The organism is Phyllobacterium bourgognense (assembly GCF_003337575.1).
GTDB classification, from domain to species: domain Bacteria; phylum Pseudomonadota; class Alphaproteobacteria; order Rhizobiales; family Rhizobiaceae; genus Phyllobacterium; species Phyllobacterium bourgognense.
This window is the reverse complement of sequence record NZ_QPJM01000023.1, coordinates 1-48,528: the sequence shown is the minus strand read 5'-3', so window position 1 is coordinate 48,528 and position 48,528 is coordinate 1. Positions and strand designations below refer to the sequence as shown.

Sequence of the window (48,528 nt, the reverse complement as noted above, 5' to 3'; positions counted from 1 at the left end):
TGCAGTTTTCACGCGCTTCGTCGGCGACAGCGCAGCGCTCAGTGCCACCTTTGCGAAAAGCATTGGCCGACCATGATCAATGCGGCGATAAAGGCGATCAGCTCGGTCATTTGTAAATCCATTATATCGGCCTCCTGTCATTCAAGATTGGTGCTGGCGTCAACTCAGCTGGACCCGGGACGTGTCCGAAATCAGGCGCCAAGGCATCGTGCTGCATCGCGACTTGGCGCGGTATCCGGCTTACAATCCCAAATCCTCATCTTCCTCAGGCTCGATCAGATCGATGAGGGCAGCGACGCGGGTTCCCGGAAGTGGTCGACCTTCGTTCATCAGCGCCTCATCGGAGTTTATCCATGCGAATGCCTCCCTCAGTTCACTGAGCGACGCCCCGGTTGCCATTATCTCTGCCACCAACGTTTCGTCGACGGGTCCGAGAACGGCGATGACTTCGCCACGTGTTATGATCACGGATCGATCCTCCCTGATGGTGACAATCAACTGAAGCAGGTAGCCCATTGGCGATCATCCAAAGGACGGAAAAATAACGTCCGCTAGCCCGGAGCGTTCCCTCTCTGGAATCATCGAGTGGATGCAAAAGACGCTGTTTCTCTCCCTTGACGCCGGGAAAGACGATACCCAAATTTTGGTTGTCGGCTGCCACAGTTGGGCCGGCAATGTCAGGGAGCGCCAGCTTCTTGGCGCGCCCTCGTACCTATGTTGCTCTAAAGGAGGATATAGCTATGAGAAGCAATGTGGATTTTTCCCCCTTCTACCGGTCGAGCATCGGCTTCGACCGGATTTTCCACCTGCTCGAAAACGCCGGTCATCTGCAAGCCAGCGAGAAGTGGCCGCCTTATGATATCGTCAAGCTCGGTCAAGACAGCTACCGTATTGTCATCGCTGTGGCCGGCTTTGCCGAAGTCGAGCTATCGATCACGCACGAGCCGAATATGCTTGTGGTCAATGGCGCGAAGCCCAACGGCGAGGAAGTACAATATCTCCATCACGGCCTGGCCCTGCGGCCGTTCACGCACCGCTTTGAACTGGCTGACCATGTGAGCGTTACCAGTGCGCGACTGGAAAACGGTCTGCTTGTGGTCGATCTCAAGAAGGAAGTTCCCGAGGAGATGAAGCCACGCCGCATCGCCATCAATGCCGATCCCGGCACAAAACCTGCGCGCAAGCGGGTCGAAGGCAGCGTCGCCGCCTGATCGGCAAGTGAGCAGCCCAGCAGGTGCCCGTTCCAAACGGAACTGGGCGCCTCTGGCATAGAAAGAGGAGAAACACGAAAGGAGACGAGATCATGAGCGTACGTGATCTAATTCCATGGAGCCGCGGCAACAAGAACGTTCCGCGCCTCTATCGCGATGATGATCTGGATCCGTTCCTGTCGGCACCGCAACACATCGAGGCTGAACCAACCCTTCACTGAAGACAGGTGGCCGACGGTCTGCGGTCTTTAACGGCCCGTGGCTCAAACTGGACCTACGTGCGACAGTTCATGAACATGCGCGAGTTTTGCGATAGAGTGACGGGCGCATCGGATGTTCGTTGACGAGCGATGTGAACAACAGCAGCTACTGCTGAAACGTGCTGGACTGAATGGCTGGCGACGGTCTCGACACTGCTTCCGTCCGGACTCGTTTGCCGAATGATGTTCCTGGTCAAGCCATTACATTCTCCACTTTTTACGAAGCATAACTGCCGTCCCTGAATCTTCAGCTACGCGAGCCATTACAAATTTAATGATTCTGGTTGACTGTGCCGAAGAGGCTTACCGTGCCAAGGTTTTGCGGATGTTTCAGACACTTGTGAGAATTCGGGCACGGGTGAGAAGCTGTTTTAGAATATCCACTGCCTTGGCAGCCTGCTCCGGCGAGATTGATGGGGCAGGCGACACGCTCTTGCGTTGTATGCGGATATTGCGGAAATCTCCCAAGGTTTTTGCTGCACCCGGAACGACGGTTTCAAGCTGGGTAATCATTGCAGCGAGCTGCGACACGTCAACCTTGTGCTGGGCGTTGGGAATAACTTTGATCCCGGCATGGTTTGCGATGGCAAGACTTGCCTGGCGCACACCTTCAACGGCCAGCAAGAAGCGGGATTGAGTGGTCGCAACAATTCGAGCGTCCGATAAGTATGCCTCGGCGTCTGCCAGGCGCTGGTCAATGACCGCTTCATCGCGCCGGGTGATTTTGACCGCGCCAATTTTGACGAGGTTTTGAATGTTTGCTTCCCATGTCATCTTGATCGCTTGATGGCTACTCCAGTTCCGGGACGTCGCCGGATTGAAACAGGATCGTCGGAGGCCCGTAGCCTCCCGCCTCAGGCTGTGCATCGCGAACCCACGCCAAGACGCCGGCGCATTCTACGGCGAGATAGCGCGCCATTCGAGTGGCATCTTCCGGGGTATCAAACTGCATCGGATCATAGGCAGGCACAAGCTGCCCATTGTCTACTCGGCTGAATGCAACAACAACGATAAGGCGAGTTGGGCTGATCATCACGCATTTCATGCCCGGCCCGTTGGCGGTGTCAACGCGAATCACCGCTTCCGGCCCCAAGCGGACGATCAAAGAAGCTTCCGTAATCTGCTACCGGTTAGTTGCAGCCCCTGTTGAGAAAGAATTTTTCCACGGATTTGAGAGCGCTGCCTGAATATTCCTGCGGATCCAGATCGGCTATCAAATCGGAGAACGCAAGATTTGTGTCGGATAGAATTAAGCCCTCCAGCAGGAGATCGAGGCATAGAAGTCTGTCAGCGTCTCGACCGCGGGGTGTCGCGGGAGCTGCTTTATGCTTGACAGCCTCCCTATCAGAAGGTAGACAGAGGGATGAACAGTGTTTTGACGACATCCGACGAAATCCTGGCTTCCGCGCGAACACTGATCACGAGCGGAGGATATAACGGCTTCAGCTATGCCGATATTGCGAAGGTCGTCGGCATTCGCAAGGCCAGCATCCATCACCATTTTCCGAGCAAGGTCGATTTGGTCCGCACGCTAGTGATACGCTATCGTCAAGATGCCGAGGTGGGTATAGCGGCTCTGGAGCAAGACGCGCCGGACCCACTCGAACTCCTCAAAACCTATGCGGGCCACTGGGCCAAATGCATTGAGGATGCAAGCAGGCCCTTTTGCGTGTGCGCTCTGCTTGCAAGTGAGTTGCCAGCTTTGCCGCCGGAAATCGCGGGGGAGGTGAAGGCTTTTTTTCGCTTTCTCTCGACATGGCTGACCTCGGTCATGGAACGAGGCTCCAGGGAGGGGGCTTTAAGTCTGTCAAGCCAACCTCGGGTCGAGGCTGAGGCATTCATGGCGTCTGTCCACGGAGCCATGCTTTCAGCGCGGGCCTACGGAACGCCGGAAGTGTTCCCCGCCATTCTGGCGCCCACCTTGCAGCGACTGTCTCCGACCGTCGCCCAATAAAGCTTCGGGCAATTAAACCGTCCGGAGTGACAACTCTAGCTAGTCAAACTACCAATCAGTAGGAAGGTAAAAATGATGAAGAACATTCTCCCCGCTCTCGTGCTGGGGCTATCCGGTATCGTGGCGATGGCTATTCCGGCGTCGCCTGTACATGCCGAAGATAAGGCCGAGCAAGTTCACGTCAGGGGCAGCATCGTCAGCTACAGCGCGTCTACGCTGAAGGTGAAGACGCGCGACGGAGAGACCGTCGATGTCGCTCTTGCCGATGACTGGAAACTTGCCAGCGTGGCAAACGCAAAGGTCACTGACATCAAGCCCGGCGACTTCGTTGGCATCGCATCTCTGCCGAAAGAAGGCGGTGGTGACGGCGCGCTTGAAGTGCTCATCTTCCCGCCGGCACTGAAAGGTGCAGGTGAGGGCAGCTATGGTTGGGACCTTAAACCTAACAGCAGCATGACCAATGCTACTGTGGCAAACGCAGTCAAGGACGTCGACGGCCGGATGGTCACCGTTTCCTATCACGGCAAGGAAAAGAAGATCTCCATACCGGACGGCACGCCTGTCGTGACCTTTGCTCCGGCGACCAAGGATGATCTCATTCCCGGCGCCATCGTCTTCGTACCTGCCGAGAAGGCTGCAACCGGCACCATCGCCCACCAAGTCCTTGTCGGCAAGAATGGCGTGGTTCCGCCCATGTGAGCCGCCGCCGCCGTCAGTTCGGCCGCCCCACTGGTTCGAAAGGCTCCTACTTGTCAACGGCATCCTTTACGTCGGCGTCAGCGTGTGTTGAGCGGCCGTTTTCATGACCCCACCCAACAACAGGAAAGATATCTATATGACTCATTACCAAACTACTGTCGCTTCTCGCGAGAAGGAGCAATGGCTGACGCGATACTATTTCACGCGAGCAGGGTTTTCTGCCGTCTGGGTCGCAGCTGCGTTGACTATCGGCCAGCAATCGGCTTCCATCGCCGCCGCCTTGCTGATCATCTACCCTGCCTGGGATGCCGCCGCCAATTTCGTCGATGCATCGCGCAGTGGCGGGCTGGGCAACAACCGAACACAGGCAATCAATGTCGCCGTCAGTTCCGTCATGTCGGTCGCCGTCGTTGTTGCGCTCTCAATGAGCATGAATTGGGTTCTGAGCGCTTTTGGTCTCTGGGCCATCTTCTCGGGCCTCTTGCAGCTTGGCACGGCCCTTCGCCGGTGGAGGACAAATGGCGGCCAGTGGGCGATGGTCCTCAGCGGCGGCCAATCCGCTGTGGCGGGCGCATTCTTCATTGCTCAGGCGCGGATGCCCGAACCGCCCTCCATTGCCAATATTGCAGGGTATGCCGGCCTCGGCGCCTTCTATTTCCTCGTTTCGGCAGTATGGCTAAGGGTCAGCCACTTGCGGCGGAAAGTGCCTGCCTAAGTGGGAGGGCGCATTCTTTAGTTGTTCACTCTGTGAATTCACAGGGGAAGGTCCTCAAGGACGTTTTGTTCCTGTTTCGTGCGCCCGAAAATCGCATAATCGCTCGACTGGAACTCTAGGTGGCGTATCGGGCTCGCTTGCAAAAGATAAGGTGATTCTATCGGAATACGAGCGTTACGACCGATTTCTCTTACGCATCGTCCGAAGCTCGGCCAGGAAGGCGGCGGCGATCTCAGCCGCTTCGGATGCATCGACGTCGTTCACTTCAATCCCGTGGGCTGCGCGGTTCATGATTTGAAGGGCGGCTTGGAAACGGTCTGTGCTTTGGGGAGATAAGCCAAGGCGCTGCAATTCCACTAGCATCGATCCAATAACTCGCGGACGATCGCCCTCGCTCTGACCGTTGATGAGCAAGCGGATCTCGCGCTCCACTTCGATGCGCAATTTGACGAGCGACATCAGGGGGAATTCGCGAGAAAGCTCAGCTTCAGTCGGAAGCTCTCCTCGCAACGGCTCGGGTAGGAGACCAGAGAGCCTATATTCCGCAACGCCCATGGGCTTCGTTGAACCGCGAAGCGCGTATTCGACAATAACCTCATTCTTGCCTTTACACAAAATAATCCCGATGCTCGGAGCGTCCGACTCGTGCCGGATTTGATCATCGACCGCGGAAAGATAAAGATTCATTTTGCCCGCCAATTCCGGCTTGAATTCCTCGATCTTGAGCTCGACAACGACGAAACAGCGCAACCGCAAATGATAAAACAGGAGATCGAGATAGTAGTCCTGGCCACCAACTTCAATGTGATGCTGGCTACCAAAGCCGCTCTTCAGGACTCTTCAAAGCCTCAATGAGTTTGACGTTATGACCCCAAGGCAATCGTGCAACAAGTTGTTGCACGATCTCCTCATCGGGAAATGCCTCCGCAAAGGCACGCATATATTTGAGGTTTCGAGGCGAAAGGCCCGTCATCTCAGGAAAATCGCGACGAAGATCCGCAGCGAGCCGATCGATCACACGGGCCCCCCCATCCCTCGCTGGTCTGTCGGGCCAATATCTCGCGGCCGATGCTCCAATAGAGAAAGATAAGTTCTCGGTTGACAGCGACGGCCGCCTTCAGGCGAGCTGTTCGGATCCTATCCTTGAGTTCGGCAAGGAGAGAGGCATAGTCGTCACCATCAGATGAAGGAACAGGCGTAGTCATATATAGGTCTTTAGCAGGTCGAGGTAGAAAAAGCTTCCTTGAAGCCTAGGGCCATTTGCGTTTATCAAACAGCATCGTGTCAAGATCGTAGACATTTTCGCTGCAATTAAAAATGCCTGATAATTCCCTCTTATCGGCATTTTCAAATGAACGGTTTCTTGCACTTCTTGATTGAACAAGCTTCCGCAGATCGTAACTTTCTACTGCCTGCTGTTGTGGTCCCGCAACTGAGAGGGTTGCCTTGTGGCATCCGCTCCCGTCCACCTGCCAGTTCCCTGCCATCATGTATTAACATTCTTGATGGTCACGGCAAAGCAAGGGCAGGGAGTACTGCGGCTCCCTTGTCGCCACTCCAGGCGAGCTTACCACCGTTCGAGTCCCAAGCGGCGGCGCGCGTGGCTTGCAGCCGCTTCCGACAAGCTTGTTGAGGGCCAAAATCGTTCGCTCCTTGAGCTTGGCCATTTGCATCCTGCGGAATGGACATGACTTGTTCGTTCACTGCTTCGGGGGCATCCTGGATGCCGCGCTCGCCGATTTCCGCTGCTTGACGGGTCTAGGTGGCGTCTCGGTTCCGCGCCTCCAGAAAGCGAATGACGTCGTTAACCATGCGATCATCCCAAACATCGTTGTGACCCGAGCTTTTGTAAATGAGCATCTGCTTGGGCTCGGGAGCGGTACGATATAGCGCCTCGCCCGAATACAGCGGGATGATCTCGTCATGCCGGCCGTGGATGAATAGCTTCGGTTGCCTCACCTTCGCTATCTTGAGGTCCGAGCGGAAGGGATCCTTGAGAAGAAGTGCGACCGGAACAAATGGGTAATGCGTCTGGGCGAGTGACAGGACCGACAGGTAGGCGGACACCAGAATGACGGCGACGGCAGGCCTTTGGCCGGCTGTGTTGACGGCAACGCCGCTGCCCAGCGACTGGCCCAGCACAACGATCTCGCATTCGCACCGTAGCGACAGCCAATCGAAGGCAGCAATGCCATCGGTCAGTAGCCCATGCTCGCTCGGCGAGCCGGTTGATCCCGGATAGCCGCGATAAGAGATCGCGAGCAGGCCAATACCTCGCGCGGCCAGGGGCTGGGCGAGGAAGCCGTAGTTACCGACCCGGTCAGCGTTTCCGAGAAAGAACAGCACCGACGGCTTGCCGGATTCGCCCTGGCTGTAGAGACCATGAAGCGTCTCTCCGTCAGGCGTGCTGATGGATACGTTTTCGCCCCAGTTCGCGTGCTCTGGAGCAAGTGTCGCGCTGGCGCCGGGATAGAGGAGGACGCGCTGTGCAAGATACATCAGGCCGACGAGCGACACGTAGGCGAAGGCCGTCATCAGCGACAAGGTCAGCAGGAGTTTTGTGGTGCTCACAACAGCATGTCCACCCGCAGGTTCGTCAAAGTCCAGAATTACAGGTCTTGGGTGGAGACAACCATGGATCATTGTTCGGTGCCAGCCAACGTTATTCGTTACGTCATTGCCGAAAGTTTCGCAGAGCGGACACCACGACCCAACGATCTTGTTGCAGACTTCGGTCGTTGCAGCGTCGCATTCATCGACGGTTCAGTCTCGACAGCTTAATGCAGTAGTCAGCATAGGAGAGAGGCGATGCGTATCGAGATTGTCCTGTTAGCTGTCGCAGCTGCCTTGGTCACCGGCACGGCTTATGCGGGAAGCCAATCATCGAATACAAGCTCGAATAGCTCATCCAACAACGGCGTGGTACGCGAGCGTGTTGTCAAAACGTATTGCGAAGACGGCTATTGCGAACGCTACGTTAAGCGTCGAGTATATATTGAGGGTTGGAGCCGTGATCGCCAACGCGAACGCAGGCGGAGTCGCTCCCGGGACCGCTAGGACGATGACGGTGACTAATGTCATGGTTCAGCTCTTTCGGGGATACGACAGATCTGGGTGCTGTAGATCCAGCCCGTCCAAAGGGGCAGCTCGGTTCCCTGGCACGCGAAGTACGACTGGCGTCTCACCATCGCCCAGGTGATCAAGCAGCGGACGCACCCACTCCTGATATTACTCGTTCGGACCCCGAGTGTGGCGATCCGGCTCGTTTGCAAGATACAGATATTCCTCCGGTTCGTTAGGCCCTTGCTGATTGTCCGGGTGTCGGCAGGACGGCGCCCCGTGGTGCTGGCAGGCGCCATACTGGTCGGCACTGGACTTTTGACTGCGAGCCAAGCGAAGACGCCGCTAGCCTTTCAGCTTACCTGTGGCGGCATGGTGGGATTTGGCCTCGATCCGGCGAAGCCGTATCAGCTTTCTGGTGACATCGATGAAGGCGCGCAGCTTCGGCTGCGCCTGAGCGCGTTGCGGAAAATAGAGGAAGAGCCCCGGCGTGGTGGGCAGGTAGGACTCAAGCACGCGGACAAGCAGTCCAGCACGCTGCTCCTGTTCCACGGCGATGTCGGCAACATATGAAAGGCCGAGCCCAGCCTTTGCGAAAGAGACAAGCAGCGCGCCATCATTGACGATGAGCTTTCCCGGAGGATCGACCGAAAGAGGGCGCCCGCCGCGTTCGAACTCCCATCGATAGAGAGCGCCGGAGGCCGGGAAGCGATATCGGATAGCCTCATGACGGGTCAGGTCTTCGGGGGTTGCCGGGCAGCCGCGGGCAGCCAGGTAGGAGGGGGCGGCAACGACAGACCAAACGATATCGCGCGAGAGCCTGACTCCCACCATGTCGCGTTCGACATATTCGCCGATCCGGATGCCTGCATCGAAACCAAGTCCCAGCAAGTCGACCGTCGCATCCTCCACAGCGACTTCGACTGTAATTCTTGGATGCGCGTGCCGGAAGGCCGGCACCACGCGATCAATGATAAGTGGCACCGCCATGCGGGGTACCGTGAGGCGCAGGAAACCTGAAGGTTCATCCCCCATGGCTCCTGCCGTCTCGATGGCTCCCGCGATGTCGGCAACTGCAGGTGCCACACGCGACAACAGGTTCGCGCCAGCCTCGGTCAAACCGACCCGGCGCGTTGTACGAACAAACAAGGGTGTGCCGAGCTTCGCTTCGAGTGCCTTTACTGCCTGGCTTACGGCTGCAGGGGAAACGCCCAGCCGTGCGGAGGCCGCCGTGAATCCGCGTGTTTCCGCTACGGCGAGGAAGGCGGCCAGACCGGAGAAAGGGTCAGGTATCATGCTCATACGATTATAAATCTATACTAAATAGTGCACAAAGCCACCCGCGATTTTTCCAGGTAATCGCTTGGGTTACTCTCTCGCAGACATATTGTGGAGGAACCAAGTCATGACAAACAGATCTGAGGAAACGACAGCGGTTCCGCGGCGGCAGGTTCTGGCGGGCATACTAGCCGCAGGCACACTAGCCGGGCAGAATTTCGTAACATCAGCGTCGGCAGCCGCGGAGACACCGGGCGCGTTGGCAGGCAAGGTGGTAATCGTCACGGGTGCCACTTCCGGCATTGGAGCCGCGACGGTAGCGGCTTTCGCCCGCGCGGGCGCTCGGGTCAGCTTTAATGGAAGACGCGAGGCACTCGGTCGCCAGGTGGAAGCAGAGATACGCGCAGCGGGCGGCGACGCCGTCTACCTTAGATCGGACGTGCGCGACGCCGGGCAGGTGGAGCGTTTCGTTTCTGACGTGGTCGAACGCTATGGCGGTATCGACGTCGCCTTCAACAATGCAGGGATCGATTTGCCGCCAGCGTCAATCGCCGATACGGACATCGCCGGTTTCGACGACCAGATCGCGACGAATCTGCGCGGAGTCTTTGTCTCAATGAAATACGAGATGCCGCATCTGGTGCGCTCGAAGGGAGCCATGATCAACATGGCGTCCATTGGCGGTCGCCATGCTTTCCCTAATATTGTTGCCTATGGTGCCTCGAAAGCCGCTGTCATTCACATGACACGCGCCGCCGCACAGGAGTATGGCCGCAACGTCCGTATCAATGCAATCGCGCCAGGTCCGATCGAGAGCCCGATGCTTGAGCGGGTACGCCGGGACTGGAATGTTACAACCGAACAGCTGGTTGCACCCTATCCGATGCGCCGGGTGGGTACGCCGGATGAAGTTGCAGCGTTGGTGCTGTTTCTCGCTGGCAATCAAAGTTCGTATCTGAGTGGACATGTGATCGGCCTTGACGGTGGCGATCTTCCGTAGACGAAGCTGATAAGCTGCGAGGGTCGTCACGTTGTTTGAAGCAGGCGGCAACGATGTCCGTCAGAGTATTCAGACAAGTGTGCCAGTGACGGCGTTCCGCTGCAGTCTACCTCCTATATCGGGAGGTTCATCGTCGGTGGTGTTCTTCAGCGCATTTGGCTTCCCGCCAAACGCTTCCCATAGTGTTACATGGAGCGATGGAGGCTACGGACTACGGGCAGAGGATATTGCGTGGTGCCAGTTCAGAGAAAGCACGAGGATTCTTGTGTAGCATAGACGGTTCTTCCAAGCGGCAGAAAGTCGATTGTGGTAGCCTTCAAAGCGTCGATTGGCCGCTTTGTCCAATAGCGATCCATCACAGGATCTTATGGATGGATCCAGCGTCCACACGCGCAAAAAGCGGGTGATTGTAGCGGATACCGAAACCACGGGTCTTCTGCCGTATGACCGCATTGGGACACTTGCTGGTGAACTGCAGAGCCAGTCGCTCTACCTTTATTTTCTGATAAACTTTGGGGCCCGTCGCCACTCGTTCCGCTTCGAAAAGCGTTGGGTGGATTCGTCGCAATAGACGGGCAAATCGTAACGGTACGGGAAATAGCAGTCTTTAAATTGTGGATACCAATAACCATTCGCACGCCAAAGTCCGCTAATGCTATATCCCTGGTAGCTGTGAGCGCCATGACTTTTACCGTGCGCCATCGATATGCTGGCCGAACCGGACGCCAACATTGCGGCTAAAGCCAACGTCAATAAGATTGTTCCTGATTTTCCCATCGGCTGCTCCTAGGAAGCTCATTGTTGGAAGCTATCCTAGCATAGGTTCAGCAAATCGGTCACAATAAACCATTTCAGCGCCGATCCATTTTCTCCCGCAAATCGGCGAGCGCTTGCATTGCCGCTTCCTCGCGCGTCATGCCCTCCTTCATGTACTTGATAATCAGACGCTCCTGAAATTGCAGCTCTTCCACAGTGTGTTTGTCTAAGGGGCTCTCCGGGGATTTTAACTTGCGCTTCATCGTCACTCAACCTTGTTTCAGCAGGAATATTGTCAGGAAAATGTGGCATTTTGTTCATGTTGCCGTGAAGCGGGAATTATGCTCGGCGCGGTCCAAAGGCCAATACGGAAACCTCGCATTAAAATAGAGGTTCAACCGACGACGATAGAATCGAGGGCGCGAAGATCGCCGTGCGAAGTGCGATGAAGGACACGATGGATGTTATCCCCTCGGCGAAGCTAGTGGACTTCCTCCCAGCGTCTCAATTGGATCTGGCAGATCGGCGAGAACTTGGGAGACGAGAATCCAAGGCGCTTTGGTTCCATCAAGATGTAGTACAGGTGCAATTTGTGTCTCCAACCACGCCTCGTGCCGCGCCAAATTCCGTCCCGGAAAATCCGGTTTGTCATATTGAGCAGCCCAAGCGGCAAACGCTGTATGGATTTCGTACATATCGCCCGATTGTAATATTCGGTTTCCGTATCGTTCATGTTCCCGCCCCAATAGCCGTTCCATCCGAATTGGCGTCGGAGTGTACACAAATACAATCAGATTGACGTTCTCGATTAAAGTATCTCCCCATCCGTCGAATGATCCGGACAGCACCCAGCCATCCTCGCCTAGCGCTTCTTCGATCAGGCGGACGCGATCGGCAGGGGGACGCTTAGTCGAGAACGGGGGATTGGTCGGGTACCAATAGAAGTCATCACAATCCACATGGCGGACTCCCAACGCTGCAGCAAGGGCACTGCCTAGCGTTGTCACTCCTGAACACGATGCTCCAGTTATGTAGATCGAGGGTTTCTCCGGTTTCATCGCCAACCTCTTGAGGCCACGTCGTATCAAACCCAACAATACCTATAAGCTGTCCTCGCTGCCAACTTCGCATGAGGGCAGGGAGGTGTCGACCTTTTCGACGTGGTATCGCGCAGTGTTCGGGTCGACGGACCAAATCGCGGCGATGCTCGATTCTTGAAAATGTTTGATCTTATAGAAGAGGAGAAACGGCTTATCGTGTGAACTCCAGGGTGAAATGTGCCCCCTGATGCTGGTGACACGCCGTTGTTCGTTTCATAGAGAAATAGGAAATAATCCCAGATCGATACGAGCCGGGTCTTCATTGGTCGCGGTGATTTCTGGTAACTTCGCCACCTCCCGTAAGCCATCTTGCATCGAACCAGCGGTCCGCCGGCCCGTCATAGGGCAGCCGCGTGACATCCCAGTGGCTGACGAAGCGTGCGTAGGCGTCCCAGACCGGTGGGCCGCCGCCGATGAAGACGACACGGCCGGCAAAGCGCCTGAGTGTGTCCTCGGGATCCATGCTGGAGCGAACGACGACAAGTTCCCGGTCCGCCCGAGCAAAATCCGGAACGCTCGCGATCGTCTTGGGGCCGGCGAGCAAGACGTTTCCTCTCGTGAGGTCGAAGAACCGTGCAATGTCAGCGACGAACTCCGGCGACCGGTCGCTTTCCCATGGAAGGCCGCCTTTGAGGCCGAGCTGCCCCGCTTGGCCGATGGCACAGACAACCCTAACGACAGCCTTCCTCATGACAACTCCATCCATAGCTGGTCTGATGGATCTGTTGGAACGTTCTGGTTACCCGCGGTACCCGGATCGTCTAGCTCAGAAAGCTCCAAACTGCACCAGCGGTAAACGCCGCCTCTTTGCTTCGCCCGCGTCGACGCGCTTGATTGCTTCGCCAAGCCTACGGAAGTTCGATCTCGCCCTCCACCACGTGGGTGAGGCCCGTGCCTTCCGCCGTCAGCGTCATGCGGACCTTCAGCTTCTTGCCGCTGATCTGCCTTTCACGCACCGTCTCCTCGATCTTGCGCTGTGAGGTGACGCCGACTTCCTTCAGGAACTTGCGGATCGAAATGTTGAAGGCGTCTTCGCTCATGGCAGAACTCCCCTGTGTCGGGAAGGGATTGTAAGGGAAGGCGAGTGGTGAGGGAAGCAGGACGCTGACGCGCGATGCCATGCAAACAGACGCCGAGCCGACAGGGAACATCGCTGCGGCAGTATCACTTGGGTCTATGGCGCGATTACAGAGGAGTTGTAGACCGTCAGGTTCAATCCGAATACGCATTTTCCAGCATCTTTAAACGAACGTTGATGCCACTTTTGCGGAAATTAGGTAGCAAAGACCACTAGATGCTACCTAATTCATTGAAAAGACGGAATAATATGGATTTGGTTAGATTGCCCTTCAGGTCGCCTTCGCCGACGTGTATCGGTTCGACTTGATCGTCGTTCTTCGGAAAGCCGTGGAGCCAATGGTAGCCGCCAAATACTACCGAGCCAATGAGAGCGAAATGCAGCAGTGGCTTTCCAGAGCGCGCGGTAAATAACCGGAGCTTTCTTGGCCATATTGACATCCCCTTGCGATCGAGGACCGCTGCTGCCAATTTGATTTGGGCCAAACTGTGCCGACAGCATGTAGGGAAACACAAGTACGTAACTGTAACAGCCATGGACAACATGCCGCTGCTGCGGGCCGCTTGGGTATGGCAGGTCGACAAGCGGTCAAGGTTCTCTATCCGGCTCCCCTGCGCGACTGCTTTTGGAACTTGCTGTTTCTGACCTGTATCGCGCCAAATGGTCGAACACAGTCATGATGAATGGATCAACGCTTTGCTCACAAGCAGGGACGATCTGACCAGAGAACGGCTCGAGCGGACCCGCCACCTGATGAACGCCCATGTGCGCGACGCGCTTGTTGCAGATTTTGATCAACTCATTGGCACTCTTTAGGTGCCGGATCCTGATGATCGCCACGTTCTGGCGGCGGCCATCAAGGGGCGGGCGGCTTGATCGTCACAGCAAATCTCAAGGACTTTCCCCGCAGCAAGCTCGCACCGTGAGGCATTGAGGCCCAACATCCCGATGAATTCCTAACGCACCGGTTCCACCTTTCGCAGCCGAAGTCGCATAGCCGTCACGTACTCTCCTGTTCGCGTGCGCGATACAAGGCATCGATCGCCGTCTGTATCTCCACCACGTTCTTCAACGGACCCGGGTTTGCCCCGTTTTGGGCAATCTGCAGGATTTCCTGCCGGCGGGACGAAATGAGTTCCTTTATCGCCGCATCGATTTCGTGGACGTGTTGTGCTGCCATGATCGGTCTCCGGGATTTGTCAGTGTGGTATGCCGCTCAATGGTGTCGAAAATCAAACCAACTGCTGTGCGTGCATTGGGAAATGCACTGCGGGACGGACGAATGCCATCAGAGAGGCATCCTCAAATCACCGCGGACTATTCGGACTGCATCCTCCCTGGTGATGCCGGCGTCGACGAGCAGTCGATCGTTTGGCTTGCTCAAGATCTCCAATAACAACTGCCGTTCACGTCTGGCGGCCCGCCACACTCTGAAGAATTGTATCACACGATGTCGGTCGTTGTGCATTTGGCGCTCCTGGATCGAGACACAGGATTCGCCACAGCTTGACATTTAACAAACGAATAGAAATCATGGCTGCCATTTGAAATTTTTATCGAGGCATCCTTGTGAATCTGCCATTGGACAGTGAACTGCTGCGTACGTTTGTGGCCGTGGCTGCTGCCGGGAATGTCACCCGCGCTGCAGAACAAGTCGGCAGAACACAATCCGCGGTCAGCATTCAGATCAAGAAGCTCGAAGAGACCTTGGGTGAGAGCCTTTTCGAGCGAGGCTCACGCGGCGTGGCGTTGACGCCACAGGGAAAGCTCCTGCTCGTCAGCGCCAACAGGATCATCGGCTTGCTGGACGAGGCGGCCGCCGCGATACGGGCGAAACCGCTCGGCGGTCCTGTCCGGATTGGTATACCGGAAGAGTATGGCTACACTGTACTGCCGCGCGCGTTGGCAGCCTTCGCCAGCCAGCACCCGCATGTCGAAGTGACTGTGAAATGTGGATATTCCGCCGCACAGTTGGCGGCCATCGACGCGGACGAACTCGATCTTGCGGTGATTTTCGATCAGGAGCAGCCGACGACCGGGGAGGTGCTTTTTGTTGATCCGACGGTCTGGGTGACCTCGGAAGTGCACTGCGTCCATGAGAATGACGTCGTCCCGGTTGCGATCTATGAGCGCTCCAGCTGGTGCAAGAAATTCGCTGTCGGATCTTTGGACAAAGCCAAAATCAACTATCGCGTGGCCTATAGTTGCGACACGAGCGGCGGACTCAAGATTGCAGCCGTCTCGGGACTGGCGATCGCGCCCCTTGCCAGCAGCAATATTCCGGCAGGTTGCCGCGCCCTGACGGAAGCAGACGGCTTTCCCCAGATAGATTCCTCGAATGTGGTGCTCAGACGCAATCCTCGCATAAAAAGCGCCGCTATTGATGGTATGGCCACTATGATCAGGGACGCGTTTCGACCCATCAGCGTAGCGCTGTCGTGACTGCGGGCTTCTCGCGTTCCTTGTGAAACATTCGGGCAAATGACGAGGCAACCCTTCGCGATACCGTCATCCCGGTTGCCGAAACAGTTCCTTCAGTCGTATGCGCAGCTGCCGTTCAATAGGCGCGAACGCCGTTGCTGCCGGTGACCCGATGGCGACACAAGTCAGCAGGGACGGTCCGATGCCCAGCCGATGCATGGTGAAGGCAGATACAAACGGTGCTCGGACGATGCAAGCAGACGGAACGCGCTCGCCGTAACCCATGCTGCCGACCAGCGCCAGCAGAAGCGTCCCCTGCGCAGTGCTTAAAAGGCCGCTGCCAGGGCCGAAGACGACAGCAAACGCCCGTTACCCAATTGCCGCTCCACAGTAGGCTATCGCCGATGTCATCAGGCCCGTCGAAATGATTGCCAGACCCAGAGGTTGCAGTCTGTTAAACGCAAGCCGTTCCCGAATACTGGGTCAGCTGAGCTTGCTCATGGCAAATCTTCCGAACTATGCGCTGGTTTATTCGACCTACTGCCCAGCGATTTTTGCTATTCAGCGGCGACCATTGAATATCTTCGCCGCACGAAGTTCGGCACCTCAACCCGTCCCGGCGTCGGCTGAATGTCGTGGAGTTCGGCAAGTCCGTTCCTGATTTCCAGCATCTGCGAATAAAACTCGGATCCGCGAGCCGATTTCGGTGTTTCCTGCTCGTGCATCACACTGATGACCGTGATACCCTGGCAATGATCCTTGATGGCCTGATGGAATGCAATTTTGGATTCTGGATCGAGAGCACCTGTGGCCTCGTCAAGGAACAATATATTTGGCTTGTGCAGTAGGATTCTCGCAAGCACGAGTTTCTGTTTTTGGCCGCCGGACAGAAACTGGTCCCATGGAGTGCCATCGCGGTCCTCCCGTTCGAGGTTCTCGATGAATTCTCCCATCCCGGCGCGATGAAGTGCCGCTGCTGCTGAGGGATCGCCAAAGTCTGCTTCATTGTCCGGTAGACAAATTAGCTGCTTGAGGGACACTGTAGGGAGCTTCACTTCCTGCGCCGCGTACATTGCCGTTGCGTTTTCGGGATAGATTATGTCACCCCGCCCGTATCCCCAAAGCCCGTTCAGCGCCTTCAGCAGGCATGTTTTCCCGCAGCCTGACTCACCCCTGAGGTAGACCCACTCACCCTTGTGGATATGCAGATGGGATACAGACAGGAACGGTTGCGCCGCATCCGACCGATGCATGAGCTCGAGATTGCGCACCGTCATGCCGAAGAGTTCGTGCTGTGTGCCGTAAGAGAAGTCATTGATTCCGCTCGACCGATAGAAATCCTTCGGCCGCTGGACTGATTCAACGGCTAGTGCCAGTTCAGTGACGCGTCTTCCGTTCGCCTTCAGATTGGCAATGGCGGGCATCACCTGAATGAACCACGAGCACTCGTTGATCATTGAGCCGACCAGCTCGGCTCCAGTAATGTAGCTCTTCAAGCTGATCGTATTGCCCATATAAGGAAGCAGACCGGGCAGATAAGCCACCACGCGAGCAGCGAAGAAGTTATAGACGGCCGTGAATGACATGTATGCGGCATCAAAGCGGTTCAACTTGGACCAAGTTCTGTCGATGCCTGAATAGAGGCGAGTATTAGCGATACGCTGCACATTTTCGCCGTTTGAAGCGGCCACCTGGAAACTGCGACGAAGAAATGTTGTCAGTTCGCTGCGGTAACTGCCCTCTGTCTGCTGCATCTCCAGCGTAAGCGTTTCAAGTATACGGCCGATCCTCAGTGCAACCCAGGTGCTGAGAGGGACGTAAACAGCGATCGCCACAAAAGCGAGTATGGCGCTGCCATATGATCCGAGGAATTCAAGCCCGCTGACTTCGGTCGACATCTCAATGAGCTTCTGCCCGACGAAAATGATTGACATCGCGACGCCCAAAATCCCCATCGCGAGACCGATTGCACCGCCAGTCATGCCTTTGATGGATTCTTGCAATCGCTGATCTAAATTGTCAGGCATTTCCGCACGTTCCCCCTGCTGGAGGTGATAATGCGTATGATTGGCGTCGAGGAGGGCATCGTTGAAGCGAGAATTCAGCCAGCCGCGCCACTTGCGTTGCAGCGTCGTCGAAAATAGATGGCGCAAGCCGACAAAACCTGCCTCCTTCACAAACATGATCAGGATGAGAAGGCCCACGTTCGTAAGAATGATACCGAGGGGACGTTGGCTGAAAGGATCATGGATATTGACGATCGAGTTGAGAAGCTCGCCTGAAGCCTCCGCCATCCAGACGCTGGCCTTGCTTCCAGCTGCTGTCAAAACCGCGATCGCGGCAGTCAGGAGCCAGGCTTCCATCCACTTCTCTGACAGCCAGTACGCCCGCATCAAACCCCACAGCGTCGTCATGGAGGCCACGGTACTGGCGCCGAATCTGCGCTGTGAACGGCTTTCGCCTTGCTGTTTGCCAAGTTGCGATTGAATGCCGCTGGTCAAAGTCATCCCTTATTAGTCACACAATGTTACGTATTGCAACAAACCGTGGTTAATAAACGGTTAACTTTTTCCAAATCGGCGTCGCTGCGGTCGACAATCGGCGTACTCGACTCCAACAAGCGATCAGGACAGGCACCCGAGGTATGGACGATGACTTCTAAGGTCGATCCATCAGCCAACAGCACATTCGTGTAACCGGGAACAGGCTAGGCACGAGTCAGGGGAAAGCTGGAATGCTATCAGCCCGTCACCGGGGGCATTATTGGAAAATTCCAGTTGAGAATGGACTAATTTGGCGGGAGCAGGTCAATGCGTACGACTAAAAACATTCGGGCGAAGAGGGACCTGCGCAGGTCTCAATCGATGAGAACGGCTACGCCCTAACGATTTGTCTTCGACATTTTCGATGAATCATTGGCGGCCTCTCTAGCCAGGCGAAGTGCGCGCAGGCGTTCAGTCTTGGCTTGCGTGGCGCGTCCGCTGGCTGCGTATTCCTCGACAGCTTTTGCCGCCTCGCGAGCACGTTGTTCCTGCATGACGCGTAAGGGTGGCCGTGGGGCCGCAGTGACATGATCATCATTGTCGGGCAGCGTCTCGTCGAAACGCTTTTGGTTTTTGGCCCATTTCACAGGTACAATATTCATGGAATCTGCTCCTTTTGTTGATGCGATTTCAGCTGCGTCGATGACACTTCGGCCTGGGAATTCTTCCTGTGTCCGTTATTCAATCAGCGTTCCTGGCGGGTGGTCCTTGTTTTGGAACTTCCGAGCCCGGTATTCAAAGTCCTGACAACCTATTTGATCGTCCGGAAATAGTGCTCGGCGTGTTGATAGTAGTTCTCTGCTTCTATTCTGTTTCCGGCACGCTCTTCGTCGCGAGCGCGGAAAAGATATTGCTCATAGCTGTGTTGAGGCTTCTGATTGAGGGAAGAATGCAGCGGGGCTATGCCTGGCCGCTTCGTTGATCCAGTTTGGCTTGTATTCATTCGGTCTTGAGCCGCTTGGCGGCTCACTCCTTTGGAACGTGGCGACTTTGACGTCGCAAGGGTTGAAATTCAGGATATTCAATCGATTTGTTCGGCGACGATCTGGCGCATTTCTTCGCGTGTGAATCCTGACGCCAGCATTTGGCGCGGGCTCGTGATTTTCCTCGGCAACATGTTCGGCATTTTGGGGTCGATTGAACGCGGGCTGACCGCGCTTTGTTTCATTTCGATATTATTTTGCATATTAGAATCCATTCGCCGCGCAGCATCGCCCGCAGCCGTTCATTTTGAAAATCCGTCGAATACAAGCAAAGGAGAGGCATGCTGCGTAAATGTCAGCATTCAAACTTTGAGTGGTGCGGTAAAGGTTCTGCGCTCAATCGGAGCCTGCAGAAATGGCCGGACTAATCTTGTCGACCAACCTTATATGGTGAGAGAAAGCCATATTTCAAGGGCTCAGGCGCTTCAGTCTTGTGCCTTGAGATCCCATCAGGAATGAGTCGCGGCCTGCACCGTGGCAAAGTGAGGCCGCTAGACGCTCTGGAGGCCAATCATGCCCATGATAGCAGATCAAACTCGAGCACAGACCGCTACCCGCGTCGATCTTCGCTATTTTTGTGTCGTTGGAATTTGAAGGCCGCCATCAGCGACAAGGTCAGCAGGAGCCTTGCGATGCTCACGACAACATGCACGTCCGCAGGGTCCTTACTCACCTATGACCCAACGGGCTTCCTATAGCAACGCTCTTGCCCGCCCCGTGACATTGTGTCGGTGACCACTTGCGAACCGCGACCTTGAACCTCTCCATCTATCAGCGGCAAGAAGGGCGCCGGTCAGCGGCCACGATGTCGAAGCCACGTTGCGCGAGCATCTGTCGGCACGATTTCTTCGCCCATCTTAGCGCGGATCTGCATCAGCAACGCAATCCTTGACGCCGATTTCTGATAGAAGCCATCATTGGCGAGCGCCGATCGAATTTTGTTCAAAATTGCCTTCACCGCCACTATACTCGGTGTCTTAGCCGGGAGAGGGGTTCATGCCTCCACTAGCCCAGTGCCAAGCGTTACTCGCCGCTGCTCTCGCGATCGCTGTCGCCGTGGTTTCGACATCCGCGCCCGCGCAGGATCGCCTCGCCGAGCGTGCGGCGATGATCGAAACAATCAAATCGCACGCCGGCTCAGCGCCGTCAGCGGTAGAGGCACAGGGTATCGATCCGGCAGTGCTGAAGGCGATGGGCAATGTGCCGCGCCACCTTTTCGTACCCGAGGCGCAACGTGGCGCGGCCTATCGAGATCGGCCATTGCCGATCGGATTCGGTCAGACGATCTCACAGCCCTTCATCGTCGCGCTGATGACCGACCTGATCAAGGTCGGGCCTGGCGACACTGTCCTCGAGGTCGGCACTGGCTCGGGCTATCAGGCGGCCGTCCTGTCGCCGCTCGCGGCGAAGGTTTACTCCATTGAGATTATACCGGAACTGGGCCATAGGGCGGCCGCCCGGCTTGCGGAGCTTCGCTTTGACAATGTCGAAGTGAAGGTAGGCGACGGCTACTATGGCTGGCCTGCGCACGCGCCTTTCGACGGCATCGTGGTAACAGCCGCTGCCAGCCACATCCCGCCGCCTCTGGTCGAACAGCTCGCCAAGGGGGGCCGGATGGTCGTTCCTGTGGGAGGTCCCTTCGCGATCCAGTTGCTCATGCTGGTCGAGAAGCGGCGGGACGGAAGCATCACGACCCGGCAGCTGCTGCCGGTGAGCTTTGTGCCGCTGAGGGGCGGCAGGGTCCGATGAGATCGGGCCGCCTGCTGCCGGTCAGCCTCATATCGGCTGCGATCCTTGCCCACGAAGTGCTGCTGATGCGGCTCTTTTCGATCATTCAGTGGCATCATTTCGCCTATATGATCATAAGCATCGCGCTCCTGGGCTTCGGCGCGAGCGGTACATTCGTTGCGTTCGCCCGCCGCCCGCTGGTGGAACGATACCCGGCCGCTTTCGCAGCGTCGGCAGCACTGTTCGGCATTGCTGCGGTTGTCAGCTTCGCCGGCGCCGAACGCCTGCCGTTCAACGCGCTAGAGGTCGTTTGGAATCCGTGGCAACTCGGTTGGCTCGCAGCCAGCTATTTTCTGCTGATGCTGCCGTTCTTTTTCGGTGCAACCTGTATCGGCCTTGCCTTCAGCTGCTATCCTCGCCAGATCGGACACGTCTATGCCTTCGACCTTATCGGCGCGGGGATCGGTGCGCTGGGCACCGTCGGACTCCTGTTCCTGGTCTTTCCCTCTACGGCGCTGCGCCTGGTCGCAGCGCTGGGATTAGCGGCGGCGGCCCTCGCAGCGACGGGCATGGCTCGCCATCGGTGGCTCGCCGTGGGCAGCCTCGGACTTGCAGCCGCGGTCACCGCGGTGTGGCTACCACCGTCCTTGACGGCGCTTGGCCCGCACATGTCGCAGTACAAGGGCCTGCGCCTGGCTCTCGAAGTGCCAAACGCGCGGGTGGTCGAGGAGCGATCGAGCCCACTCGGACTACTGACGGTCGTCGAGAGCCCGACCGTCCCCTTCCGATACGCACCGGGCCTCAGCCTCGCCAACACCCAAGAGCCCCCCACGCAACTCGCCGTCTTCACCGATGGTGACAGTATGACGGCCTTCACCGCCTACGGTGGCAATCCGGCGACGGTCGCTTATCTCGACCGGACAACGGCAGCACTCCCGTTCCGCATCCTTGAGCGGCCGCGAACGCTAATCCTCGGTGCCGGGGGTGGCGAGCAGGTGTTGCTGGCGCTGCGCGCGGGAGCCAATACCGTGGCTGCCGTAGAGGTCAACTCGCAGATGATCGACCTGGCTCGGCATCGCTTCGCCGACTTCGTCGGCGGCATCTTCAGCCGACCGAACGTGCGTTCACATCTAGCCGAGGCGCGCGCCTTCGCTTCGACTACCCGCGAGCGTTACGACCTTATCCAGATACCGCTCCTTGATTCCTTCAGCGCCGCAGCGGCCGGCGTGCAGAGCGTGCATGAGAACTACACCTACACCGTGGAGGCACTGCAGGATTACCTGGCTGTGCTGAGACCGGATGGAGTCATCGCCACCACGCGATGGCTGCGCGTGCCGCCACGCGACATCCTCAAGCTTTTCGCCACGGCTACCGTGGCGCTTGAAGCGGAGGGTGTGGTCGAGCCAGGCCGGCACCTGGCGCTGATCCGGAGCTGGAACACTGCAACCCTGCTCGTCGCCAAGTCGCCATTCACGGCCGAAGACGTCGCAGCCATTCGCGGCTTCGCGGCCGAGAACTTCTTTGACGTCTCCTGGGCGCCGGGTATTTCCGCGAGCGACGTGAACCGCTACAACCAGCTCGACCAGGAATATTTTTACGAGGGAGCCGTCGCCCTCCTTGGCCCTGAGCGTGCCGAATTCACCGAGCGCTACAAGTTTGATATTGCGCCGGCCACGGACAATCGGCCCTATTTCTTCGACTTTTTCCGCTGGCGCGCCCTGCCCGAACTCCTGACGCTGCACACGCAAGGCGGAGCCGCGATGCTCGACTGGGGCTACCTGATCCTGGTGGCGACGCTCGTCCAGGCCGCGATCCTCAGCGCCATCCTGATCCTGCTGCCGCTCTGGCTTGGCCGGCGTTTATTCGCGAGAGCCGTACACCGACTGCGCGCCGGACTCTATTTCCTTGCCTTGGGCCTGGCCTTCCTGCTCATCGAGATCGCCTTCATCCAGCGCTTCGTGCTGTTCCTCGGCCATCCGTTATACGCGGTTGCTGTCGTGCTTGCAGGTTTCCTTGCCTTCGCCGGGCTCGGTAGCGCGCTAGCCGCACGCTGGATGGCTGCGGTCGGTCGCGGATCAGCGGTGCGCAGCATTGCCCTCGCTGTCGTGGTGATCGCATTCCTGGCTACCAGCTACCTGTTCGCACTGCCCTTGGTATTCGAACGGCTGCTGGCACTCCCGGATGCCGCGAAGATTGCGGTCGCACTCCTCCTCATAGCGCCGCTCGCCGTCTTCATGGGCATGCCGTTCCCCCTTGGCCTCGGCCACGTCGGCGCACGCTCGGAGGCCTTTATTCCCTGGGCGTGGGGAATCAATGGCTGTGCGTCGGTGCTGAGTGCGATCTTGGCCGCATTGCTTGCAATGCATGTCGGGTTCACTGGCGTCGTGGCGATCGCCACCGCGCTCTATCTTGTCGCCCCGGCCTTGCTCGCCGGGTGGTGGGATCGACACGATCGGCAGACGTCGCAAGGCTTGGTCCCAGATCGGAGTTAAACCAACTGCCTCCGGTACGGTGTCAGCTTTGAAACGTCATATCACCGCGCGAAATAGCCGAAATGGGATCACAACTTGCCGCGTGATTGCGTTTTTCTTCGTTGCTGTGGTGAAACTGTTTCGGGCAACGCCAACTGCGGATCCAAAGGTTTCAACGTCAGATGTGTAAACTGCCATCATAAGGCGCTTGTCGAAGCGCGCATTTTCTGAAACGCCCTATGCACGTCCGGTCTCAAATCCGTTCCGGTCGGCCGCGAGAGATTGCACCGAATGATTTGCGGCGTCACCTGGGTCAGCATCAACGAGGTCGCAAGTGGCGATTGGGCGATCGGCGGAGATATGCTAGTCTCGGAAATAAGTAAAGGCGATCGCCGCCGGACGCGCGGCATAGTTCGGCGCGCCGCTCCAGACGATGAGGCGACACAATGACCGCTCCGATTTCGCAAACCTTGATCGACGCCGCGAATGCCTACGAGGCGCTGTTTGTTCCGGCACTCTTTCGGCAATGGGCCCCAGTGGTGGCAGATGCGGCCAAGATCGGGAGCGGCGACCGCGTCTTGGACATTGCCTGCGGCACCGGAGTCCTGGCGCGCGAGGCGGCAACGCGGAGCGGACAATCTGGCCGCGTCGCCGCGCTCGATCCAAACGCTGGAATGCTGACGGTGGCGCGAAGTCTCGCGCCCGGCATCGACTGGCGCGATGGGGCGGCCGAGGCGCTGCCGTTTCCGGATCGCTCGTTTGATGTCGTTGTATGTCAGTTCGGCCTGATGTTTTTTTCAGACCGCGACAAGGCGATCAGGGAGATGCTCCGGGTGATGGTCCCTGGCGGTAGGGGCGCGGTTGCGGTGTGGGATGCCATCGAGAACGCCCCCGCATTCGCTACCCTCGTGGACCTGCTGGACAAGGTCGCCGGAAAGCGCGCCGGCGACGCGCTTCGAGCGCCTTTTGTGCTGGGCGACAGGCAAGCGCTCGCCGCCTTGTTCAAGGATGCCGGAGCCGACCCGATCAACATCACGAGTCGTGGCGGCGCGGCGCGATTCCCCGACATGCGCGAGTTTGTAGAGGCGGAACTCAGGGGCTGGCTGCCCGTCATGGGGGTTGTGCTGCCGGAGCCGCAAATTGATCGCCTCCTGGCGGAGGCGGAAAGGGTTCTCGCTCGCTACGTTACCCACGATGGCCTTTCGTTCGCTATTTCGGCGCATCTGGCAACCTGGAGACGACCTTAGGTGGTGGAGGACCACGAACATTTTGCTTCGGCACAAGCGACCCCGAAGGAGCAGATCATGTCAGCCCGGCCCAAGTCTCGTACCGCCGCCGTCAACGGACGGCGGTGGGGTGCCCGCGCCCGCAACTGGGCCGCGCCACGCGCCTCTCCCTTGCCGGGATGCGCGTCGTCTTCACCTTCGTCGATGACCTGCTCGAAGCCCTCAAGCGCCTCGGGGATGGAGCAAGAGTTGCTCAAAGTCGTACGTTCTCATGACTGTCATGGGGATGAGAAGCAGAGTGGTGTATCGCCGACTTTACATCGACGTCCCGATCAGATCTCGGACGAAGCATTGGTCACGCTCTTATCCGCGGATTGGTTGCCGCATTTCCCATTTTCGTCGCGGGCCGCAGGCGTGACGGGCAGGCGGTCACCGAGACGATCGAGCCGGACGGGAAGGCCCTTGCGAACGCGATCCGCGGCCAAGGCGATGGTGGCCCGGCCGTCCTCCGACGCAAATGGCGTGTTCCGGAACTGCGGCTCGCGACGGGTTCACCCGCGTGGTTGACGTGACACGCGAGATATCATCGAGCGTCTGAACGGCAGAGATGCCGCCTCCGACAATGATCACATGTTGGCCAACGAACTCGTCGGCCGTCCAATAGTCCTTTGTGAAGTTGCATTCCCTTGAAGCGCTTCGCGCCAGGATATTCGGGGATAGCCATGTAGACACCTCCGAACCAACGGAGGATCTTCTGACATCCTCTTATGTGACTTTCGTAGCTGACCGTCGCCCAAACTCACCTGCCACCGCAACGTTCTCAAATATACTATTGAATTATAAGTAGATTCGCTCCGATCATGAGGTCTAGTCTACGCTCAAGTTTTTGTGCATGCACTATAATGGTGATCCCGGTTCCAACCTCCAATGCCAGAAGATGGCCGGCAACGGACGCGAACCTATGATCGCAATCGACCCCGTGCGCATGAACTGAAGGTTTGCCATCTTTCCAAGCCAGCGTTCCGATAACGCTTGCCATCTCGACGTTCTCGAACGATCCTGGATCGTATTGTTTCTTGACGAAATCGAAAAAGCCGAATGTGGCAAGCCTTGCGAATCCAAAGGCCGAGAAGCTCGCCGAAGGGATCTGTTCGTTCTGCATCAAAGCCTCAAGTTCGACGAACATGTTGTCCCCTTGAAGCAATACCATGAGATAACCCGTTGGCGTCTTGATGAGCCTGGCCGTTCCGGTCTCACCAGATGGGTTGGGCATCATGACCTCCTATGCGATTGTCGGTGTAATGCCGCCCTCGACACGCAGCGCTGCTCCGTTGGTCGCCGCCGACAGCGGGCTTGCCACATAGGCCACCAGATCGGCGATTTCTTCGGGTTCGATCATGCGTTGCAGCAATGACGTGGAACGTTCGTTGCGAAAGAATTCGGCCTCCATCTCCTCGGGCGGCAAAGACGGGTCGCTGGCGACGCTCTTCAGGAAGTCGACGATGCCTTCCGATCGGGTAGGGCCGGGAAGGATGGAGTTTACCGTGACACCCGTCCCCTTCGTCAACGCTGCCAAGCCGCGCGATATGGCGAGTTGCTCACGTGAGCTCCGCACCGTCCCAGGTGTCCTGGTGTTTTCGAGCATCCAGTCAGGGAAGGAGACGAGCAAGAGCTACCTTGTCAGCGTATGGCGTTCGGGCTGCCCCTGCGTTTCATCTCCAAAGCATTCAGCTCGTCTCTGATACGCCTGGCCTCGGCAGCCTCCAGCAGAATGGCGTCGAAGCCGTCAACCGAGGCCGGTTTCTCGGTAAACACGTCATAGACTGTCCACTTATCCGTCGTCTCACGTCTGATGTCGAACCTGAGGGTCATGCTGAAGCCGTTTGCAAGACGCGGTGGCCCAGGTCCACCGCCAATCCGCGGGTCACAAACTTCTATGGATCATGCGTCCGGTCTGGAACCCCGGTGTTCAGGAACAATTAAAATCAGACTTGGTTCCGCCTCTGCCGGGCGCAGGGACAGCGGAACCCTCCGATGTGCGAAGTTTCGATACTTTATTCACCGAAACAAAGCATTCCCCGGACTCGCCATACGCTTTGTATTTTTTGTTGAATTTCGTCCGCAGTACGATGGGGAAAATCCTTGCCGAGGGCTGCGGCCATTATCGAAGCGTTCGTTACCTTAGGGCGGGATTCATAAGCGATTCTTGCCGGAGCCGACCGGCCGGGACGCAAATCGGCGGTGGGATGTTGAAGGGCTGATATGAAAAGAATCTCTTCTAAATCAGACCGTTGCTGGAAACCGGCGGGCTTTCAGCTATCTCAAGAATACAGGGTATCAACTCTTGGTCCACCTCCGGTCCGGCTGGACCAAGACAATCCTTGTCCCTCTTGTGCGTGGGCGCCAGCGTATGTCACAAGCATGAACAAAGAAGCGGAGTGAGAGGAACGACGTTGAATTGGGATGCGATAAAATTTCACGATACCTTGGCTCGCGAGATATCGAGACTGCAACACAATGAAGCATTGTCCGATATTGAGCGGGAAACTTTCATCGTCGCCTTGAGCGAATTGAGTGACGCAGTTTTGAGTGCCGAGCCTTATCCGATGGCGGTTGACGCGCACCTTGACGTGGAGAGCTTGCAGGCATTGCGTGACGCGATACGGCTTATACAGACAAAGCGAATTGCTCGGGAAAGCGCAGCCAAGCGAGCATTTACCTACAAGTCTTTTGACCTCATGACACAAGAGGAAGCCAATTGCAGCGGTAGCGACAATGTGGTCGTTGCAAATTTCCGATCGCCGCAAAAGAGATGATCGATAAATATAGGGGAAGAGGAAGAGAGATGGCCGAGCCTTTATTGGTCAGACCAGCCAAACAATAGGTCAACAATTGGCGGGCGATAGTAATATTTCCGTTACTCTACGTCCATTTTGGTCCCATTGCATCCTGGAACAATCCCTTCAGCCCAGCCTCTGCTGGGTTTGGAATTCTGCAGCCTCGAACCTGGCATCCATTGCCTTCCGATTCCATTGCGCGCCGTTAGATCTATGGGGAACGCTACTTGTCCACCAGACGGCACGTGCCGGCGGCGGTGGTCATGCCGCCTTTGGTAGTCGCGAGGTGAAGGTCGCCCGCGTGATCGACACGCTTGTGCCTTTTGCACTGCTGGCAACATCCATCTTCGCATCAAGTTGCCTGACCAATGCCTGAACGATGGCGGTCCCCAGTCCGCCGGCGGTTTCGCTGGTGGTAACGGTGTTTTTGCCGATGCCATTGTCGGAGACGATCAACTTCCAGTCGGTCTTGTCGACTTCATAGGTAACAAAAATCGCATCTTCTGCCTTGAGCAGCGGAAATGCGTATTTGATGGCATTGATCACCAGTTCGGTGACGATCAGCCCGACGCTGACAGCCTTGTCCGAGCCGATCCACTCCTTGTCCGCAAGGACGTTGATGGCGACCGGATTGTTCTCGCCGGTCATCGAGGCGGCCAGACTGGCGCAGAGCTTGGACAGGTAAGAGCCGACTTCAATCTGGTCGACACTTATCGACGTATGCAAGTGTCGCTGCACCTCTGCCACCGACATCACACGCTGATGCGCGTCCTGCAGATGCAGCCGTGTTTCCTCCGACGTGATGGCGCGTGCCTTCAAAAGCAAAATGCTGGCAATAATCTGCAGGCTATTGGCAACACGATGTTGCATTTCCTGTAGTAGCGTATCTTTCTGGCGCAGAAGCTCTTCCGTCTGCTGGAGGAGATTTGCCTTTTCCCGCTCGATCATGCGCCGGTCCGTGACATCGGAAAATGCCAGAAGGATCGTTGAAAGGCTGCTGTCGTCATAAAGCACTTTTCGCGCGTTCAGCAGCATGGTCCTGTGGCCGAGATTGGGGAAATCATGCTCTACCTCGAAGCCGTCCATGGCGGTCTTTTCGGGTATGATGGTTTCCAGAAGAATGCGTAGGGCAGGGATGTTCCACTGGCCGTCCCCCAGCGAATAAAGCAAACGAGCGCGTGTTTGTTCGGGATCGACCTTGAATTTTTCGTAGAAGGACCGGCTTGCGGCAAGGACGCGAATTTTATCGTCAAGCACGAGAAAGGGTTCGGGAATGGTGTTGACGATAGCTTGCGCAAGCTTTTGCGCGTCTTCGAGATTGGGCAGGTCGATCATGACAAAGGGTGGATCCGATCCGAACCCGGTACGGCTTCGATACGAGCGCCCATTTGATCCTCGGGCGATAATAGACTGTTCGCCCACCAATGTCGCCAACGGATTATTCACTGCGCAGATCGTCTGAATTATACGCTTTGGGCATTTTGTCACCGACGTGGATGCAATCACTCGCGGAAGATTAACCTTCAGGAACTGGCGCGGAAGCTCGGCAGAAACCACAGCGCCATGCACAAGGAGCCGGCGCCAAGGCTGAAATGCGCGGAGTGTGGATCGAAACAGCTTGGCAGTGCTACGCCATATTGAGCACACCAGCTGATTCCGTCCTTGGGTTTTGCTAATCGACCCAGCACCGCCACCATTCTCAGGAATAAATGGAAGGATGAACTGAGCAAGCGCTGCATTATCCGTTACGATAAGGAAGCTTTCTGGGCGCTGGCGAAGGAAATACGCAAGCCGGTCGTGCTACCTGCAAATCAGGCACTGGACGCACTTCGCCTGTCAGCGAAACAATACGGGCGGCACCGGCTCTTACCATCCAGGACATTGCAGTAGGATTGCGCGTCCTGCGCTTCGAAATGGCTGGCACTGCGGCCCCATGTGTGATCCACTTGACTTGCCCAATCTCATCTCCGGGCGCATTTTGCTCCCGACACGCGCTCGGCGTGATGGAGGGGGAAATGGCAAATTCAGTGACGTTCTACGCCTGGGCTGTTCCGGCGTTCACCAGCGGTTCGCCGGTAGACCATACTTGGGTGACCACTTTTGATAACCAGCAGTTTTCATACAAGGACGCGAAGGCGGTTGTGGCGGCTCGGAAGTTCTATTGGTTCTGTTGGGGAGGATACCACGCCAAAGGCCAGACGCCGGGAAATTCAACCGGCGCGTTAGGAAGCAAGCGTGGCAGCCTTTCCTTAGCGAAATGCCTGGTTAAGCCAAACGCAGATTCCCGAGTAGACGCTGCCGCGCGCGGGACAATATTCACCTATGGCGTCGATGGCGTTTGCCATCAATTAGCCAATCAAGTTTTGTATGCAACCAAATCATCCATCCGCCCATTCACCGTAAGCAAAGCTCGTGGCTATTTGGCCAGCACCTTCGTCTACGGTACATACGGGCTTCAGCAAGCTGCGTGGGCAGCTAAGATCAGAAGTTGCTCCGGTGCGGGAGTGTCACCTCCCAGAGCAACTGGCGGAGCACAGAAAATGACCGGGTTGCCCGACGATTTTGAAGCACATGCGCGGGAGATTCTCTCTGATGAACCCGAACTGCTCAACAAGCTTTTGTCATTGAAAGCGGAAGTTCAAAGCTTTGCTGCTCAACCGCTTCCGGGTTTTCAACCGCCTGATGCGGATACCCTTAATATGCGAAATCAGCATTTGATCGACCAAGCAGCAATACTACTGGGACCGGAGAAATTTGAGTTGGTTTTTGGCATGAAACCCGGCGACAAAATCTTGCTGGTTGATCCTAAACTGCTGCCTGGCAACTGATGACTGCCCTCTAAGAATTGTTAAGCAACAGGCTGTTCTGGAAAGCCGATCCGCTCCATGATTGTAGCGGTCAGTCGCTCGCAGCGCCGACCGGCAAACGGGAACGCATCAAGCAAGACCGGACCGATCTGCGCGTCCAGTTGTTGACGCACAAGGTGCCTGGCACGGTGAAGCCGTGTCTTCACAGTTTCGGGCCGGATAGCAAGCAGATTAGCTGTCTCCTCGATACTCAGACCCTCAATCACCCGAGCGACGAAGACGATCCGGTACAGATTGGGCAATTTGTCGATGGCCCGCTCAATGAGCTGCAGTATCTGTCGTTGCGCCATCGCCTGCTCCGGATTGTCGTTTTTGCTCAACGGAAACTGAATAATTTGAGCGTCCCGCACAAACGTCGCCGCAACGACAGATGCCCGTTGCTGCCTGCGCAAGCGCCCACGCGCTTCATTGATCACGATGCGGGAAAGCCACGTAGCGAGTGAGGCATCGCCGCGGAATGTATCGAGATGAGCAAACGCGTTTAAGTAGGCCTCCTGGACGACATCCTCAGCTTCACCGTCATTGCGCACGACGCCGCGGGCAATCCGGTAAAGTCGGAGGTTATGGGTTTGCATGATCGTACGAAACGCATCAGCATCGCGGGTCAGGGCACGCCGCGCGAGATCAAGATCGCCTGAGTGATCGGATACGGTACTTTTATTTATCGAAATTGCGGGCATCACCAATCTCCTCACCCACATGTTAGATGCTATTTCAGCAGAAAGGTTCCCAGATGAGCTTGAAAGGGCGCCAGTTTGGAGAACTCGCTGCTTCGATTCTTGGTGTTTGTTGCAGTTCCTATCGGCTGACAATCAGCAGCTTATCGGCAATCACTTTCCAATGGCGCGCTCCTGAGACTCTTCGCCGACCAGGCAATTGTAGGGTTGTGTGTATTGCACGGATGCGGCGGCCAGTCGGCGCTCCTGAACTTCGCTTAGCTTGAACCCCGCGATCTCGATAGCGAGCTTGTTACGAATTGCCTCGGCAAATTGACTGATGTCTGACACCTTCACTAAAAATGCCCCGTATCCCCCGATGACACATGCCTCGTAGTACGCATCAAGGTCATGGATCGCTGCCGAATCCGGTCCGGTCGTCAACATGATCGGGAGACCATCGACGGTGATTCCATCCGCGATCGCCGCATTGCGGGCAACCGGCACCGGCGCACCGGCATTGTTGGGCCCGTCGCCCGAAACATCGATTACGTGTCGGCTCGCCCGAAATCGATTGGTTCGGATAAGCTCTCGCGCGAACGCCAGCGCGTTCGAGATCGATGTAAAGGATATCCGTCTTATCGGCTGCCGGCGCAGCTCCTCGGCGAATTGGGCAGCGGACTCCGGACCGTCAATCAGAGTCCACGGCACCACCTGAAGCGCCGAGCCACCCCACTCGACGTACGTCATTGCGGTCTTTCCCCACGGTCCGCTGAGCACGGCTCTGACGACTTCCGGGCTTCGAAAGGCATTCACATAACCTTCTCTTTGAACCCTCTGTTCCTCGATATCCATCGAATAAGAGACATCAACGGCAATCACCAATTCCAGATCGACGGCCACGGGAAACTGCTGGGCAAAAGAACCTCCGCTTAAAACACAAAAGGAGGCAATAAGCGCCCATCGCCGTCTCATTATCTTCTCCCCAGTCACCTCATTGAGCCATCTGGCATTAGACCCGTTGGTCTCAAACGAGTGTATCTGCAATTCGTATTGCTGCCAGCCTCTGTTTCAACCCAATGGCCGTCGTTTAACAATGTCCGCTTTCCGTCAACAGCGTTGGCTCCTGGGTGAACAGAGTGGAACTTTCGCGTTATCCGTCAGCGGAACTCAAGGCGAAGGCAAATCGGTCCCTTGGCCTGCGCGAATGATCGCGGGGCCATAGCCTCGCTGCGACGGCCGTTGGCGCATCTTAGGGCTGCTCTGCGAGCTCTTCGAACTCGACGTTGCGCCGGGCGTTTGAATAGTCGGTGCAGCAGTTTGCCGCTCACGATCCAGCCGCTCCTGCGGGCGTAGCAATGATTCTTGTCATGCTTTGCGGGTTCTTCATCGTAGCAGAGGCGCGGTCGAAATTCATTTGCGAAAGTGATCGTTACGAGAGCAATCAACGACGACCGATCAAGGAATGCTGAAATGAGATTAGCTTGCTACATTCTAACTGCCGCAGCTTTCGTCTCTTCATCGTCATGCACGACCTCACCTGTTAGTAATTCCATCGACAGCAATTTGGCGGTCAATTCTCTAAGAAACTCGGTATACGACGAGTGTGGATGGGCGCCCCGGAGGCTGCAACTCTCACGAGCTTGATCCCGGCTATTTCATCGGGTCGGGACGGATTTCAAAGAACCACCAATGCAGTATGTATTGCGGCGAAGGGTGCACCGGCTCCAGCATCCCCCACTGGCTATAAAACCATAGAGGTCGAGGGAAAAATGGTTCGCGGAAGGTTCCTCGAACCAGGTGAGAAACTCACGCAAGACCAATAGCGGTAGGCAAACATTCCAAGGAACTAGAAAAATCCTTTCATGTGGGACCGAAGTCAGTATCTACGCGCAACCGGTGTTTCCATGCGGAGTGCAGACGTGGTCGTCTCGTCGGGCGCATAGCCGAAGTTCGTCGCTACGAAATCCGACTTGCGGCAACTATTTCGAGCCAACAAAATGCCTACGGCAAAGCTGCGAGTTACAACGGACGCCGGATCGTGCTCTTGCAAACCAAGAGCCTTCAGCTGCGCTTATAGCCGGCGGTGACTTCGTTCTTGTGGGCGGCGAAGGCTGACAGGACTTCGGTCTTCTCGCGCTTGGGTATCTTGAAGTAGTCCAAGGTCCTTCCGAGCTCCGCTGCGACCTCATCGAATTCTGAGGGGGAGATCCGGAGGTCCCGATGTGCCTCCTCAAGGCCGAGCGGTGTCGTGCCGGGCTTGGTGGCGGAGAACTTGAAGGGTCCACCCGAAATGTCGCAGACCCATAGTGTACGCATGAATTTAAGACCGGGCAACCGTTCCAAGTTCTTGGTGTGCCATTTTCGCAACTGCGGATTCTTGGATTTCTTGCCGACGATGGGGTTCTTCACGACCGCTTCGCTGAAGTGGTCAACCACCGCTGCAATGGCAAAGACCCCACCTAGCCGTTCGTAAAGACTTTTCTCAGTCACGGACTGCTTGGTCTCCGCGTCCGCATTGTCGGCGGCTACCAATGCGGTCGCCGCGCCGGCGATCAGCGCCAGCCCTGCGACCAGGTTTCTTCGTGTGAGGGAAATCGAAACACCCGGTACCACGACCGGCCCGATGGCCTTTGTTTGCGCATACATGATATCCTCCTTGCCGTGCTGAAAGGCATTGTTTTTATTGACGACCGTTAGATGCGTGAGAGCAGAAAGCGTTCCCGAAAATTATTCTAGAAACGAAGAGCCACATTCCCGCACAAGTTGGTCGGTGGAATCCGACCTGCCGCAGCCCGTGGTCATTTGAGATCAACTGCCTCGTCAGGAGCGACGAGACCGGGTGTGGTGCGTCCTCGCTCGAGCAAAACGCCAGCGCCGCCAATAGTGCGAACACAGCAACCGGCCGGGGAGCGAACTCCGGGTGTCTTGAGACAGAAGCTTCATACCGCGGATGGCGTTCGTCGCCGATCTGCTGAAATACCGCTGCCCGGATGATCTGTCGGAAATACTGATAGAGCCACATCCAGGAAGCCTTGGTCAAATCCGGTTGACATCATGCCTAGCATGTTAGTCAAGTTTGAATGCATACACCGGCTACCGCGGGCGTCTCCGGGGTTTGACGACTTCGAACCATGCTCTCTTGTTGTTCTGATTACGAAGGCCAGCGTGTCAATGGCTACCAGTGTTGTCTCCATACAACGAACAAGAGAGCACGCGAATTCAAGTAGAGATGGGATCGCAAGATCGACCTATCCGGCCCTAGGGCTTGATACAGGATGCCTCGAACGATAAAGATACTTTCAATTTGCTATCGGGAGGATTCATCGTGGCAACAGGTACTGTGAAATGGTTCAATGCAACCAAGGGTTTCGGTTTTATCCAGCCCGATGACGGCGGCGCTGATGTATTCGTCCATATTTCTGCCGTCGAGCGCGCCGGAATGCGCAGTCTGAACGACGGACAGAAGATTAGCTACGAGTTGGTGCGTGATAACAAGTCGGGCAAAATGTCCGCCGATCAGTTGAGCGCAGGTTAAGCAGTTAAAGCCGAATACTGGCAGTTAAAGGCGGGATCTTGGTCCCGCCTTTCTTGTCGTGCTTCGGCGAGCAAACTTTCTTCCAACAGGGCCGGTTCGAGGGTTACAGTTGCAATCGACGAGATCAAAGTTTACGGAGGGCCTCGCTCGGCGACATCTTTCCCAAAATAGAATGGACATTTACCGTCGTACGACAGACAATACCTTTAAGAATGGTTGGCTTCGAACGTACTACCCGCAACCGTCAACGTAGCGGGGTGGCCGGCCATTCTCGCAAGCAACGCGCCCAATTCCGCCTGCCGATGGGTGTTTGTTTTGGCAAAGACCGTTTTCAACTGGGTTCTGGCAGTTTCGTAGGTGACTCCCAACTGATCCGCAACTGTTCTCAACTCCTCGCCGGATGAAACCAGGCGCGCCAATTTCGCCTCTGCAGGTGTCAGGCCGAAACAGTTCTGCAAAGCAATCTCTGGCGGTTTGGGATAGATGTCCGGATCGATAAACACGACTACAACCTGGCATGATGTGAACGCATTCGTGGCACTTGTCTGCAGACGAGAAGGGTAAGCCAGCAAAGGTCTGCCCTGAAGGCGCGGCAACGGTATGGGGCTTAACATTGCTGGCGGGTTCGGATGTCGTAACAGAGCATGCAACGCCCGCCTGAGGGTGTTGGTGGCTTCCCTGTCGATGCATGCCAACTGACGCCCCGTAACGAGAAGGTCTCGGCCGAACATCCTTTCTGCAGGCTCATTCGCCATGATGACGGCAGCGTTGCTGTCAAGCATGACTGCAGGCGTACCGCTTTTACTGAAAGCATCCAGCGCACCTTCTGCACGCGCGAAGCTCAGCATTTTTGCGAGCGCTGCAGCAGAGCCCAACTGTCTGGAGAGGCCGGCAAGACTTTGCAACTCGGAAGGCGAAAAGGGGCCTTGCTGGATGGATCGCTGGATGGACAGGCACCAGAGGTCATCGCCTGCCGCAATCTTCACACCCGCAAACCACCGAAGACCAAAAGGTGCGAGAAATTCCTGATAATACGGATGCCTGTCAATTTCCTCGGAAGAGAGAACATCAAGATCGCTGACCGCCCCTCTGCGTTTCATTAGAGGGATAAAGTTGTACCTATCATCCCGGTCGATCCAGCCATCGCTGACGTATGCCTCGAATGATGGACCCATCTCGCGACTGCGCGGCAGGCACGGCAACGGCCGCTTGGCGTCGAACAGCATCGAGCCAAAGCTATCAGTAGCGGTCGCGACCACATCCATTGCGGCATCCCAGCGCGCAGGATCGGTCGCTGCTGCAATTATGGCATGGCCAACCGCCTCGAGATCAAAAGCTGTACCCATCTCCTTCCCCCAGTCCCGAGTTTATATGAGCGGACCGGAAACTTCGAGTCCTCCAAGGTCGAGGGAGCCTAGTCAATACGATTACAGCTCGTGCCAATCGAACATGCGACCAACCCCGTGTTTGGTCGCAAGTCCAATGCTGAAGGGCCAATCGCAAGGCTCGCTCGCCGCCGTGCAGGCAGACGTCCGGCCCAGGTCTCACGGATATATGAAGGTATTATGCTCGCGGAGAAATTACGGACCCGACACCAAGTGCTTCCGTGGCAAGGGGGAGACGGCCGAAGCTTCCAACGCCGGCGACGAATCTTCCTCAGGAGCCAAAAAATTTGGTCCTTCCATCTCGGCTAGACAGGGTGTCGTGATTGGAGCTTTTGGGTTGTTCAAAAAATCTGAAACTACCTCCCCGCCGCAAGGTGTTGTGTCGACTACATCGTGACCTATGCCACGGAATACCACAAGCTGGCTGCTTCCGGTATTCCCTGCGACATATTTCGCCCATTTTGAGGGCGTCGCCGGGTCATACTCTCCGGACAACAGCAGGACCGGAACCTGATTTGCCTTGAGCGATTTGTGAGTTTTAACGGGTTTTGCCGACGGCCAGAGCGGGCACGCCCACGTATAAATGTTGTCCGCTGCCCAGTGGTCGAAGAGCGGGAATTGTGCCGATGGCGCAGAGGGAGAAACGCTGTCATTGCACACGATGGAAAGATGCATCCCATCCGCAAAATCGGATTTATCGTCCCCGGACAGATCGTCACCAAGTATTTCGACGAGCATCCTGTAATCCTGCTCGTTTGTATCCTTGATCAACTGCGGCAGCACTTCGATCGCACCCCGTTGGTAGAACCCGTCGAACAACAGCTCAAGGAAATCGTCTCCCGACACCCGCATGAAGCGGGCCGATCCTTCGACTTGCCCTAGCCGAAGCAGCACAGGCTGGGCATTGAGTTGCCGCACTATCCCGCCGATCATCGTCATCAGATTTGGAAAATTTTTGGAACAGCCGGGGTGCTTGCTGCAATCCTTTTCGAGCGTTTTTAATGCGCTGTCGAGATTGTTGGAACCCTGATCAACATATCCCACATCAGGGGGAAGCGTTGAATCGAGGACCACAGCGATTACGTCTTCGGGATGATCTTCCAGCACCTGCAGGACGAGTTTCGTTCCGTAGGAAATGCCGTACAACACCCATTTTTCGATGCCAAGCGCGATGCGCAAATCGTGGATGTCGGCCGCGTTTTCGATTGTGTTGTAGGCCGTTAGGTCGATACCCTTGTTTAACAAGGCATCGCGGCACGCCGCAACGTCGCGTTTCTGCGCCAAATCGAACTCAACCACTTCATCGACCTTGGAGACGACCTCGCTCCATACCGACGGTGTGTAATGCGCTGAGCAATCCAATGAAGGTTCCGCGCGGCCGACACCCCGCTGATCCACCACAACGAGCCGTCTGCCGCGCAACCATGGGCCGTTGTCGATGAAACTCAACCACTGGGCAATGTCTTCTTCGTTGTCGATCATGGCCATTTGACCAGGACCCCCGGTCAGGTAAACAATCGGCTCGTGCCGCGTTCGATCAGGCTCGAAAATGACCACTGGCAGCTTGATCGGTCGACTGCTTGTCTTGCTGCGATTCTCGGGGACGGTCAGGTACCCGCATTTTAGATCGCGATCTCGCGGCAGGTCGAACCAGCAACTCGACTGTTCGAACTTCCCTTCGGCATAGGCAGATGCGGCAAGACCTCCCATGGTCAACAAGAAGGTCAGTAGAAAGCAGCTTGATTTTGCAGAGCTCTCCAACAAAACCCACCGTCCAAACCGGATCGCGAGCATGACATTTGTCCCCCTGCTGGCGGTCGGTTCCCGTCCGACCCGCGCAGCACGGCTCCAATGTAGAACGATTATTGTGCGTGGCATCACCCATTTGGGTGAAGATTTGGCCTGCCAAGGCTTGTATATATTCTGTTCGGAATGGTTCGTGGAGGAAGCGACACTCGATCCTCTCCGCAGGGTTTACAGCCGCGGACTTTAATTCTTCATACTGTAACTAGTTTCCAAATATACTTCTACTTATAGTTAAGATCAATGTATAACCAAACCGTTATTCTATTTGCGGTCACCAAGAATTCTTTTTATGGAGATGGGCAATGTCTGTTTCACGTCGTGTATTCCTATCCGCGTTCAGCGCCGGGCTGCTTTATGCAGCAGGCGTCACCATGACTGCCGCTAGAGGCGGTGGAGGCGGTGGCGGTGGAGGCGGTGGCGGTGGTGGCGGCGGGGGAGGCAATGGTGGAGGGGGAGGCGGAAAAGGCGGCGGGGGCAATGGTGGAGGCGGAAAGGGTGGCGGGGGGAAAGGTGGAAGTGGGAAAGGAGGAAGCGGTGGCGGGAAGAATGGCAATCACGGGGACTCTGGTGCAAGCGGAGCCAACCGCCCTCCTTGCTCAAACACCGCTGGTTCTGGCACAGCCGGATGCTAGTTCATTTAAAGTCTAGAGGGTAGGGGGATCTATGAAAACGTATCTGATCGCCGCGGTGCCCTTTGCAGCCGTTTTGCTGGTCACCAGCGCGCAGGCGAGCTCTGAGAAAAAACGCACTCTTGCCGCGTGTACTGCCGCGCTTGCGAAACAAAACCTCAGGCCCGCATCCGCCGCCCCGGCTATGACCTTCAACAGAAAGGGTAATCGGGTGAAGGTCGAGGGCAAGGTCACGGGCGGTGCCACGTTCGTCTGTAAAACACTCGAAAACGCGGTGGTCAGCCTCGAAGTTCAGTGAATCCGCACGGCGGGCGTCGAGGCGCCATTACGGTCGGCTGAGAGCTTGTTGTGGCGCTTTGCAACTTCCGTCCATTTCAACGCCAAAATGGATGTGTATTCACCGCTGCGGCGTATCGTTCGAGTGGCATTTTTGCCGCTGGAATTATTGGGAGGATGACATGGTTAGACTGCTGACTTCAATCTTCATCGTGACGTGCCTTTGCCTCTTTGCGTGGACGCCGGCCAAGGCTGATCCGGACGCCGATGTGAAGGCGGCCTACGCTGCCTGGGACGCAGCCTTCAACAAGGCAGATGCCAAAGCGATTGCGGCGTTTTACACCGACGATGCCATGTTCTTGCCTGCCACGCATGACGTGATCAAGGGGCCTGCCGGGGTTGAGAAGTTCTTTGGCGGACTCTTCGGCATGGGCGTGACTGGTCACAAGCTTGAGCTGATCGAGACGCAGGGCGATGGCAACATGGTGGTCGGCGCGGCGAAATGGTCGGCCAAAGGCAAAGACACCAAAGGCGCTGACCAGCCCTGGGGTGGAGTGGCAACGCATGTTTTTGAGAAACAGGCTGACGGCGGCCTGAAACTCAGCGTACACACCTTTAACTGACGACAACCTGCGGCCCGATAGACGGATCAATGCCTTTTCTGACACTGGGTTCTATTGTCTGGCAGCGTATTAAACGCAGCCAGCGCCTCGGAACTCAGCGAGAGGCGTCCAGCGTGAAAAAACGCCAAGTTCATTTTGGCCTTGTTATACGATTTGAACGCTTCGTTTCTATCAACCATGACGCCATCCGTCTTGTACATCAGGGTCAGACTGATCGGCGCATGAAAGGTCGAAAGTCGGGCAGGGCGCGTTGGTCAGAGTCAGTCAGTTCCTGCCCGCACTGTCTTCACAGTCAGCGAGCCCTCCGGCAGCGGCTGCAGCAATGCTGTTTCGGACTTCGTCAAGTAAATCCAGGCCGCCCAGTTTTCAGGGCGAAGCACAACCACTTGGCGATTGTGAAACGGTTCCACGTCCAGTCCCGGCCTCGTTATCAGCATCGCAAAGGCAGCGGGATGGTTGCCTTGTCCCTCGCGCCAGATGCTCGCGATCGCCAGAAAGGGCGAATCCTTCAAAGCAAACCGATGCTTCGCTTTAGGATATTTCTTGCCCGTGAATTCGAAGAATGCGCTTGCCGGGATGAGGCAACGTTTGCTGTCGGCAAAGCGTCGTCCCTCCGATCGAAAATTGAACACGGGTCCACCACGTCCGGTCGGTGGGAAACTGAAATTCATCGGCGAAAGTTCGATATAGTCTCCGGCAGCGCGTATCACCGGAGCCATATCGTTGACCCTGATATCATCGGCCTGCGGAAGGTCGAGCTCGCTCTGATGCGCAGGAATGGCTAGCTCGAGCCTGCGCATCATGTCGCAGTATTCGGCCCAACGGATATGCTGCTCATAGTCATTGCACATAACACCAAAGGTAGTTCAGCTTCGCGCTCATTTCGAGAGGGCGGGCCAGATAAGATTGGACTCCAGGTCGACGAGAGATGTTCCCTGAAAGGCTGGTGTCGTTGGCCGAGGCCATTCACTCTAAACAGGTCTGCCCGAGACCGTAAATGTTTCAGACGGAGGGGTAGGGTCTGTCGGCCTGGCATTGTATAGACGGTCCGAGGGCGCTTAAAGAGCGAACCACATGTCTTATTTTATTGCGCGTATTTGAACTCACTGGCATCCTGACCGTGCTTTCTGTTGGAAGCCCACACCGAAAAGTCCTCGTACCCCCCGTTGCGAGGGCTTTTCATCCCCTCAGGCAGGCTGCGGAGTGCCAGACCACATTGGCGAAGCCTTCTTTCATGCAATCCTAAGCAGAAGCTGCTAGGGGTCCGGTTGGGTAATCAGAGGTAACCAAATGGATCCAAGCGAACTGCTGACTGGAATTATCCGCACGCTTGGCCTGACGGCGCTGGTTGTGCTCGGGTATTCCTGGGTCATTCGCAAGTTTTCCGGAGGATTGACCAAAGGAGCCGCTGTCGGCTTTTTGTTTGCCCTCGGCGGGATTATCTCCATGAACGATCCGATAAGATTCGAACCCGGCGTCATTTACGACGGCAGGACGGCTTTATTGGCGCTGGCCTATCCCTATGGTGGGCCGATCGGAACGCTCATCGCGTTGGCGGCCATGACCGCCTATCGCATCTGGATTGGTGGCATCGGTTCGCTGTCGGGAGTGATTGGAATGGTTGCGACCGCTCTTATCGGCTTTGCCTGCACGCGGATCCCGGTCCGAAAGCTGAAGATTGGCCCTGCCAGATCGCTGTTGATCGGCATTGCTGCGTCGACTTCCTTGGCCGCCATCATCCTGCTGCCGCACGAGATTATGATGACGTTGGTCGGTATTCCGCTGGTCACGGTCATCATTGCCAATATTGCGGGCGTCATTCTTCTAAGCGAATTTCTCGAACGGGAAAAATCACGGCAGCGCATCATGCGGGCACTCGAACACGAGGCCAGCGTTGATCCACTGACGAAGCTGCAAAATCGCCGTGCCTTTGATCGGGCCGCACTGCGCGCCATGAATGACAACAGGTCGAAATCACATCAATGCTCCCTGGTGATGATCGATATCGACCACTTCAAGGCCATCAATGATCGCTGGGGCCATGATGCCGGCGATACGGTATTGGCGGAGGTGGCAACGATTATCCGCAAGAACGTCCGCATCACCGATGTCGTCGTACGCTATGGCGGCGAGGAAATTGTTCTGCTCTTGACCAACACGCCACAATCGGCGGCGATAGAGCTTGCTGAAAGCGTCCGGAGCCATATCGAGCAAACGCAATTTGAATCCGGGGACCAAAGCTTGGGCGTGACGATCAGTGCTGGTGTGGCAAGTCTGAGCGATCGCTTTCATGACATGGATGCTGTCATGAAGGCAGCGGATCGGGCGCTCTATCGCGCCAAGAGTGGCGGCAGAAATCGCGTCGAAATGGCGTGACAGCAATCTAGGGTCAGTCTTGTCCCGCATGTCGCGTTCGGCATTGCCAATGCGGATGGGAGCAGTCATTCGAGGCATTGCCGCAATAGCATCCGCAGGTCACCTGCGGTAGGATACCAACTGGAGTGCATGGCATTCCAGGAGAGACAGGGCATGGAGCGCCATCTTGCAGCCGTCCTGATCGCCGACGTCGTTGGTTACAGCCGTTTAAGCGAAATCGACGAAGAGAGTACGCGTGCCCGCTTCCAGACCGATTTCCAACAAATCTTCGAGCCGAAGATTGCGGAACACCACGGCCGGCTGGTCAAAACGATGGGTGACGGCATATTGGCCGAATTTCTCAGCGTGGTCGATGCGCTGCGCTGTGCAGTGGATATCCAGCAGGATAAAGCGAAGCGAAACGCCACTGCATTGCCTGGAGAACACCTGTTTTTTCGGATTGGCATCAACCTTGGCGATATCATCGTCGAAGGAGATGACATCCACGGCGAGGGGGTCAACATCGCCGACCGGATGCAGAGCTTGGCGGCACCAGGCGGTATCGCACTCTCCGGCACGACCTATGATCATGTAAAATCGAAGATAGCATCCCTTGGCTACGCTTTCCTTGGCGAGCAAAAGGTCAAAGGGATTGCGGAGCCAGTTCGCGTCTACCGTGCCGTGCTCGATCCGAAAGCCAAGGGGGCGACCGCCAGGACAAGGCGATACCAGAGTCGATGGAGCCTTACGGCGATGACCGCAGTCCTGCTGGTGGTTTTAGGTGGCGCTGGAGCCGGGTGGCTCACAAACCGCTTGTTGCATGAGCCAACCAACTCGCAAAACGTGTCTAGCGACACCAGACCCTCGTTGGTCGTGCTGCCCTTCGATAATCTGGGCAATGTTGCAGAACAAGGTTATCTCGCCGATGGCCTCACCGAGGACTTGACCACGGAACTAGCGCGTCTTCCCGGTCTTTTCGTCATCTCCCGCAACGCCGCCTTCACTTACAAAGATAAATCTATGCAGCCAGTTCAAATCGCAGCTGAACTCAAAGTACGCTACCTGCTTGAAGGAAGCATTCGGCGGATCGGCGATGAGATGCGGATCAACGCACAACTTATCGATGCAACCACCAATGGACATATTTGGGCTGAGCGCTTTGACGGGGCGTGGAACGAGGTTTTCGCGCTGCAGGACAAAATGGTCAGCGAAATCGCGACGGCTCTGAAACTGCGATTGGTTTCGGGCCAGCAATCCGCCAAAATCGCTGGGGGAACCAGCAACACCGCAGCTTACGAAGCTTACCTGCGCGGCCGCGAACTTGTACTCAGGGAAAGCCCGAGGATTGGGTGGAGGCCATAAAGCACTACGAGCAGGCTCTGGCGCTCGATCCGAAATTCGGCGTTGCAGCGACGGCGCTCGCCTGGATGTACAGGGAAGCACAGTGGACCGAAGTACGGTCGAAAGAGTTGGGGCTTTCAATTGAAGAAGCTCGCAACAAGGCAAATACTTATTTTACAGAGGCTGCGAAGAACCCTTCTGCGGCGTACTACAGGATCCTTACAGCAAAGCTGAACATGCAGCAAAGATCGGATGAGGCGATCGTCGCGGCGGAACGGGCCATAGCGCTCGACGCCAGCGACCCTGAGAACTATGAGTGGCTGAGTAATGCGATGATTTATAATGGCAGGGCGGCGGACGGTCTCGGCTACCTTGATGCCGCCGCACGTGTCGATCCCAAATGGTCACGCACGCGATATTTCCTTGCCGGGCTCGCCTATTTCTCGATGGACCGCTTCAAGGAGGCGGCGGCCACACTTGAGAAAATCGAGCCGGAGTCGAAGGAAACTACCTATTGGGACTTTTGGTCCAATTACCTTGGCCTCATGTTACTCGTTTCCACTTACGGACAACTTGAGCAAAGCGATGATGCCGCCAAGGCACGGGAAAGGATCAAAGCCTATCTCATCAAAGTGGATGAGCACGAGTACACGGGGCTGATTGTGGCGGGCGAATTCCCGTTCAAGCACTATGCCGATCTCGAACGGGTGCTGGTTGGTCTGCGCAAGGCGGGTGTCCCGGAATTATCATTCGGATTCGACGCAAAGTCGCCGAACCGTCTTGACGGAGCTGCGATCAGGACATTGCTCTTCGGTCACGAGGCCCATGGACGCAATCTGTCAGGCGACGCATATCGGCGGGTTACCGCCGACGATGGAACAACGCGGGTCTTTGTCGGTGATTGGTCCGACACGGGCCAGAGTTGGGTAGAGGGAGATTTTCTCTGTTTCTTTTACCCGTCACGGTGGCGAACTTGCGGTGTCGTTTTCCGCAATCCTGGTGGCACTTCGGCACAAAAGAACGAGTACCTGTTCATCACTCAATGGGACAGATTCGAATTCTCTGTTGTGAAGTGAGATACCATGCCTGCGTGGTCTGTGTTACCGCTTGGATGACCGCAATGGCAGCGATGACATTTGCAGGGCACCAGCCTTGGGGGAACCTGCTCGTCGGTCCCGCAGAACTCCTTTTTCTCAACGCGTATCGCAATTTGTGATATGGTCCGTGAAAGCATATGCGACCCATGAGGGGACGGTCATGGACCGGAAGCTTGCTGCCATTCTTGCCGCAGATGTCGTTGGCTATTCCACTTTGATGGAGCAGGACGAACAGGGCACCTTCGAGCGTTTGCGGTCGGGACGAAAGGAACTGTTCGAACCCGAGATCGCCCGCCATCATGGCCGTATCTTCAAGCTTATGGGCGACGGATTGTTGGCAGAATTCGGCAGCGTCGTCGACGCGGTCGAATGCGCGGTGAGCCTGCAGCGGGGGCTGGCGGAACGCAATGTCAACGTACCCGAAGACCAACGCATTCAGGTGCGTATCGGCATCAATCTCGGCGAGGTCATCGTTGAAGGAGACGACTGCTACGGCGACGGTGTCAACATCGCCGCGCGGCTGGAACAGCTGGCCGACCCCGGCGGCATCTGCGTGTCGGCCAAGGTGGCCCGCGAGGTGGAGAAGAAACTCTCGTTCGGCTTCGAGGCAATGGGCGAGCAGAAGGTCAAGAATATCGCCGAGCCGATACAAACTTTCCGGGTCAAGTTCGACGGCATTCCGTTAGTGTCGAGGCATGCGGGCAAACCGGGGAAATATTGGGCCACCGTCGCGGTCAGCGGCCTCCTCGCCCTACTGATCGCCGGGGGCGGTGCCTGGTATGCTCTGCAGCCTGAGGAAGCGCACGCGCGCGAATCCTCCATCGCGGTCTTGCCCTTCGCCAACATGAGCGGTGATCCGGCCCAGGACTATCTAGGCTCAGGCATTGCCGAGGACATCATCACGATGCTGTCGTCCTATCCCGGTCTGCGCGTCGTCTCCCGCACCTCGAGTTCCGTCTACGACAAGCCAGTGAAGGTGCAGCAGGTCGGGGAAGACCTTAAAGTCAGCTACGTCATCGAAGGAAGTGTCAGAAAAGCGGGCGGCAATGTCCGCGTCACCGCCCAACTCGTGGACGCATCGACGGGAGAACACGTGTGGGCGGACCGCTACGACGAAGAAGGCAGCGATGTGGCCGCTCTGCAAGATGACGTGGCCAACAGGATTTATGCCACAGTCGCGGGGATGAAGGGAGAGATCCGGAAAAAGGAAGAGACCGATGCGTGGAGCAAATCGGCCCCCAGTCTGGAGGAATACGATTATTATCTGCGCGGCCACCAGTTTTTCTTTCGCTTCACCAAAGAAGGCAATGAAAAGGCAAGGGCAATCTGGCAGGAGGGATTGGCGAAGTTTCCCGACTCCGCGCTGTTACGGACGAAAATAGCAGCTTCATACATGCAGAATCTATACAACGACTGGACCGATGAACCCTGGCCCGATACGGAGATGGCGTGGAAGATGGGTACCGAAGCAGCGGCCATACCACACAAATCGCGGCTCGAGACCTTGTTGAGCCATTGGATGATGGCCCCCGTATACCAGTTGCACGACGCCGATTTCGAGCGCTCGGTGGTCGAGGCTCAAGCGGCAGCCAAGCTTGTCCCCTATGATGCTTTTGCCCGTGCGGACCTTGCATCCTATTTAATCAGCGCCGGGAAATACGACCTGGCGATTGAATGGCTGGAAGAATCGATCCGGCGCGATGCCAGCCCTATGGACTGGTATTTTGGATATTTAGCCATGGCCTATTATTTCGCTGACCGTCCCGCAGATTCCGTGGCCACGCTCCAAAAAATGAAAGCACCGTTGAACCTCTATTTGGCAGCGGCGTACGCGCGCCTCGGCAAGCTGGACGAGGCCCGCGCCAGCATTGCAAAGCTTCTCGAAGCCAAACCGGGCTGGACCGTCGAGAAGGAAGCAGTTTGGCCTACAACGAAGCAACCGCAACACGTCGAACCGCTTCTCTCGACCTATCTTGCCGATCTCGCCAAGGCGGGATTGCCCGCGAAATAGCGAAGGCGTTTGCAGGTGGAGTTGATTTGGAGGATGTCATGAAGCCCAGTGATCCCTATGCCGTCACCGACAAACTCGACGACACTCTGTTGCAGGTGATCGTCACGCGGTTGGAGACGCGTGGCAAGCATCCTCTCTTCGATGGAATGCTACGCGATTACCTTGGTGCCATGGAGATAGACATGGCAAAATCCGTCCTTGACCTTGGGTGCGGCACTGGTGTCGCCGCTCGGGCCATCGCTCGCCGCCCACGGTTTGCAGGGAGGGTGCTCGGGATTGATCTCAGTGAAGCTTTGGCAAGGGCAGCCAGCAAGCTGGCAGAAGATGAAGGGTTGGGCGACCGCACGGAATTTCGCGCGGGCGACAGCCGCAAGCTCGAACTCGCCGACGGTTCCTTTGATGCTCTTGTGGCACACACTTTGCTCAGCCACGTCGACGACCCGATACTTGTTCTGAAGGAAGCGGCGCGGCTCGTTCGACCCGGCGGTATGATCGGTGTGTTCGACGGTGATTACGCATCCATGACGTTCGGACATGCCGATCCAGCCAAAGGACAAGCCTATGATAATGCAGTCGTCAGCGGCGTGGTAACCAGCCCACGGGTGATGCGGCAGATGCCCCGCCTTGTTGAGGCGGCCGAGTTGCAGCTTGTCGCCACGTTTCCCTACATACTCGCCGAAGTTGGCAAAGCCGATTTTTGGGCACCAGCCATCGAATCCTTCCGCCGACTGCTACCCAAAGCCGGGGTCATGACCGACGAAGAGGCCAACGCCTGGGCCGAAGGCCTGCAGAATGACTCTGCTAACGGTGTCTTCTTCGGTGCGAGCAATTATTATGGCTACGTCATTCGACGGCCATAGGCTCTGATACATAGCGAGGTAGTGCTCATGTCGGACATCGCCTCATGGCTGGGCAAGCTGGGGATTGGACAGATACGTCGAGGCGTTTACCCTCAATGAAGTCGACTGCGACGCGCTCCGGCATCTCGATGACCAGGACTTGAAAGAGTTAGGCCTCCCCCTCGGCGCGCGTCGCAAGGTCCTTGCGGCCATCGCGTCACTCGAACACCGCACAGAAAAGCGGGTACGGGGGCCGAACGGCGGCAACTTACCGTCATGTTTGTCGACCGTGCGGCCGCCACCCTTCAGCGCCCACAGCAGGTCCGGGTTGGAAAGTTTGGCAGTTTAGCTAGCCTCAAATCACCTTGAATGAATCGCCAACAACGTGGATGACCTGATCATCGTTGAGGCCGAGGCACATCGTCCCGTTGCCTTCAAACGCGTTGTAGGTTTTCTGAACCAAAGCGCTGAAGCTGGCATGATCCATGTGCGGCAGGATCGAAAAATTCACCAGGTCGAGACCAATATCGTTGTTTTGCTCCGCCTTTGATCGGTCGTCCAGGGCGTCCGCGTAACCGATGTCCGGTGTCACGACAATCGAGCCGGCGCTTGAGCCGATATAGACCAGTCCTTCCCTAATTCGTTCGCGCACGTGATCAAAGAAGCCGCTTTTGCGCATTTGGTCGAGGAGGTAGAAAGTGTTACCTCCGCTCATGTAAACGGCACTGACCTTCCCGAGAGCGGCCTTCACCTCATCCGCCGTCTTGCCGACGAGGTCATAGTCAATAACCTCAAAGCCGATTTCTTCAAAAGGGCGGTAGTGACTTTCGTAGTCCGGCTTCCATCCTTCGCCGTAAGCTGCTGTGGGGACGATCATGAGTTTCGTGCCCGCAAGTCTATCCGCAAGGATCGAACGGATTTTTGGAAAACCTGAGGTGAGCTCGGACGCGAGCAGTAGTTCCTGTGATTTCATAAACCTTTGATGAATCGCCGGGCCGAAGATGTCAACATCGGCATTATAGCCAGCGGCTAATCAGCGGGGCACTGACACGCCAAACACATGGCCACGCCAACCGGGATCGCAGCACAGCAAGAAATCCCTTGCCAACGGGAGCTGTCCACGCATGGCTCGAAGCGGTCATGTTGTGCACTTTTCGAGTCTTCCTCGAGGGCGAGGGCGGGCCTCTCCTCGATGAGTTGAAGGGGATCGAAGAACTCGCGATGCAGGTCAACACTTATGCTATCGCAAGGGTACCGATCTCGGCCTGCGCCGCCTTTAGCGATACCGCGCGCTGCTGGGCGCTGATATTGACGCCGTCGGCAGTGATGACTTCAGGATCAACGATTCCGACGAAGGCGAACACGCTCTTCAAATAACTCAGCGTGTGCTCGAAACTCTCGGCGGGGGAGCCCGGTCCATAAAAGCCGCCGCGCGCCAGCGCTATAGTGACGCGTTTGCTGCCAAGGGGCTTCCATGCAGGTCAGCGATGCCACGACCCTATATGGCAACGCCAACTATGAAGCCAGCTTTGATGGCGACGCCAATGCTTGGGAGGGCAAGTTCGGTATCAAGATGACCTGGGAGCGATCCCGGGACCAACTGAGGCGCACTTCGAGAGGCGCGTAGAACCCGCAAGTGGCCCCAAGAGACCATTCCTGATCCCCGATGCTGGCTTGATATCGACATCAAGCAGGAGGAGCCTTTCCATCCGGAAGCTTGGGGGCACGTGGAGGACTCAACCACTATCGTCCGATCAGCATTCTATGTGCGAGCTGACTGCGCGG

Annotated in this window: 53 protein-coding genes and 1 pseudogene; 25 read left to right on the top strand and 29 right to left on the bottom strand. The window is 56.6% G+C overall.

The window, feature by feature from the left end; translation table 11 throughout:
- Positions 1–240 precede the first annotated feature (240 nt).
- Entirely contained in the window at positions 241–516 is a 276-nt protein-coding gene (locus tag C7476_RS24800; protein ID WP_245426552.1) for a hypothetical protein, read from the bottom strand.
- A 224-nt stretch (positions 517–740) separates the two neighbouring features.
- Here C7476_RS24800 and C7476_RS24795 point away from each other — a divergent pair, with 224 nt between their 5' ends.
- Positions 741–1,211 carry an Hsp20 family protein gene (locus C7476_RS24795; protein ID WP_114432601.1) on the top strand — a complete coding sequence of 157 codons (471 nt, stop codon included), beginning with the start codon at positions 741–743 and terminating at the stop codon, positions 1,209–1,211.
- Between the two features lie 92 nt (positions 1,212–1,303).
- On the top strand, positions 1,304–1,432 hold the full coding sequence (locus C7476_RS24790) for a hypothetical protein (RefSeq protein ID WP_425374027.1): 129 nt from the start codon (positions 1,304–1,306) through the stop codon (positions 1,430–1,432).
- 369 nt (positions 1,433–1,801) lie between these two features.
- Here the strand turns inward: C7476_RS24790 and C7476_RS24785 are convergent, their stop codons facing one another.
- Both C7476_RS24785 and C7476_RS24780 read right to left on the bottom strand, forming a co-directional pair.
- The gene (locus C7476_RS24785; RefSeq protein WP_114432600.1) at positions 1,802–2,245 is read right to left on the bottom strand and encodes a hypothetical protein; all 444 of its coding nucleotides are present in this window, start codon (positions 2,243–2,245) and stop codon (positions 1,802–1,804) included.
- Positions 2,246–2,261: 16 nt separating this feature from the next.
- Complete coding sequence (locus tag C7476_RS24780) at positions 2,262–2,576, bottom strand: hypothetical protein (protein ID WP_245426550.1); 315 nt, start codon at positions 2,574–2,576, stop codon at positions 2,262–2,264.
- Positions 2,577–2,834: 258 nt separating this feature from the next.
- Between C7476_RS24780 and C7476_RS24775 the strand changes: the two genes are divergently transcribed.
- From C7476_RS24775 to C7476_RS24765, 3 genes are all read left to right on the top strand, one after another.
- Positions 2,835–3,425, top strand: coding sequence for a TetR/AcrR family transcriptional regulator (locus C7476_RS24775; RefSeq protein ID WP_114432599.1), 591 nt, complete (start codon positions 2,835–2,837; stop codon positions 3,423–3,425).
- Positions 3,426–3,497: 72 nt separating this feature from the next.
- Positions 3,498–4,124, top strand: a complete 627-nt coding sequence (locus C7476_RS24770; protein ID WP_114432598.1) for a hypothetical protein — start codon at positions 3,498–3,500, stop codon at positions 4,122–4,124.
- 136 nt (positions 4,125–4,260) lie between these two features.
- Positions 4,261–4,839: a DUF308 domain-containing protein gene (locus C7476_RS24765; RefSeq protein WP_114432597.1), complete on the top strand. Its 579-nt coding sequence runs from the start codon at positions 4,261–4,263 to the stop codon at positions 4,837–4,839.
- Positions 4,840–5,013: 174 nt separating this feature from the next.
- On the opposite strand, the gene C7476_RS28935 is transcribed toward C7476_RS24765, so the two are convergent.
- The 4 genes from C7476_RS28935 to C7476_RS24750 form a co-directional block, all read right to left on the bottom strand.
- On the bottom strand, positions 5,014–5,607 hold the full coding sequence (locus C7476_RS28935; RefSeq protein ID WP_245426558.1) for a PDDEXK nuclease domain-containing protein: 594 nt from the start codon (positions 5,605–5,607) through the stop codon (positions 5,014–5,016).
- A 46-nt stretch (positions 5,608–5,653) separates the two neighbouring features.
- Complete coding sequence (locus C7476_RS28930; RefSeq protein WP_425374028.1) at positions 5,654–5,917, bottom strand: DUF1016 N-terminal domain-containing protein; 264 nt, start codon at positions 5,915–5,917, stop codon at positions 5,654–5,656.
- Positions 5,814–6,044, bottom strand: a complete 231-nt coding sequence (locus C7476_RS29560) for a DUF1016 N-terminal domain-containing protein (protein ID WP_425374026.1) — start codon at positions 6,042–6,044, stop codon at positions 5,814–5,816. The genes C7476_RS28930 and C7476_RS29560 overlap by 104 nt, the downstream gene beginning before the upstream one ends.
- Positions 6,045–6,597: 553 nt before the next feature.
- Positions 6,598–7,410, bottom strand: a complete 813-nt coding sequence (locus tag C7476_RS24750; protein WP_181872596.1) for an alpha/beta hydrolase — start codon at positions 7,408–7,410, stop codon at positions 6,598–6,600.
- Positions 7,411–7,473: 63 nt separating this feature from the next.
- Here C7476_RS24750 and C7476_RS28390 point away from each other — a divergent pair, with 63 nt between their 5' ends.
- Positions 7,474–7,620: a hypothetical protein gene (locus C7476_RS28390; protein ID WP_181872595.1), complete on the top strand. Its 147-nt coding sequence runs from the start codon at positions 7,474–7,476 to the stop codon at positions 7,618–7,620.
- A gap of 624 nt (positions 7,621–8,244) precedes the next feature.
- Here C7476_RS28390 and C7476_RS24740 read toward each other — a convergent pair.
- Positions 8,245–9,201, bottom strand: a complete 957-nt coding sequence (locus C7476_RS24740; RefSeq protein ID WP_245426548.1) for a LysR family transcriptional regulator — start codon at positions 9,199–9,201, stop codon at positions 8,245–8,247.
- 103 nt (positions 9,202–9,304) lie between these two features.
- Between C7476_RS24740 and C7476_RS24735 the strand changes: the two genes are divergently transcribed.
- Positions 9,305–10,177, top strand: coding sequence for an SDR family NAD(P)-dependent oxidoreductase (locus C7476_RS24735; protein WP_114432594.1), 873 nt, complete (start codon positions 9,305–9,307; stop codon positions 10,175–10,177).
- An 851-nt stretch (positions 10,178–11,028) separates the two neighbouring features.
- Here C7476_RS24735 and C7476_RS28385 read toward each other — a convergent pair.
- The 5 genes from C7476_RS28385 to C7476_RS24705 all read right to left on the bottom strand — a co-directional run bounded on the left by C7476_RS28385 (position 11,029) and on the right by C7476_RS24705 (position 14,291).
- The gene (locus C7476_RS28385; protein ID WP_181872594.1) at positions 11,029–11,196 is read right to left on the bottom strand and encodes a hypothetical protein; all 168 of its coding nucleotides are present in this window, start codon (positions 11,194–11,196) and stop codon (positions 11,029–11,031) included.
- A gap of 201 nt (positions 11,197–11,397) precedes the next feature.
- The gene (locus C7476_RS24725; protein WP_114432592.1) at positions 11,398–11,991 is read right to left on the bottom strand and encodes an ATP-binding protein; all 594 of its coding nucleotides are present in this window, start codon (positions 11,989–11,991) and stop codon (positions 11,398–11,400) included.
- 301 nt (positions 11,992–12,292) lie between these two features.
- Entirely contained in the window at positions 12,293–12,724 is a 432-nt protein-coding gene (locus tag C7476_RS24720) for a thymidylate synthase family protein (protein WP_114432606.1), read from the bottom strand.
- A 157-nt stretch (positions 12,725–12,881) separates the two neighbouring features.
- Positions 12,882–13,073, bottom strand: coding sequence for a DUF6494 family protein (locus tag C7476_RS24715; protein WP_114432591.1), 192 nt, complete (start codon positions 13,071–13,073; stop codon positions 12,882–12,884).
- A gap of 1,038 nt (positions 13,074–14,111) precedes the next feature.
- Positions 14,112–14,291, bottom strand: coding sequence for a hypothetical protein (locus tag C7476_RS24705; protein WP_114432589.1), 180 nt, complete (start codon positions 14,289–14,291; stop codon positions 14,112–14,114).
- Between the two features lie 389 nt (positions 14,292–14,680).
- On the opposite strand from C7476_RS24705, the gene C7476_RS24695 reads away from it, so the two are divergent.
- Positions 14,681–15,553: a LysR family transcriptional regulator gene (locus C7476_RS24695; RefSeq protein ID WP_114432587.1), complete on the top strand. Its 873-nt coding sequence runs from the start codon at positions 14,681–14,683 to the stop codon at positions 15,551–15,553.
- 536 nt (positions 15,554–16,089) lie between these two features.
- Here C7476_RS24695 and C7476_RS24685 read toward each other — a convergent pair.
- From C7476_RS24685 to C7476_RS29185, 3 genes are all read right to left on the bottom strand, one after another.
- The gene (locus tag C7476_RS24685; protein ID WP_425374025.1) at positions 16,090–18,039 is read right to left on the bottom strand and encodes an ABC transporter ATP-binding protein/permease; all 1,950 of its coding nucleotides are present in this window, start codon (positions 18,037–18,039) and stop codon (positions 16,090–16,092) included.
- 374 nt (positions 18,040–18,413) lie between these two features.
- The gene (locus C7476_RS24680) at positions 18,414–18,677 is read right to left on the bottom strand and encodes a hypothetical protein (RefSeq protein WP_114432585.1); all 264 of its coding nucleotides are present in this window, start codon (positions 18,675–18,677) and stop codon (positions 18,414–18,416) included.
- A 149-nt stretch (positions 18,678–18,826) separates the two neighbouring features.
- Positions 18,827–19,018: a DUF4167 domain-containing protein gene (locus C7476_RS29185; protein ID WP_114432584.1), complete on the bottom strand. Its 192-nt coding sequence runs from the start codon at positions 19,016–19,018 to the stop codon at positions 18,827–18,829.
- 31 nt (positions 19,019–19,049) lie between these two features.
- On the opposite strand from C7476_RS29185, the gene C7476_RS27925 reads away from it, so the two are divergent.
- The 4 genes from C7476_RS27925 (at position 19,050) to C7476_RS24660 (ending at position 24,504) form a co-directional block, all read left to right on the top strand.
- Positions 19,050–19,517, top strand: coding sequence for a hypothetical protein (locus tag C7476_RS27925; protein ID WP_147274728.1), 468 nt, complete (start codon positions 19,050–19,052; stop codon positions 19,515–19,517).
- A 537-nt stretch (positions 19,518–20,054) separates the two neighbouring features.
- Entirely contained in the window at positions 20,055–20,807 is a 753-nt protein-coding gene (locus tag C7476_RS24670) for a protein-L-isoaspartate(D-aspartate) O-methyltransferase (RefSeq protein ID WP_114432583.1), read from the top strand.
- Positions 20,804–23,278, top strand: coding sequence for a polyamine aminopropyltransferase (locus tag C7476_RS24665; protein WP_114432582.1), 2,475 nt, complete (start codon positions 20,804–20,806; stop codon positions 23,276–23,278). Before C7476_RS24670 ends, C7476_RS24665 begins: the two co-directional genes overlap by 4 nt.
- Positions 23,279–23,703: 425 nt before the next feature.
- A complete protein-coding gene (locus tag C7476_RS24660; RefSeq protein ID WP_114432581.1) occupies positions 23,704–24,504 on the top strand; it encodes a methyltransferase domain-containing protein in 801 nt (266 codons plus the stop codon).
- Here C7476_RS24660 and C7476_RS24655 read toward each other — a convergent pair.
- The 5 genes and pseudogenes from C7476_RS24655 to C7476_RS24625 form a co-directional block, all read right to left on the bottom strand.
- On the bottom strand, positions 24,501–24,740 hold the full coding sequence (locus C7476_RS24655) for a hypothetical protein (RefSeq protein ID WP_114432580.1): 240 nt from the start codon (positions 24,738–24,740) through the stop codon (positions 24,501–24,503). The genes C7476_RS24660 and C7476_RS24655 overlap by 4 nt on opposite strands.
- A gap of 572 nt (positions 24,741–25,312) precedes the next feature.
- The gene (locus tag C7476_RS24645) at positions 25,313–25,759 is read right to left on the bottom strand and encodes a PPC domain-containing DNA-binding protein (protein WP_114432578.1); all 447 of its coding nucleotides are present in this window, start codon (positions 25,757–25,759) and stop codon (positions 25,313–25,315) included.
- A gap of 6 nt (positions 25,760–25,765) precedes the next feature.
- Positions 25,766–26,080, bottom strand: a pseudogene (locus C7476_RS24640) (SDR family oxidoreductase); the annotation flags it as partial.
- A gap of 83 nt (positions 26,081–26,163) precedes the next feature.
- Positions 26,164–26,355, bottom strand: a complete 192-nt coding sequence (locus tag C7476_RS24635) for a hypothetical protein (RefSeq protein ID WP_114432577.1) — start codon at positions 26,353–26,355, stop codon at positions 26,164–26,166.
- Between the two features lie 1,226 nt (positions 26,356–27,581).
- On the bottom strand, positions 27,582–28,655 hold the full coding sequence (locus C7476_RS24625; protein WP_114432604.1) for a sensor histidine kinase: 1,074 nt from the start codon (positions 28,653–28,655) through the stop codon (positions 27,582–27,584).
- 680 nt (positions 28,656–29,335) lie between these two features.
- Between C7476_RS24625 and C7476_RS24620 the strand changes: the two genes are divergently transcribed.
- Positions 29,336–30,148 (top strand): hypothetical protein, encoded by an 813-nt coding sequence (locus tag C7476_RS24620; RefSeq protein WP_114432575.1) that lies wholly within the window; start codon positions 29,336–29,338, stop codon positions 30,146–30,148.
- 20 nt (positions 30,149–30,168) lie between these two features.
- On the opposite strand, the gene C7476_RS24615 is transcribed toward C7476_RS24620, so the two are convergent.
- From C7476_RS24615 to C7476_RS24605, 3 genes are all read right to left on the bottom strand, one after another.
- A complete protein-coding gene (locus C7476_RS24615; RefSeq protein ID WP_114432574.1) occupies positions 30,169–30,867 on the bottom strand; it encodes an RNA polymerase sigma factor in 699 nt (232 codons plus the stop codon).
- Between the two features lie 150 nt (positions 30,868–31,017).
- Positions 31,018–31,818 carry a DUF1194 domain-containing protein gene (locus C7476_RS24610; protein ID WP_114432573.1) on the bottom strand — a complete coding sequence of 267 codons (801 nt, stop codon included), beginning with the start codon at positions 31,816–31,818 and terminating at the stop codon, positions 31,018–31,020.
- A gap of 1,089 nt (positions 31,819–32,907) precedes the next feature.
- A complete protein-coding gene (locus C7476_RS24605) occupies positions 32,908–33,492 on the bottom strand; it encodes a globin domain-containing protein (RefSeq protein WP_114432572.1) in 585 nt (194 codons plus the stop codon).
- Positions 33,493–34,171: 679 nt separating this feature from the next.
- On the opposite strand from C7476_RS24605, the gene C7476_RS24600 reads away from it, so the two are divergent.
- Positions 34,172–34,381: a cold-shock protein gene (locus C7476_RS24600; RefSeq protein WP_181872593.1), complete on the top strand. Its 210-nt coding sequence runs from the start codon at positions 34,172–34,174 to the stop codon at positions 34,379–34,381.
- Positions 34,382–34,587: 206 nt separating this feature from the next.
- On the opposite strand, the gene C7476_RS24595 is transcribed toward C7476_RS24600, so the two are convergent.
- Both C7476_RS24595 and C7476_RS24590 read right to left on the bottom strand, forming a co-directional pair.
- Entirely contained in the window at positions 34,588–35,727 is a 1,140-nt protein-coding gene (locus C7476_RS24595) for a helix-turn-helix transcriptional regulator (protein WP_114432571.1), read from the bottom strand.
- Positions 35,728–35,961: 234 nt separating this feature from the next.
- The gene (locus tag C7476_RS24590) at positions 35,962–37,476 is read right to left on the bottom strand and encodes an alpha/beta hydrolase (RefSeq protein ID WP_245426556.1); all 1,515 of its coding nucleotides are present in this window, start codon (positions 37,474–37,476) and stop codon (positions 35,962–35,964) included.
- Here C7476_RS24590 and C7476_RS28565 point away from each other — a divergent pair.
- The 4 genes from C7476_RS28565 to C7476_RS24575 all read left to right on the top strand — a co-directional run bounded on the left by C7476_RS28565 (position 37,475) and on the right by C7476_RS24575 (position 39,100).
- Positions 37,475–37,759 (top strand): hypothetical protein, encoded by a 285-nt coding sequence (locus C7476_RS28565; RefSeq protein WP_210207815.1) that lies wholly within the window; start codon positions 37,475–37,477, stop codon positions 37,757–37,759. The genes C7476_RS24590 and C7476_RS28565 overlap by 2 nt on opposite strands.
- 115 nt (positions 37,760–37,874) lie before the next feature.
- Positions 37,875–38,204 (top strand): hypothetical protein, encoded by a 330-nt coding sequence (locus tag C7476_RS28560; RefSeq protein WP_210207814.1) that lies wholly within the window; start codon positions 37,875–37,877, stop codon positions 38,202–38,204.
- Between the two features lie 31 nt (positions 38,205–38,235).
- On the top strand, positions 38,236–38,499 hold the full coding sequence (locus C7476_RS24580) for a hypothetical protein (RefSeq protein WP_114432569.1): 264 nt from the start codon (positions 38,236–38,238) through the stop codon (positions 38,497–38,499).
- A gap of 160 nt (positions 38,500–38,659) precedes the next feature.
- Positions 38,660–39,100: a YybH family protein gene (locus C7476_RS24575; protein WP_114432568.1), complete on the top strand. Its 441-nt coding sequence runs from the start codon at positions 38,660–38,662 to the stop codon at positions 39,098–39,100.
- 260 nt (positions 39,101–39,360) lie between these two features.
- On the opposite strand, the gene C7476_RS24570 is transcribed toward C7476_RS24575, so the two are convergent.
- The gene (locus C7476_RS24570) at positions 39,361–39,951 is read right to left on the bottom strand and encodes an SOS response-associated peptidase family protein (RefSeq protein WP_114432567.1); all 591 of its coding nucleotides are present in this window, start codon (positions 39,949–39,951) and stop codon (positions 39,361–39,363) included.
- 439 nt (positions 39,952–40,390) lie between these two features.
- On the opposite strand from C7476_RS24570, the gene C7476_RS24565 reads away from it, so the two are divergent.
- The 6 genes from C7476_RS24565 to C7476_RS24540 all read left to right on the top strand — a co-directional run bounded on the left by C7476_RS24565 (position 40,391) and on the right by C7476_RS24540 (position 47,092).
- Positions 40,391–41,476: a GGDEF domain-containing protein gene (locus C7476_RS24565; protein WP_114432566.1), complete on the top strand. Its 1,086-nt coding sequence runs from the start codon at positions 40,391–40,393 to the stop codon at positions 41,474–41,476.
- Positions 41,477–41,629: 153 nt separating this feature from the next.
- Positions 41,630–42,817, top strand: coding sequence for an adenylate/guanylate cyclase domain-containing protein (locus C7476_RS28910; RefSeq protein WP_114432565.1), 1,188 nt, complete (start codon positions 41,630–41,632; stop codon positions 42,815–42,817).
- Entirely contained in the window at positions 42,805–43,872 is a 1,068-nt protein-coding gene (locus tag C7476_RS28905) for a tetratricopeptide repeat protein (protein WP_245426546.1), read from the top strand. Before C7476_RS28910 ends, C7476_RS28905 begins: the two co-directional genes overlap by 13 nt.
- Before the next feature lie 181 nt (positions 43,873–44,053).
- Entirely contained in the window at positions 44,054–45,904 is a 1,851-nt protein-coding gene (locus C7476_RS24550) for an adenylate/guanylate cyclase domain-containing protein (RefSeq protein WP_114432564.1), read from the top strand.
- Between the two features lie 38 nt (positions 45,905–45,942).
- Positions 45,943–46,764, top strand: coding sequence for a methyltransferase domain-containing protein (locus C7476_RS24545; protein WP_114432563.1), 822 nt, complete (start codon positions 45,943–45,945; stop codon positions 46,762–46,764).
- 64 nt (positions 46,765–46,828) lie between these two features.
- Positions 46,829–47,092 carry an SAM domain-containing protein gene (locus C7476_RS24540; protein WP_114432562.1) on the top strand — a complete coding sequence of 88 codons (264 nt, stop codon included), beginning with the start codon at positions 46,829–46,831 and terminating at the stop codon, positions 47,090–47,092.
- Between the two features lie 6 nt (positions 47,093–47,098).
- Here the strand turns inward: C7476_RS24540 and C7476_RS24535 are convergent, their stop codons facing one another.
- Positions 47,099–47,716 (bottom strand): Type 1 glutamine amidotransferase-like domain-containing protein, encoded by a 618-nt coding sequence (locus C7476_RS24535; RefSeq protein ID WP_114432561.1) that lies wholly within the window; start codon positions 47,714–47,716, stop codon positions 47,099–47,101.
- Positions 47,717–47,978: 262 nt separating this feature from the next.
- A complete protein-coding gene (locus C7476_RS24530) occupies positions 47,979–48,182 on the bottom strand; it encodes an NAD(P)H-dependent oxidoreductase (protein ID WP_245426554.1) in 204 nt (67 codons plus the stop codon).
- A gap of 35 nt (positions 48,183–48,217) precedes the next feature.
- Here C7476_RS24530 and C7476_RS28370 point away from each other — a divergent pair, with 35 nt between their 5' ends.
- Positions 48,218–48,370 carry a hypothetical protein gene (locus C7476_RS28370; protein ID WP_181872590.1) on the top strand — a complete coding sequence of 51 codons (153 nt, stop codon included), beginning with the start codon at positions 48,218–48,220 and terminating at the stop codon, positions 48,368–48,370.
- Positions 48,371–48,528 lie beyond the last annotated feature (158 nt).

Bases quoted from the DNA above. Each gene is read 5' to 3' on its own strand.
- C7476_RS24800 (WP_245426552.1), bottom strand. From the start codon at position 516: ATGGGCTACCTGCTTCAGTTGATTGTCACCATCAGGGAGGATCGATCC.
- C7476_RS24795 (WP_114432601.1), top strand. From the start codon at position 741: ATGAGAAGCAATGTGGATTTTTCCCCCTTCTACCGGTCGAGCATCGGC.
- C7476_RS24790 (WP_425374027.1), top strand. From the start codon at position 1,304: ATGAGCGTACGTGATCTAATTCCATGGAGCCGCGGCAACAAGAACGTT.
- C7476_RS24785 (WP_114432600.1), bottom strand. From the start codon at position 2,245: ATGACATGGGAAGCAAACATTCAAAACCTCGTCAAAATTGGCGCGGTC.
- C7476_RS24775 (WP_114432599.1), top strand. From the start codon at position 2,835: ATGAACAGTGTTTTGACGACATCCGACGAAATCCTGGCTTCCGCGCGA.
- C7476_RS24770 (WP_114432598.1), top strand. From the start codon at position 3,498: ATGATGAAGAACATTCTCCCCGCTCTCGTGCTGGGGCTATCCGGTATC.
- C7476_RS24765 (WP_114432597.1), top strand. From the start codon at position 4,261: ATGACTCATTACCAAACTACTGTCGCTTCTCGCGAGAAGGAGCAATGG.
- C7476_RS29560 (WP_425374026.1), bottom strand. From the start codon at position 6,044: ATGACTACGCCTGTTCCTTCATCTGATGGTGACGACTATGCCTCTCTC.
- C7476_RS28390 (WP_181872595.1), top strand. From the start codon at position 7,474: ATGGATCATTGTTCGGTGCCAGCCAACGTTATTCGTTACGTCATTGCC.
- C7476_RS24740 (WP_245426548.1), bottom strand. From the start codon at position 9,201: ATGAGCATGATACCTGACCCTTTCTCCGGTCTGGCCGCCTTCCTCGCC.
- C7476_RS24735 (WP_114432594.1), top strand. From the start codon at position 9,305: ATGACAAACAGATCTGAGGAAACGACAGCGGTTCCGCGGCGGCAGGTT.
- C7476_RS28385 (WP_181872594.1), bottom strand. From the start codon at position 11,196: ATGAAGCGCAAGTTAAAATCCCCGGAGAGCCCCTTAGACAAACACACT.
- C7476_RS24725 (WP_114432592.1), bottom strand. From the start codon at position 11,991: ATGAAACCGGAGAAACCCTCGATCTACATAACTGGAGCATCGTGTTCA.
- C7476_RS24720 (WP_114432606.1), bottom strand. From the start codon at position 12,724: ATGAGGAAGGCTGTCGTTAGGGTTGTCTGTGCCATCGGCCAAGCGGGG.
- C7476_RS24715 (WP_114432591.1), bottom strand. From the start codon at position 13,073: ATGAGCGAAGACGCCTTCAACATTTCGATCCGCAAGTTCCTGAAGGAA.
- C7476_RS24705 (WP_114432589.1), bottom strand. From the start codon at position 14,291: ATGGCAGCACAACACGTCCACGAAATCGATGCGGCGATAAAGGAACTC.
- C7476_RS24685 (WP_425374025.1), bottom strand. From the start codon at position 18,039: ATGACTTTGACCAGCGGCATTCAATCGCAACTTGGCAAACAGCAAGGC.
- C7476_RS24680 (WP_114432585.1), bottom strand. From the start codon at position 18,677: ATGAATATTGTACCTGTGAAATGGGCCAAAAACCAAAAGCGTTTCGAC.
- C7476_RS29185 (WP_114432584.1), bottom strand. From the start codon at position 19,018: ATGAATACAAGCCAAACTGGATCAACGAAGCGGCCAGGCATAGCCCCG.
- C7476_RS24670 (WP_114432583.1), top strand. From the start codon at position 20,055: ATGCCTCCACTAGCCCAGTGCCAAGCGTTACTCGCCGCTGCTCTCGCG.
- C7476_RS24665 (WP_114432582.1), top strand. From the start codon at position 20,804: ATGAGATCGGGCCGCCTGCTGCCGGTCAGCCTCATATCGGCTGCGATC.
- C7476_RS24660 (WP_114432581.1), top strand. From the start codon at position 23,704: ATGACCGCTCCGATTTCGCAAACCTTGATCGACGCCGCGAATGCCTAC.
- C7476_RS24645 (WP_114432578.1), bottom strand. From the start codon at position 25,759: ATGATGCCCAACCCATCTGGTGAGACCGGAACGGCCAGGCTCATCAAG.
- C7476_RS24635 (WP_114432577.1), bottom strand. From the start codon at position 26,355: ATGACCCTCAGGTTCGACATCAGACGTGAGACGACGGATAAGTGGACA.
- C7476_RS24625 (WP_114432604.1), bottom strand. From the start codon at position 28,655: ATGATCGACCTGCCCAATCTCGAAGACGCGCAAAAGCTTGCGCAAGCT.
- C7476_RS24620 (WP_114432575.1), top strand. From the start codon at position 29,336: ATGGCAAATTCAGTGACGTTCTACGCCTGGGCTGTTCCGGCGTTCACC.
- C7476_RS24615 (WP_114432574.1), bottom strand. From the start codon at position 30,867: ATGCCCGCAATTTCGATAAATAAAAGTACCGTATCCGATCACTCAGGC.
- C7476_RS24610 (WP_114432573.1), bottom strand. From the start codon at position 31,818: ATGAGACGGCGATGGGCGCTTATTGCCTCCTTTTGTGTTTTAAGCGGA.
- C7476_RS24605 (WP_114432572.1), bottom strand. From the start codon at position 33,492: ATGTATGCGCAAACAAAGGCCATCGGGCCGGTCGTGGTACCGGGTGTT.
- C7476_RS24595 (WP_114432571.1), bottom strand. From the start codon at position 35,727: ATGGGTACAGCTTTTGATCTCGAGGCGGTTGGCCATGCCATAATTGCA.
- C7476_RS28565 (WP_210207815.1), top strand. From the start codon at position 37,475: ATGGTCAACAAGAAGGTCAGTAGAAAGCAGCTTGATTTTGCAGAGCTC.
- C7476_RS24590 (WP_245426556.1), bottom strand. From the start codon at position 37,476: ATGGGAGGTCTTGCCGCATCTGCCTATGCCGAAGGGAAGTTCGAACAG.
- C7476_RS28560 (WP_210207814.1), top strand. From the start codon at position 37,875: ATGTCTGTTTCACGTCGTGTATTCCTATCCGCGTTCAGCGCCGGGCTG.
- C7476_RS24580 (WP_114432569.1), top strand. From the start codon at position 38,236: ATGAAAACGTATCTGATCGCCGCGGTGCCCTTTGCAGCCGTTTTGCTG.
- C7476_RS24575 (WP_114432568.1), top strand. From the start codon at position 38,660: ATGGTTAGACTGCTGACTTCAATCTTCATCGTGACGTGCCTTTGCCTC.
- C7476_RS24570 (WP_114432567.1), bottom strand. From the start codon at position 39,951: ATGTGCAATGACTATGAGCAGCATATCCGTTGGGCCGAATACTGCGAC.
- C7476_RS24565 (WP_114432566.1), top strand. From the start codon at position 40,391: ATGGATCCAAGCGAACTGCTGACTGGAATTATCCGCACGCTTGGCCTG.
- C7476_RS28910 (WP_114432565.1), top strand. From the start codon at position 41,630: ATGGAGCGCCATCTTGCAGCCGTCCTGATCGCCGACGTCGTTGGTTAC.
- C7476_RS24550 (WP_114432564.1), top strand. From the start codon at position 44,054: ATGGACCGGAAGCTTGCTGCCATTCTTGCCGCAGATGTCGTTGGCTAT.
- C7476_RS24545 (WP_114432563.1), top strand. From the start codon at position 45,943: ATGAAGCCCAGTGATCCCTATGCCGTCACCGACAAACTCGACGACACT.
- C7476_RS24535 (WP_114432561.1), bottom strand. From the start codon at position 47,716: ATGAAATCACAGGAACTACTGCTCGCGTCCGAGCTCACCTCAGGTTTT.
- C7476_RS28370 (WP_181872590.1), top strand. From the start codon at position 48,218: ATGCAGGTCAGCGATGCCACGACCCTATATGGCAACGCCAACTATGAA.